Consider the following 55125-nt stretch of genomic DNA (forward strand, 5'->3'; position numbering starts at 1 on the left):
CCCGCGCATAGTCGAGCTGGGTCAGGCGTGCGATGAACTCGTGGGTGAACTCCTTCATCGGCGCGAAGAAGCGCAGGCGAAGGTCGTGCGGCGTGACGTGACGGAGGAATTCGTGGATGGTCGGCTCGTCCTCGGGCCGCATGGGCCGCACGAAGATCCGCCAGTCCTCCTTGAGCTTGAGGCGGCGCTCCCATTGCGACGGATAGGCGCGAACCGCGAAATTGGCTGGGCCGGAGCCGACGAACTTGCGCTGTGGGGGGCCAACCGCGACACGGGCATCGACCGCCGTCACGCCGGTCTCGTCCGCGAGCAGCGGATTGATGTCGAATTCGCGGATCTCGGGAATGTCGGCCGCCATCTGCGCCAGCTTGACCAGCACCATGGCCACGGCGTCCTGCTTGACCGCCGGCACGTCACGATAAGCCTTCAGCAACCGCGACACGCGGGTGCGATCGATCAGATCGCGAGCGAGCTGCAAGTCCAGCGGCGGCAGCGCAAGCGCCTTGTCGTTGATGATCTCCACCGCAGTCCCGCCGCGCCCGAACACCACGACGGTGCCGAATGTGGGATCGTCGGCGAGACCCAGGATCAGCTCGCGCGCCTTCGCCTTGACGACCATGGCCTGGACGATGACGCCACCGATGCGGGCCTCGGGCCGCAGCTTCTTCGCCCGCGCCATGATGCCATTGGCCGCTGCTCGGACGGCTTCCGGCGTGGTCAGGTTGAGGACGACACCGCCGACATCGGATTTGTGAGTGATGTCGCGCGACAGGATCTTCAGCACGACGGTATCGCCCTGTGCGAAGATTTCGCTCGCATAGGCCACCGCCTGCTCGACATCGGCCGCCGCATAGGTCGGCACCATCGCGATGTCGTAGGCTTCGAGCAGGTGTTTGATCTCGACCGGCTCGAGCCATTGGCGGCCATCCGCGATCGCGGCGGTGACGATCTGTCTCGCGCCCCGCGCATCCGGCACGAACGTGTCCGGCATCGCCGGAGGAACCTGGCTCAATTCCTCGACCACTTCGCGGTGCCGGACCAGATGCATGAAGCCGCGCACGGCGTCGTCTTCGGTCGGGTAGTTCGGCATGCCCGCGCCGGAAAGCGCCTGAATGATGTGCTGATCGGCGCCGACCCAGGCGGCCAGCACCGGCTTGGCCCATCGGCGGTGCTTCTCGCGATATTTTGCGACGAGCTCCGTCACGGTCGCGGCGATCTCGCTCGCCGAGGCAATCGCCGTCTGCACGTTGAGAACCAGGACCGCATCATTGTCGGGATCGGCCAGCAGCGCATCCAGCGCCGTCGCATAGCGCACCGCGTCCGCATCGCCCACGATGTCGACGGGATTTGCCCCGGACCAGGTCGGCGGTAACGCCGCATCGAGCTTCTTGCGGGCCTCCTCCGAGATAGTCGCCGGAATTCCGCCGAGCTCGACCAGTCGATCGACCGCGAGCACGCCGATGCCGCCGCCATTGGTCAGGATCGCCAAACGCTTGCCGGTCGGCGACTCGACGCGTCCCAGCGTCTCGGCACAATCGAACAGCTCACGCAGATCGGAAACGCGCAGGACGCCCGCGCGACGGAACGCCGCGTCGTAGACGGCATCGGCGCCGGCGAGCGCGCCGGTATGCGTCGCCGCGGCTTTCGCCCCCTGCGCCATGCGGCCGGACTTCACCACGACGACGGGCTTCACGCGCGCGGCTGCGCGCGCCGCCGACATGAACTTGCGTGCGTCCTTGATGGACTCGATATAGAGCAGGATCGCGCGGGTCTTGTGGTCCATCGCGAAATAGTCGAGCAGATCGGCGATGTCGACGTCGATCTGATCGCCGATCGAGACGATGCCGGAGAACCCGACGCCGCGCTGCGCAGCCCAATCGACCATGCCTGCAGCAATTGCGCCCGATTGCGAGATCAGCGCGAGGCTGCCCGCCCCCGGCATGTGCGCGGCAAAGCTGGCATTCAGGCTGACCCCAGGCATCATGATGCCGAGACAGTTCGGTCCGATCAGCCGCATGCCGTATTTGCGCGCTGCGGTGACGGCAGATTCGTACAGCGATCCAGGTCCGTGGCCGAGTCCGGCCGAGACGATCAAGGCTCCTGCCGAGCCTCGGCGACCGGCCTGATCGATGATGCCAGGAATCTCACGCGCCGGCGCGGTGACGACCACGAGCTCGGGCACGAAGTCGAGGGCATCCAAACTCTTCACGGCGGCGATGCCGCTGATTTCGGCATGGCGCGGATTGACGAGGCCAAACCGTCCCTTGAATTGGGCCTTTTGGATATTCTCCAGAACGGCACGTCCCACCGACACCGGGCGAGCGCTGGCGCCGACAAGCGCAACGGATCGCGGCGCCAGCAGATTGTTCAAACGATAGGTTGACATAAAAGCAAATGCGCCCGGTCGGAGACGGTTCCGATGGTTGACGGTCAGGCTGGACGAATGGCGAGCCTAGTGTGAGATCATAACCCAGCACGGTGGCTGGCCAATGACGGTCTTTGTCACACCGCCCCAGACGATCTCGTTCAGCCGCGAATGATGGTAAGCGCCCATCACGATGGCGTCCACGCCATGGGAATTCACCCAATTTCCCAGGACCTTGCCGATCGAGCTGCCGCGGCCTTTGGCCATTTCGAACGAGGCGTGAACGCCGTGTTCCCTGAGATGATCGACTATGGCGGTTCCGGATTGCGTGATCGCGTCGGTCTTCTCATCCGCCACGGTCATCACGCGGACGGTCGCCGCCGCCTGCAGGAGCGGCAACGCGTCGCCGATCGCTCGCGCGGCACGCGCGGACTGATCCCAGGCGATCACGACATTCTCGAATTTGGGCTGAAGCTCTTCGGCCAGATGTTCCGGACAGAGCAGAAGCGGCCGGCCGGATCCGAACAGGAGTGCTTCTACGATGCTCTCCGTTCGACTGTCGTGCGGCTTCACGGGAAGCAGCGTGAGATCGCTGTAACGGGCGTGCTCGGCCAGGACCGCCGCGATCTGGTCCGCCGGCACCTTGGCCGTCTGGCTGTGGGCGCGAATCTTGGTGCGCGCGGTCGCACTGGCGAAGACGTTGAGAAGCTGCTGCATGTCGCTCACATCGCACAAGCCGACGGCTTCCGCCTCGCGATCATAGGGCAGCAACACCTTCGGCCGCTCGTAGATCTCTTCCTCGAGCGCGAGCGCGGTGATCCTGGCGCCGAGACCGGCGGCCACGGCCACGCATTTCTCGATTGCAGCCAGGTTCGACCCGCGTGGCTGACCAACGAGCGGCAGAAAGACATCCTTGATGGGCATCGGGATTCTCCTTGGCCGCCACAATAGGCCGGCTTTCGTCGAGCCGATTGATCCTCGTCAAGCCAGGGGAACAGGGGCGGATCGGCCGGCACGGGCGTTGACCAGCGTCAAGGACTGGCCGCCCGGCTATTCTATGGATAATCCAGTCGGAGCGGTTCGCCCCGGAGAGACCTTATGCGTGCGATGGTGTTGCCGGCCCCACGATCGCGGCTCCAGATGCAGGAGCGGCCCGATCCGGTACCCGGCGAGGGCCAGCTCCGCGTCAAGATCAGCGCCTGCGGGGTATGCCGGACCGACCTTCATCTCGTCGATGCCGAGCTGCCCGATATCCGCTATCCCATCGTGCCCGGGCACGAGATCGTCGGCCGCGTCGATCTCGTGGGTCCGAATGTCGCAACCCATGCGCGAGGTGATCGCGTCGGCATTCCCTGGCTCGGCTTCACCTGCGGACATTGTCGCTTCTGCCGGCAAGGCATGGAGAACCTGTGCGACACACCGCAATTCACCGGCTACACGCGGGACGGCGGCTACGCTACCCACACCATCGCCGACGCACGCTACGCCTTCCCGCTCGGTGAGGACGGCAGCGACGTGGAGATTGCACCTCTGCTATGCGCAGGGCTGATCGGCTGGCGTTCGCTGGTGCTGGCCGGCCCGGCCGAGCGGCTCGGCCTCTATGGCTTCGGCGCGGCCGGCCACATCATTGCCCAGGTCGCGCGCTGGCAGGGACGCTCCGTCCATGCATTCACGCGCCGCGGCGACGTTGCTGCACAAGACCTTGCCCGTCGCCTCGGCGCGGTCTGGGCAGGGGCATCTGACGAGGTGCCCGACGAGCCTCTCGATGCGGCCATCATCTACGCACCATCCGGCGAACTCGTCCCGGCCGCGTTGCGCGCCGTCCGCAAGGGCGGCCGGGTCGTGTGCGCCGGCATCCACATGACCGATATTCCAAGCTTCCCCTATGATCTGCTCTGGCAGGAACGGCAGCTGGTCTCGGTCGCCAATCTGACCCGGCAGGACGGCCTCGATTTCCTCAAGGTCGCGCCGCAAGCCGGCGTACGTACCGAAACAACGGCATTTCCGCTCGACCAGGCCAACGACGTCCTGGACATGCTGCGGGCAGGCCAGATTCTCGGCGCGGCCGTGCTCACGCCCTGATGGTGCTTTCGGATGCCCGATTCCATGACAGATGAAGTGGCGACCCAGGAGCGCATCTTCCGGACGCTGGCCACCCCTGCGGGCGTGAGGCGGATCGACACGCATGGCGCCGCGGTGTTCCTCGATGGGTCGCGCGCGCTGAAGATCAAGCGCGCCGTGCGGTTTCCATTTCTCGACTACTCGACACTCGAGAAGCGCAAGGCCGCGTGCGAGGAGGAAATCAGGATCAACCGGCCGCTGGCGCCGCAGATCTATCATCGCGTCGTGGCGATTACGGAAGAGGCGGATGGATCGGTGCAGGTAGACGGTCCCGGCCGGCCCATCGAGTACGCGGTCGACATGTCGCGTTTCGACGAAAGCAGGACGCTGGATCATCTGGCAAAGGCTGGCCCGCTCTATGCGAAACTGGCCTCGGCGACCGCCGATGCGATCGTTGCTTCCCACGACGCGGCGACACGCGCCGAGGGCGATGCCTGGCTATCCGCCATTCCCGGCCTGATCGACGCCAACAGTCACGGCCTGAGGGCGGGCAATCATTTTGGCGCGGGCGACATCGAGAAGCTCGGCGAGGCATCCCATGCGGCATTCCGGCGCCTCCGCTCCCTGCTCGCGGAGCGCGGTCGCCACGGCTTCGTACGCCGCTGTCATGGCGATCTGCATCTCGCAAACATCGTGCTGCTCGACGACCGGCCCGTTTTGTTCGATGCCATCGAGTTCGATGCGCAGATCGCAACCATCGACGTCCTCTACGATCTCGCATTCACGCTGATGGACCTGTTGCACCACGATCAGCCCCTCGCCGCCAACATCGTCCTGAACCGCTATCTCGCCGCCTCGTCCGCCGACAATCTCGACGCACTGTCGGCGCTGCCGCTGTTCATGTCCATACGGGCGGCGATCCGCGCCCAGGTGGCCCTGGCGCGGCTGAAGCCGACGCATTCCGACGACCCCGCCATTCTCGATGAGGCCCGGCGTTATTTTGATCTCGCCGGCATGCTGATCCATCCTGCCGCTCCGCGCCTGATTGCCGTCGGCGGATTGTCTGGAACCGGCAAGACGGTGTTGGCGAATGCGCTCGCGCCGATCATCGCGCCGCCCCCCGGCGCCGTCGTGGTGCGAAGCGATATCGTCCGCAAGCAGATGTTCGGGGTCGAGGACACGCACCGGCTGCCTCCGTCCGCCTACACGCCGGAACACGCGGCCCGCGTTTATGACAGGCTGGTTCACCTCGCCGGGCGGGTGCTGGCGCAAGGCCATTCGACTGTTATCGACGGCGTATTTGCGCGCGAGGACGAGCGGGAGGCGATCGCCGCCCTGGCGGGCGAGCGCAGCGTGCCGCTGAACGGCCTGTTCCTGGTCGCCGACCTCAAGACCCGGCAGATGCGGATCGGAAGCCGCCAAGGAGACGCATCCGACGCCACGCAGGAGGTTGCCGCGCTGCAGGAGCGCTATAATATCGGCCATGTCGGCTGGGCGACCATCGATGCATCCGGGACGCAAGAGCAGACGCTCCAGAACTGCCGGAACGCGATCGCTGAAGGCAAACAGGGCAATCTGATTGGCGCAGGCAAAGATGGCGCGACCTAGCACGACCTCGACGGCCGCGCGCGCCGCGCCGGCGGCGCGTCACAACGCCCCGCCCGGCCGCCTGAGCCCCGGCATGGCCTGCGACACCGCGTTCCGGATCATCGCGCGCCGTCATCTCGCTGCAGTCCTCGCCCAGCACGACGGTACCTGCCGCGGCGACCCGGACGCGCTGCATCAGATCCGGATCGCACTGACGCATCTGCGCACCGCCATCCGCTTCTTCTCGCCGATGGTCGACGACGCCCTGCGGCCGAACGTCTGGGCCGAATTGAAATGGCTGAACAGCCAGCTCGGCATGGTCAGGGATCTCGACGTGGCGATCGAGCGGGTGGTCGCCGAGAGCGGCGACGAGCTTGCCGTGATTGCCGAGCTCCAGCACTGGGACGAGAAACGCGCCGAGAGCCACCGTCTGCTCGCGCGCGCGCTGCAATCGGCGCGCTATCGCCGCCTCGTCGAGCAGACCTCGAGCTGGATCGAGAGCGGTCCCTGGTCGACCCGGCGCAGCAAGGAAGCCATCCGATTGCGCCGCTGCACGCTCGCCGCTCATGCGACGGAGCGGCTGACCGAATGGGAGACGACGCTGCTCAGGAAAGCGCGAAAGCTCCGAAAGCTCGACGTCGAGAAGCGCCACAAGCTGCGGCTTCTCAACAAGCGGATGACCTATTCGGTCGAGTCGCTGCAGGACCTGTTCGCCGAGGGCTCCCTGAAGAAGCAGAAATCCATCCTCAAGAGCTTGCGCAAGGCGCAACGCTCGCTCGGGCAATTGAACGACGATGCGCGGGGACGGGCGCTGGCGGCGTCGCTGAACGGCGCCGGTCTCGATGCCAGCAATCGTTTTCGCGACCGCAAGCGGGAAAAGAAGCTGTTGCGGGCGGCCTCGACGGCCTACCGAAAGCTGGACAAGACCAAGCCTTTCCGTTCCTCGGACCTCACGCCGAACGCCGAGCCGGAAAGTTGAGGCGCAATGAACTCGGGACGAGCGTCATCGCGCCCTGAGTTATCGTTGAGCACGATGACCTCGGAAGCAGCGTCACGCTTTTCGGCATGATGCTCTAGGTGTGGATGTAATCCCCGGGCGCATCGGGCAGGTCCTGGACGTCACCAACTCCGATCCGCGGGGGATCGCAGGGCGCACCGGAGTGCTCCGCCAGCCATCTGGTCCATTCCGGCCACCACGACCCTTCAACATGCGGCGCCCGCTTCAGCCACTCGTCCGCACCGACATAGGGCGCGTCGGCCGGCTTGATCAGCACCTGATAGCTGTGGCCGGGTTCCTCCGGAGGCGCGACGACGCCGGCATTGTGGCCGCCGCTGGTCAACAGGAATGTCACGTCGGCGTCGACCTGATAATGGATCTTGTAGACCGATCGCCATGGCGCCACGTGATCGGCGAGCGTTCCGACCACGAACATCGGCGCGTGAATATCGGACAGTGAAACGCTCCGTCCGCCGACGTGATAGCGTCCCTCGGCCAGATCGTTGTCGAGGAACAGCTTTCGCAGATATTCAGAATGCATGCGATAGGGCAGCCGCGTCGCGTCCGCATTCCAGGCCATCAGATCGTTCGACGGAGCGCCCTCGCCCATCAGATAGTCGTGCGACAGGCGGGACCAGATCAATTCATTGGAGCGCAGCAGCTGAAAGGCACCGGCCATCTGCGTCGTGTCGAGCGTGCCTCGCTGCCACATCATGTCTTCGAGGAAGGCGACCTGGCTCTCATTGATGAAGAGCGTCAGCTCTCCGGCCTCGGTGAAATCGGTCTGGGCCGCAAGCAGCGTGACCGTGTCGAGACGAGCATCGCCGTCGCGCGCCATCGCGGCGGCGGCGATCGACAGCAATGTGCCGCCCAGGCAATAGCCGAGCGCGTGGGTCTTGCGACCCGGCACGACCTGGCCGATCGTGTCCAGCGCCGCCATGACGCCGAGCTTGCGATAGTCGTCGAAGGCGATGTCCCGATCCTTCGCATCCGGGTTGCGCCAGGAGATCGCGAACACGGTGAAGCCTTGACCGGTCAGATATCTGACCAGGGAATTGTGCGGCGACAGATCGAGGATGTAGTACTTCATGATCCAGGCCGGCACGATCAGGATCGGCTCCGGCCGGACCTGCGCGGTGGTCGGATGGTACTGGATCAGCTCGATCAACTCGTTCCGGTACACGACCTTGCCGGGCGAGGCCGCCACCGTCTTGCCGACCACGAACTGTCCGTCGTCCGTCAATTTCGAAGCGGAGAGCAGGCGCATCAGATCGCTGCACCAATTCTGCCAGCCGAAGACGAAATTTTCACCGCCGCTCTGGAACGCCTTCTCCAGCACCTTCGGATTGGTCGCCGCGAAATTCGACGGCGCCAGCATGTCCAGCATCTGGCGCATCGAGAACTCGACGATGGCTTCATTGGCGTGCGACACGCCGCGCACGCCGGTCGTGGCATCGTGCCACCACCGCTCGGTGAGCAGGAACGCCTGCGCCAGCAGATTGAACGGCGCGGTCTCCCATTGCGGCCCGGCGAAGCGGCGATCCCGGGGCTGCGGCTGGATCACGGACCACGGCTTCTGCTCCGGAGACGTCGCGTGAGCTGCGGCCTCGGTCAGCCGGCCGATGTCGCGCAGCGTGTTGCGGGAAATCTCCATCTGGCGCTGGGGCGCCGCGGCGAGATGCGAGCTCCAGTCGAGCCAGGCCAGCGACAAGGCCAGCGGCGAAATGCCACCCGTGAACCGCGCCAGCATCGCATGAAACGCGCGGTCGAGGGGGTATGGCTCCGGTGCAGGCAAGGGGTCGGTGGCGGCCGGCTTTTCGGAGCTCACCGTCGGGACCTCTGGATCAGTGGCGGGAGTGACAGGGAGAGCCTGCGCCGCCGGCTCCTCGGCCCGTGGAAATATCTGCACGACGCTCATGGCTCAATGATCCCAAAAGGCTGCTGTTCTGTGTCGGCGGAAGGATATGGCGCGGCGTCGCATCGGCGTTGAGCTGCATCAAATCCGGCCCTGGATCACAATTGCTTCATCGGGCCGGACGGGCTCGGTGCCATTGACCTGAGTCAAGCCGGCCCCGGTCGCCCGGGCTAGTTTTCGCGTATCGAAATTCGACTAGCCAGCGGAGTTATCCATGCGCGCCCACCAGATCATGACCCGGTCGGTCATCTCGGTTACCCCCGACACCAGCATCGTCGAGGCGGCGAATATCATGCTGAAGCGGCATGTCAGCGGCCTCACGGTGGTGGACGATGCCGGCAAGCTGGTCGGTGTCGTCTCTGAAGGAGATTTCATCCGCCGCAGCGAAATCGGCACCGGGCGCAAGCGCGGACGCTGGCTGCGCTTCATCCTCGGTCCCGGCAAATCCGCCAGCGATTTCGTCCACGAGCATGGCCGCAAGGTCGCGGAGGTGATGACCGACTCGCCCGTGACCATCACCGAGGATACGGCGCTCGCCGAGATCGTCGACCTCATGGAGCGCAACAACGTGAAGCGGCTGCCGGTGGTGCGCGGCGACAAGGTCGTCGGGATCGTATCGCGCGCCAACCTGCTGCAGGCTGTCGCGGGGCTTGCGCGCGAGGTGAGCGATCCGACGGCGGACGACGACCACATCCGCAGCCGCATCATCGACACCATGGAGAAGAGCGACTGGTGCCCGTTCGGGCTGAACGTCATCGTCCGTGACGGTATCGTTCACCTCAGCGGCGTCATCACCGAGGAGCGCGCGCGGCAGGCCGCGGTCGTCGCAGCGGAGAACGTCGACGGCGTCAAGAAAGTGCACGACCATCTGTGCTGGGTCGACACCATGTCCGGCGTTTATCTGAACTCGCCCGAGGACGACCAGCTCTCCAAGGCAAGCTAACGCGCGTCAGCGGGGAATGACGGCGGTGGCCTCGATCTCGACGCGCGCCGCCTTCTCCACGAGGCGCACCACCTGCACCAGCGCCATCGCGGGGTAATGCGCGCCGAAGACCGTACGGTAGATCTTGCCGAGCTCCTTCAGGTTGGACAGATATTCATCCATGTCGACGACGTACCAGGTCAGCCGCACCAGGTGCTCGGGCCGCGCGCCGGCCTCGGACAGGATCGCCGCGATATTGCTCAAGGTCTGACGAACCTGCGCGACGAAGCCGTCGGCAAGTCGCTCCTCGGCATCCCAGCCGATCACCCCGCCGGTGACGACAATGAGTCCCTCGGCGGCCATGCCGTTGGCATAGCCCTTCGGCATCGGCCACCCCGACGGCTGAAGCACCTGCACCCGCGAACGGGTGTCATCCTCGGCGGCTGTCGGCAGCACTGCGAGTTGCGGGCCTTTCGGCGTCGTCACGGACAATTCTTCATCCTTCTCTCATTCCGCGGCGACGCCCGAGGACGTCACAGCGGATTGCGCCAGTTGCCGCAGGGCAAAGCGCTTCAATTTTCCGGTCTCGGTCTTCGGCAGTTGCGTCACGAACTCGATGGCGCGCGGATATTTGTACGGCGCGATCTCGCGTTTGACATGCTCCTGCAGCTCGGCCACGAGCTTCGCGTCCGGCGTCACGCCGGCCGCCGCGATGACATAGGCTTTCACGATCATGCCGCGCGCCTCGTCCGGGGCGCCGACCACGCCGCACTCGGCGACCGCCGGATGTGTGAGCAGTGCGGCCTCGACATCGGTGCCCGCGATGTTGTAGCCGGCCGACACGATCATGTCGTCGGAGCGGGACTGGTACCAGAAATAGCCGTCGCTATCCATCAGATAGGTGTCGCCGGTGATGTTCCAGCCGTTCTGGACGTATTTGCGCTGCCGCTCATCGGCGAGATAGCGGCAACCGGTCGGCCCGCGCACCGCGAGCTTGCCCATCGTGCCGGGCGGCAGGTCACGGCCGTCATCGTCGACGATCTTGGCCTCGTAACCCGGCACGGGCTTCCCGGTCGCGCCGGGTCGGATCTCGTCTTCGGTCGCACTGATGAAGATGTGCAGCAGCTCGGTCGAGCCGATCCCGTCCATCAACTTGATGCCGGTGGCCTTGAGCCAGGCATCAAAGGTCGGCTTGGGCAGGGTCTCGCCGGCGGAGACGCATTTCCGCAGCGAGGAAATGTCACGCCCCGGCAGCTTGCCGATCATGGCGCGATACGCGGTCGGCGCCGTGAAGCAGACCGTGGTCCTGTATTGCTCGATCGCCGTCAGCACGTCGTCCGGCGTCGTCTTCTCCAGCACGACGAAGGAGGCGCCGATATGCATCGGAAACAGCACACCGCCGAAACCGAAGGTGAAAGCGAGCGGCGCGGAGCCGACGAAGCGGTCCTTCTGCTCGGCCCGCAGGATATTGCGGGCATAGCCGTCGCAGACCGCGAGCATGTCGCGGTGGAAATGCATGGTGCCCTTGGGATCGCCCGTCGTGCCCGACGTGAAAGCGATCAGGCAGACATCGTCGGAGGCGGTGTCGACCGCCCTGAATTCCGCGCTCGCGTCGGCCATGAGCGCTTCGAGCGAGTCGGCTGCGCTATTGCCCCAGTAGACAACCCGCTTGAGCTTGGGCGCCGCGGCCTTCGCCTTCTCCATTTCGTCGGCGAGCTTGCCGTCGCACAGCGCCAGCGTGATCTCTGCCTTCTGGATCGGATACGACAATTCCTTGGCGCGGAGCAGCGGCATCGTCGCCACCACGATGCCACCGGCCTTGATCACCGCAAGATAGGTCGCAACCATCATCGGATTGTTGGCCGAACGCAGTAGCACGCGACCGCCGGTGACGAGACCGAGCTTGCCGACCAGCACGTTGGCGATGCGGTTCACCAGCGCCTGCAGCTCGCGATAGGTGTAACTGACGGCGGGGCTGATGACGCAGGGCGCGTCCCCCTGGCCCTGCTCGACCCAGCGGTCGAGGAAATAGCTGACGCAATTCAATCGTGGCGGATAGTTCAGCTCGGGCCGCGTAAAGATGAATTCGGGCCACAGCTCGCGCGACGGCAGATGCTGCTGCGCAAAAGTATCGACATGGGCTGTCGCGGCGTTGCCGTCATGCGAGCCCGTCACTTGAACCTTGGCGGCGTTGGCCATCGCACGCTCCTTTCAGCATGGATTGCACCCGGCAGCACGATCTGGAAAACATTTTAGGCTTAAAACAATTTGGCGCAATAGCGGATTTTGGGCATCCCGTGCTTTTTCCTGCGGCAAATGGGATTGGGGCGATTGCGCCTACGGCCGGCGGCGGGCGGCCGATTTCTGCGCCGAGGCCTTGGTCTTGGCGAGCAGCCGCATCAATTCGCGCACGTCCTTCGGCGAGAGGTCGGCGAACAGATCGGCGATCCAAGTCTCGTGTTCCGTAGCCATGCGTCGGAACTCGGCGCGGCCGAGTTTCGTGAGGCGGATCACCTGGACACGGCGATCTGTCTCGGACGTCCGTCGGTCGAGATGACCTGATTCCACGAGGCGCTCGACGAGGCCGGTGACGTTACCGTTCGAGACCATCATGCGCTTGGAGACGTCGGAGAGCGTCATGCCGTCGGGCGCCTTGTCGAGCTGCGCCATCAGATCGAAGCGAGGCAGCGTGACGTCGAAGCGCTGCCGGAGCCGGCCGCGGACCTCACCCTCGATCAACGTCGTGCAGGTCAGAAGGCGCAACCACAGCCGGAGCTCGTCGGCGTGGTCTTCCGGCGTTTCAACGGCCTTGGTCTCGGAATCGAGCATCGCGGTGCAGTCACTCTCGGCGGGCATTGGCGCCGGCACGGATTCCCCAACATTTTGAGCTTCAAATAAATCGGAGCCGGCCGCAAGTCCAAAGCTGCAACAATCGACCGTACGCCAACTTCTTTAGGCTTCAAATAATTGGCGCGCCGCTTGCATGCACCGCTGCCCGCGAATGCCGACCGATTGTGCGCTGCTTGCCGCGGCGGCCATCATCGGCATAAGCTCGGATCGAGTATGCGGCTTGCCGTGCAAGCCCGGTGTCACGGGGGACAGATCATGAAGACGCAATTGACCTTGGCCGCAGCCTTGCTGGTCGGCACCGCACTCAATCCAGCCGTAGCGCAGGAGAAGATCAAGCTGGGCGTGGTCGTCACCCTGTCGGGTCCCGCCGCCGCATTGGGCCAGCAAGTCCGCGACGGTTTTGCGCTCGCGGTGAAGGATCTCGGCGGCAAGATGGGCGGCCGCGATGTCGAGGTGATCGTTGCGGATGACGAACTGAAGCCGGATGCGGCGGTGACCAAGGTCAAGGGCCTGCTCGAGCGCGACAAGGTCGACTTCGTGGTCGGGCCGATCTTCTCCAACATCCTGCAGGCGATCCACAGACCGATCACGGAATCGAAAACCTTCCTGATCAGCCCCAATGCAGGCCCCTCGACCTTCGCAGGCAAGGACTGCAACCCGTTCTTCTATGTGACCTCGTATCAGAACGACCAGGTGCACGAGATCCTCGGCAAGGTCGCGCAGGATCGCGGCTACAAGCGCATGTACCTGATGGTGCCGAACTATCAGGCCGGCAAGGATTCGGTGGCGGGCTTCAAGCTCGACTACAAGGGCGAGATCGTCGAGGAATCCTACATGCCGCTCAACACGCTGGATTTCCAGCCCGAGCTCTCGAAGATCTCCTCGCAGAAGCCCGATGCTCTCTTCACGTTCATGCCGGGCGGCCTTGGCGTCAATCTCGTCAAGCAGTACCGACAGGCGGGTCTTGCCGACAGCATCCCGGTGCTCTCGGCGTTCACGGTGGATGAATCGACCCTGCCTGCGCAGCAGGACGCGGCGATCGGCATGTTCGGCGGCGCCAACTGGGCGCCCAATCTCGACAATCCCCAGAACAAGAAATTCGTCGCATCCTATGAAGCCGCCTATAACGTCGTGCCCGGCACCTACGCTTTCCAGGCCTATGACGCCGCGATGCTGATCGACAGTGCCATCAAGGCCGTGAAGGGCGACCTCTCGAACAAGGATGCCGTTGGGGCCGCGCTGAAGAAGGCGGACTTCACCTCGCTGCGCGGCGCCTTCAAGTTCAACACCAACGGCTACCCGATCCAGGATTTCTACCTGACCAAGGTCGCCAAGCGTCCGGACGGCAAATTCCAGACCGAGATCGTCCAGAAGGTTTTCGAGAACTACGGCGACCGCTATGCCAAGGATTGCAAGGCGGCGAACTAAGCCGAGCGTCGCGTCAAGGGAGGACTTCAATGAGCAGCGAAATCACCGGCATCACGCGGGCTAACGAGGGCATTCAGGGCATTTCCTGGAACATCCTCGGCCAGACCTATGTGCCGAAAAGCAAGACCGAGCACAGCTTCTCCTGGCACGCGACCTTGCCGCCGGGCACATTCGTGCCGCCGCACATCCATCCCGACCAGGACGAATATCTCTACATTCTGGAAGGCAAGCTCGATTTCGTGCTCGGCAATTCGGAGTCGCAGGCAACCGCCGGCGACCTGATCCGGCTGGGCATGGGCGTGCCGCACGGCATCTTCAACAAGTCGGAGCAGACCGCAAAGGTGCTGTTCTGGGTATCGCCGACCAAGAAGCTGTTCGACCTGTTCTGGGGCCTTCACAACATGAAGGAGCAGAAGCCGGAGGACGTCGTGGCGATGGCGGCCGAGTTCAACATCCACTTCCTGCCGCCGCCTCCCGGCGCCGGCTAGCGGCGAGGCTCAGGCCCGCACCGCCGCGAGGCCCGGGACCGCGGCGAAGCCCGCCTTGGTGGCATAGCCGCGCACGATGGCCTCGCGCTGGGAATAGCTCAGCACGTTGTCGACATTGTCGAAACCATCAGGGGCGAGCTGCTCGACGGCGTCGATGACGCCTTCGGGGCCGCCGCGCCGGTTGGAGCGGACGATGTCCGCCGTCATCGGCAGGCGCTTCTTCTCATATTCGAGCAGCGCCTGGCCCGGATGCTCGGCGCGCACCAGTGCATCCGCAAGGCAACGCGCGTCGAGAATGGCCTGCGAGGCGCCATTGGAGCCGACCGGATACATGGGATGCGCGGCATCACCGAGCAGCGTCACCCGGCCCGATGACCAGTACGGCAGGGGATCGCGATCGCAGGTCGGATATTCGTAGAATTCGGGCGTCGCCGCGATCAGGCTCCTCACGTCGATATGGGGGATCGAGAATCGGGCCACATGGGGCATCAGCTCCTCGCGACGCCCCGGCCGCGACCAGTCCTCCTTGCGCGGCGGCGGTGCATTGCCCTCGCCTACCTTCACCAGCACGGCCCAATTGGTCAGGCGGCTCGCCGGGCTCGATCCTTCCGCGATCGGATAGATCACCACCTTGGCATTGAGGCCACCGGCCACGATCATCGACTTGCCGGTGAGGAACAGCGGCCAGTCGCGCGCGCCGCGCCACAGCATCAGGCCATTCCAGCACGGCGGGCCCTCGTTCGGGAACAGCGTCTCGCGAACGCGGGAATGGATGCCGTCGGCGCCGATCAGGATATCGCCGCGCGCGGTGTGAATGTGCGCGCCGGCGCGATCGAAGAAATAGGCGGTGACACCGCCCTCGTCCTGTGTGAACGCCCCGAGCCGGCAGCCGGTGTGGATGGCTTCGGCTCCGAGTCGCTCCTCGACCGCGCGGTGGATGACGCCTTGAAGGCGGCCACGATGGATCGAGAATTGCGGCACGTCGTGGCCGGCGTCGACACCGCGAGCTTCGCGCCAGACTTCCTGGCCGTGGCGGTTGAGATAATAGAGCTGGTCGGTGCGAACAGCGACGTCGTCGAGCTTCTGAAGCAGGCCGAGACCGGCGAGTTCGCGCATGGCATGCGGCAACGTGTTGATGCCGACACCAAGCTCCCGGATGGTGTCCGCCTGCTCGAAAATCTCGCAGTCGAGGCCGCGCGAACGCAGCATCAACGCGGTGGTGAGACCACCGATACCTCCACCGACGATAATCGCCTTCATCGCCCTTACTCCACTCGAAAAACAGGCAATGGGTTAACGTCGCACGGGCGGTCACTCCGCCGCAAGCGGCTTTGTCGCCTCCGCCTTGCGCTCGGCCCGGGTCTTGGGCTTAGCCTTAATTCGCAGCTCTTCCATGTCCTGCCGGTCACGGACGCTGTTACGGAAGATCTGATCCATTCCGGGCAGATATTGCGGCGGGCAAAAAGCGTCCTTTGCCCCGTACCAGGCCGCGGCCTTCATGGTGAAGAAGGGATCCACCAGATGCGGCCGGCCGAGGGCGACAAGGTCTGCCCGGCCGGCGGCCAGGATCGTGTTTGCCTGGTCCGCCGTCGTGATGTTGCCGACGCACATCGTGGCCACGCGCGCCTCGTTGCGGACCTGATCCGAGAACGGCGTCTGGAACATGCGCCCATAGATGGGCTGCGCATCGCGCACGGTCTGCCCGGTCGAGACGTCGACGAGATCGACACCGGCCTCGGCGAAGGCGCGCGCAATGGCAACAGCGTCGTCGCCGGTGACGCCGCCGTCGGCCCAATCGGTCGCGGAGATACGCACCGACATCGGTTTGTGCGACGGCCAGACGGCGCGGAGCGCCTCGAAGATCTCCAGCGGGAAGCGCAACCGGTTTTCGAGCGAGCCGCCATACTCGTCGGTGCGGGTGTTCGTCAGCGGCGAGATGAAGCTCGCGAGCAGGTAGCCATGGGCGCAGTGCAGCTCGAGCATATCGAAGCCGCAGCGTTCGCCGCGCTCGGCCGCTGCGACGAACGAGTCCCTCACCGCGGTCATGCCGGCGCGGTCGAGCTCGCGCGGCACCTGACTGTCGGGGAAATAGGGCAGCGGCGATGCCGAGACCACATCCCAGCCGCCTTGGTCGAGCGGACGATCGATGCCGTCCCACATCAGCTTGGTCGCCCCTTTGCGGCCGGCGTGCCCGAGCTGCAGGCAGATCTTGGCAGCTGAATTGCCATGGACAAAATCCACGATGCGCCGCCAGGCTATTTCTTGCTCGTCGTTCCACAAGCCGGCGCAGCCGGGTGTGATGCGCGCGTCGCGGCTGACGCAGGTCATCTCCGTGAAGATCAGGCCGGCACCTCCGATCGCGCGCGAGCCGTAGTGCACGAGGTGGAAATCCGTCGGCACGCCCTCTTTGGCCGAGTACATGCACATCGGCGACATCACGGCGCGATTGGCGACTTCCATTTCACGCAAGCGAAACGGTTGGAACAACGGCACGACTGGTTTGCCTATATCGACGTCAAATCCGCTGTCGCGAACCTGTTTGGCAAACGAGGTCTCGACCTCGGCCACGAAATCGGGCGCGCGGAGCTTGAGATTGTCGTAGGTGATCGCCTTCGAGCGCGTCATCACGCCGAAGGCGAATTGCACGGGATCGAAATCCCAGAAGCGATCGACATGCTCGAACCAGACCAGCGAAACGTCGGCGGCGTGCTGCGTCTTCTCGACCTCCTCGCGGCGGCCGTGCTCGTAAACGTCGAGCGCGGCCTTGATATCGAGGGCCTTCTCCATCGCCTCGGCCAAGGCGATGGCATCTTCCATCGCGAGCTTGGTGCCGGAGCCGATCGAGAAATGCGCGCTTGCCTTGGCATCGCCAAGCAGCACCATGTTGTCCTTGACCCAGCGCTTGCTGCGGATCATGGGGAAGTTTCGCCACATCGAGCGGTTGGTGAGCAGCTTGTGCCCATCGAGGAACCAGCCGAAAATCTTGGCCATGCGCGCGGCGGACTGAGTCTCGTTCAGGCCCGTCAGCCCGGCGCGTTCGAACGTTTCGGGGTCGGTCTCGAATATCCAGGTCGAGTGCCCCGCTTCGTATTGATAGGCATGGGCGATGAACGGGCCCCACTCCGTCTCCTGGAAGATGAAGGTGAAGGCATCGAGGGGCCTGGTCGAGCCCATCCAGGCGAATTTGTTGGTGCGCAGATCGACTTCCGGCTCGAAATGGTCGACGTATTTCTCGCGGAAGCGGCTGTTGATGCCGTCAGCGAGCAGGATGAGATCCGCATCGGCGAAGCGGAATTCGTCATCGACATCGGCCTCGAAATGCAGGACCACGCCGAGCTCGCGCGCCCGCTCCTGGAGGATCAGCAGCAGCTTCTGCCGCGAGCAGCCGCAAAAGCCATTGCCGCCGACCCGATGGACAGTGCCGCGAAAATGCACCGCGATATCGTCCCAGTACGCAAATTCCTGGGTGATGCGGCGATAGCTCGGCAGATCGTGCTTTTCGAAATTATCCAGCGTGGCGTCGGAGAACACCACGCCGAAGCCGAACGTGTCATCGGCCCGATTGCGCTCGTATATCGTGATGTCGGCGCCCGGGCGCTGCTTCTTGAGCAGGATCGCAGCGTAGAGACCCGCAGGTCCACCACCGATGATCGCGACTTTCATGGGAGCCTCGCCAATTCACCCGGCCATGAAACTATTTTAAGCCTAAAATAATTTCGCGCAAGTCCCCGTTGCTGGCCGGCATCACAAAGGCGGCCGCTCTAGTCGCCCCTGAATACCGGCTTGACCTTGTTGGCGAAGGCTTCGAACGCACGCTCGAAATCGGCCGTGGTCATGCACAGGGCCTGGGCAACGGCTTCCGCCTCGATCGCTTCCTCGATCGACATTGCCCATTCCATCGCCAGCATCCGCTTGGTCATGGTGTTGGCGAAGGTTGGCCCTTCCGCGATCTGTTTCGCCAGCACTTGCGCCTGGGGCAGCACTTGGTCCGGCGTGACGATGCGACTGAAGAAACCCCAGCGCTCGCCTTCCTCCGCAGTCATGAACCGGCCGGTGTAGAGAAGCTCGGAGGCGCGCGATTGCCCGATGATCCGTGGCAGGATCGCGCAGGCGCCCATGTCGCAGCCGGCCAGGCCCACCTTGTTGAACAGGAACGCCACCTTGGCCCCGCTCGCCGCGAGGCGCATGTCCGAGGCCATGGCGACGATCGCCCCGGCGCCGGCGCAGATGCCCTCGACCGCAGCGACGATGGGTTGCGGGCAGGCCCGCATCGCCTTGACGAGGTCGCCGGTCATCCGCGTGAACGCGGTCAGCCCCTTGGTATCCATCTTCACTAACGGCCCGATGATCTCGAACACATCGCCGCCGGACGAGAAATTGCCGCCTGCACCGGTTACGATGATGCACTTGACCTCATCGTCGAACGCGCAGGCACGGAAGAAGTCGGTGAGCTCCCGATAGCTTTCGAACGTCAGCGGATTCTTCCGCTCGGGACGATTAAGCGTCACGGTGGCAACGCCGTCGACCACGGCCAGCAGGAAGTGCTGCGGCGAATAGTCCGCGAGCGGCACGGTGACGGGATTGGCTGGTCTGCTCATGCGATCTCCTTAGGTCCTTGTTCTGCGCCGCTAGATTTCGCCGCCGGCAACCGCGATGGCCTGTCCGGTGATCGCACTGGCGCCCTGCCCGCACAGCCAAAGCACGGCATCCGCCACTTCCTGAGGCGCGATCAGCCGCCCCTGCGGATTGTGCTTGGCAAGCTCGGCGATCGCCTGCTCGCGGCCCCGTCCGGTCTTCTTCATGATGTTGTCGACGCTGCCCGCGACGAGATCGGTGTCGGTAAAACCCGGACAAACCGCGTTCACGGTCACATTGCTGCCGGCGAGCTCGAGGGCAAGCGAACGAACCAGGCCGACCGCAGCGTGCTTGGCGGCAGTATATGCGCTGACATAGGCATAGCCCTTGAGGCCCGCAGTCGACGCAATCACGACGATGCGGCCATGGGGACGATCCTTCATTGCCGGCAGCACGCCGTGGATGGCATGGACCACGCCCATGAAATTGATGTCCATCATGCGCGCGAACAAGGCACTGTCCGATTTCGCAAATGGCGCGGATTCGGCGCTGCCGGCATTGGCGATCAGGATATCGATCGGCTTGCGCGCATGGGCCTCGGCGATCGCAGCTTTCAGAGCGGTCTCATTCGCGACGTCAGCTGTCGCCGCGAAATGCGCAGCCCCTGCAGCGACCGCCTCCTGGAGAACCCCGGCGTTCCGGCCGACGATCGTCACGGTGGCACCGGCGCCGACGAGAGCTGCCGCAATCGCGCGGCCGATGCCGCGACCGCCCCCTGTCACCAGCGCGTGCGGCGAGTGCGGCAATCCGGACATGCGCTGGCTCCCTCAGATTTTGCGGAACGTGCTTCCGATATATTTTAACCTTCAAATTTTTGCAACGACAGCCGCGATCACGGCTGCGAGTCACGGCCAGAAAGGGCGGCCCGAAAATTGCTTTAAGTCTAAAATTATCGCTTCCCATCCCTCACAGGCCTGTTAGCATCGAAGAGCCAAGCTAAAGGATGTCGCGTGTCGCAGCCTGCGCCAATGATAACAAAGGACGGACGCTTCGCCTATGAAGCAGCGGGCGATCCGAGCGCGGTGCCCCTGATCTTCCTGCATGGCATCGGAGGCGCTGCGCGAGCCTGGCGACGGCAAATTGCCTCATTCAGCGGCCGCTTCCGCGCGATCGCATGGGACATGCCCGGCTATGGCGGATCAGCGCCGCTCGCCAACGTCAGCATCGCTGCCCTGGCCGATGCGCTCCAGCAATTCGTCGAACAACTCGGTGCAACCAGCCCCATTATCGTCGGTCACTCGATCGGCGGCATGATCGTGCAGAAATGGCTGGTGCAATCGCCGAAACTGGCGCGCGCTGTCGTCCTGGCGCAGACCAGTCCGGCTTTCGGCAAGGCCGACGGCGAGTGGCAGCAATCTTTCATCACCGCGCGGCTCGGTCCGCTCGATCGCGGCGAGACGATGACGTCGCTGGCGCCTTCGCTGGTGAAGGAGCTCGTCGGCGACGATCCGGATCCCAGGGGAATGCAGCTTGCGCGCGAATGCATGGCGAGCGTGCCCGAGGCGAGCTATCGCGCCATGATGCTGGCCCTGATCGGGTTCGATCAGCGCAGCACGCTCAAGGACATTTCCGTTCCGACGCTGCTGCTGTCGGGATCCAGGGACAATAACGCGCCGGCGCCGATGATGGCGAAAACAGCGAGCTACATTCCCTCAGCCGAATATGTCGAGCTGCCCGGCGTCGGCCATCTCGCCAACCTCGAGCGCCCTGACGCCTTCGACAAGGCTCTCGGCAGCTTCCTTGATTCCGTCACGGCAAAACACGGGTGACTGCGCCATGACCATGCAAGTCAGCAAGACCATCGGCGCGAACGGCAAGGTTGCACTGGATGCACCGATCTTCGATCCCATCGCATTCCGCCTGAATGACGAGCAGGTCACGATCATCGCGCGCGCCCGCGAGATCGGCCAGAGCGTGTTCGCCGGCCGGGCCGCGACCTACGATCGCGAGGCGATCTTCCCGACCGAGAACTATCGCGACCTGCACCGCGTCGGCCTGCTCGGCATCGCCGTCCCCAAGAAGCATGGCGGGCTCGGCGCGAACTATCAGACCTACGCGCTCGCCGCCGCGGAGATCGGCCGCTATTGCGGCGCGACGGCGCTGACCTGGAACATGCATGTCTGCTCGACCCTGTGGTCGGGCCCGCTCGCCGACGATCTCGACATGGACGCCGGGACTCGCGCCGAGCACGAATGGCGGCGCGCGGTCCATTACAAGCGCATCGTCGAGGACGGGGCTATCTACTCGCAACCGTTCTCCGAGGGCGGAGCGGCCGCCGCGGGCGGCGTCGCCTTCGGCACGGAAGCAAGGCCCGTCTCGGGCGGCTGGATCGTCAATGGCAAGAAGATCTTTGCCTCGCTCTCCGGGCACGCCGACTATTACGGCGTGCTCTGCACCGAGACCGAGGAAGGCGAAAAAGCCTCGCGCCGCAACACGCTCTACCTCGCGATATCGGCGAAATCGGAAGGCGTCTCGGTTGTCGGCGACTGGGACCCTCTCGGCATGCGTGGGACGGTCTCGCGCACATTGCTGTTCAAGGACGTGTTCGTGCCAGAGGATTCCGCGCTGATGCCGCGCGGCGTCTATTTCCAGGCGGCGATGCGCTGGCCGCACATGTTCCTGACGCTGTCGCCGACCTATATGGGCCTTGCGCAGGCCGCCTATGATTTCACCGTGCGATATTTGCGCGGCGAAGTGCCTGGCATGCCACCGGTCAAACGGCGGATGTATCCGACCAAGCAGATCGCGGTCGCGCAGATGCAGATCAAGCTCGAGCAGATCAAAGGAATTTGGTTCCAGGCGGTAACCGAGGCTTGCGCCAATCCGAGCAGGGAGCAGGTGTTGCGGGCCTATGCCGCGCAATATTCGGTAATGGAGGGCGCTAATGAGCTCGCCGCGCTCGCGATCCGCACCTGCGGCGGCCAGGCCATGCTCCGCTCGCTGCCGCTGGAGCGGATCTATCGCGACAGCCGCTGCGGATCGCTGATGCTGCCCTGGACGGCCGAGCTCTGCCTCGACCGGATCGGGCGCGAGGCGCTGTACGAGGCGGGCGAGACGGACGACTGACGGTGGACCTCTGCAGTCTGATCGATCGCAACGCGGCGTTTTCGCCAGACAAGACGGCCATTGCCTTCGAAGGGGAACGGCTCAGCTATGCCGCGTTCGCTGCGCGCATCGAACGGACCGCGACAGCGTTGAAGCAGGAGCTCGGCATCGGCCGCGGCGATCGCGTCGCGATCCTGAGCTTGAACCGGCCGGACTATCTGGTGCTGCTCTACGCCTGCGCGCGTTTGGGTGCGATGCTCGTGCCGCTGAACTGGCGGCTGGCGGTCGCCGAGCAGCTCTTCATACTCGCTGACGCCGGCGCCAAGGTGCTGGTGCTCGAGCAGGCGTTCGAAGGAGTTCTTGCCGAGCTTGCACCGGGGACATCAATTGTCGGCCTCGATTTCGCGCCGCCCCGCGGCACGACATTCGAAAGCCTGCTGGCGCGCCGCGATGGCAGCGGCCGCAACCCACACACCGATCTCTCCTGCCCGCTGCTGATCGTCTACACCTCGGGAACGACCGGGCGACCGAAGGGCGCCGTGCTGCGCCAGGAGGCGCTGTTCTGGAACGGCGTCATGAGCCAGCACATGCACAACATGACGTCCGACGATCACGTGCTGACCGTGCTGCCGTTCTTTCATGTCGGCGGCCTCAACATCCAGACGACGCCGGCGCTGCAGCTGGGCGCCACCGTCACGATCCATGCCCGCTTCACGCCGGATACGGCGCTGGCGGCAATCGAGAACGAGCGGCCGACGCTGACCGTGATGGTTCCCGCGATCATTCAGGCCGTGAGCGAGCATCCGGCCTGGGCGACCACGGATCTATCGTCCCTCAAGGCCGTCGCCACGGGCTCGACCATCGTGCCGCCGCACCTGATCGACCGCTTCGTCGGACGCGGCGTGCCGGTCCTTCAGGTCTACGGCTCCACGGAGACCTGCCCCGTCGCCGTGTACACGCGCCTCGGCGGCGATCTCTCGCGTGCGGGATCGACCGGCCTTGCCGGCCTGTGCTGCGAAGCAAAGGTCATCGATCCGGCAGGCCACGAAGTGCCCGCGGGCGCGCCGGGCGAGATCGCGGTACGCGGCCCCAACGTGTTCTTCGAATATTGGGGCAATGCGAACGCCACGCGCGATGCGCTGCACGACGGCTGGTATCGCACCGGCGATATCGGCCTGTGCGACGCCGACGGCTATTTCTGGGTGCGCGATCGCAAGAAGAACATGATCATTTCCGGCGGCGAGAATGTCTATCCGGCCGAGGTCGAGCGCGTCCTGCTCGAACATCCCGATGTCAGCGAATGCGCCGTGATCGGCCGGCCCGACAAACGGTGGGACGAAGTGCCGATCGCCTACGTGATCCCGCGGTCAGGCCGCCGGCTCGAAGCCGAGGAACTGAGGGTGCACATTCAAGCGCAGCTCGCGCGTTACAAGGTTCCGCGTGACATCGTTTTCGTTACCGACCTGCCGCGCACAGCACTGGGCAAGGTCCAGCATTTCCTGCTGAAGCAGCTTGATGCGCAGTCGCGCGCGCAAGGAGAAATATCTTGAAGATTGCGGTTCTGGGTGGGGGAAACGGCTCTTTCGCGGCCGCAGGCGATTTTGCCCTGTCCGGGCATGAGGTCCGGCTGTGGCGCCGTGACGCAGATCAAGTGGCCGCGCATCGCGCCGCCGGCTCGCGTATCCTGGTGAAGGATCACAACGGCCACCACAACGTGAAGCTCGCGCTTGTCACGACAGACATCGCCGAGGCTGTCGTCGGCACCGAGTTGATCCTGTGCCCCGCCCCCGCCTTCGCGCAGCCGGACATCGCGCGTGCGCTGGCCCCGCATTTGCGCGATGGCCAGGTCGTGTTCCTGCCGCCGGCGACATTCGGCTCGATGATCTTCGCACAGGCGATGCGCGACGCGGGCAACCATGCCGAGGCCAGCTTTGCCGAAACCGGCACCCTGCCCTGGCTCACCCGTAAGCACGGACCGTTCGAGGTCGCCATCACCATCCGCGCCAAGCGGCTGCCGGTCGGCGTGTTTCCGCTCGACCAGGTGCCGCATGCGCTCGAAGTGATCGGACGCGCGTTTCCCGGTGTGATCGAGGCGTGCGGAGACGCGCTGTCAGGCGCGCTGATGAACGCAGGGCCGATTATCCATCCTCCGTTGATCGTGATGAACGCAGGGCCGATCGAGCACTTCGAGAAATGGGACATCCACAAGGAAGGCACGCAGGCGGCGATCCGGCGGGTCACGGACGCGCTCGACGCCGAGAGGATTGCCGTGCGCGAAGCGCTCGATTACGGCGCACCCCATTTTCCGCTCGCTCATCACTATGCCAGGGAAGGCGATATCTGGATGTATGGCCGCGGCTCGCATGACCGGCTGACCGATTCCGGTGACTGGCGCGAGTGGATCGTGCTGACGGAGCACCGCTATATGAGAGAAGATCTGCGGCTTGGGCTGTCGCTGCTGGTCTCCGTTGCAGCGGTCGCCAAGGTCGCGACGCCGCTCGCCAAGGCCTTCCTGGCCATCGGCGGCGCAATCTGCGGCGAGGATTTTACGCAAAGCGGCCGGACGCTCGAAACGCTCGGGCTTGGCGGGCTCGGCAAGGCCGAACTCCAGACGGTGCTTCAGAATGGATTTTGACCGATGACCCGTCGTGCAAACATTGCCTGTCTTGGGGCCGGCCGCATGGGGCGCGGCATCGCCGTCGCGTTTGCCTATGCCGGACATCAGGTCACGATGATCGACGTCAAGGCGCGCTCCGCGGACGACTTCCACAAGCTGGAGACGGACGCGCTCGGCGAAGTCAGGAAGACTTTTGCAAGCCTATCGAAGCTGGGCCTGCTGACCGAGGCAGACGTTGATCCGCTGATCGCACGGGTCTCGGTGGTGCCGGCCAGCCAGAGCGGCGCAACGCTGGCAGAAGCCGCGATAGTCTTCGAGGGCGTTCCCGAGGTCGTCGAGCTCAAGCGCGAAGTGCTGGGAGCTGCTTCAAGGCAAGTCGGCCCCAATACGATCATCGCATCAACGACGTCGACCATCCTCGTCGACGATCTCTCAGGCGCGATCGAAAATCCGCGCCGCTTCCTCAACGTGCACTGGCTCAACCCGGCCTATATGATCCCGCTGGTCGAGATTTCGCCCGGGAAAGCCACCGATCCCGCCATCATCGCCGAGGTCAAGGCTCTGCTCGAAGGCATCGGCAAGGTGCCGGTCGTCTGCGCGGCGACGCCCGGGTTCATCGTCCCGCGCATCCAGGCACTGGCGATGAACGAGGCTGCACGCATGGTCGAGGAAGGCGTCGCCAGCGCGGAAGAGATCGACAAGGCGATCCGCTACGGCTTCGGCTTTCGCTATGCCGTGCTCGGCCTCCTCGAGTTCATCGATTGGGGCGGCGGCGATATCCTCTACTACGCCAGCCGTTATCTCGAGGGCGCTCTTGGCAGCGACCGCTATCGTGCCCCCGACGTCATTTCCCGCAACATGCACGAGGGCCGGATCGGCCTTCGCACCGGCGCCGGCTTCCTGGATTACTCAGGGATGGACGTCGATGCGTATCGCGTGAAGCGGCTGCAGGCCATGGTCGACCTGCTCCGACACTTCGACTTGGCTCGGCCGCCGGTACGCGACGGCGGTTAACCGAAGACGTCCTGAAGCACGCCTTCCCGCACCACCGCGACGCCATCGAGCTCGATCGTGGTTCCCATCATCGGCAGATCGAAATGCCCTGCCGTATAGCGGCCGGCGAATTCATTGGCGCCGGTCGAGAACAGGAAATTGCCGGAGACGGCGCGAATTTCGGTGCCGTTGGTGTCGCGCTGATCGTACATGGACAACGCTTCATAGCGCGCGCCCGGGTTCATGCCGAAGCCGACATGAGAGACCGCATAGGCCTCGCGATCTCCCCAGGCTGCGAGATAGGCACGCATCATCGCTGCATCCGTGCCCTCCCCCTTGAGCTCGACGACATAGTCGTCCTTCAGCGTCATCTTCACCGGCGAGGCCAGATAGCGCTTGAAGGTCAGATTGATGTCGCCCGGTGCCATCACCAGCGTACCGTTGATGGTCCCGCTCTTGGGGAAGCTGACGACGATGCCGCCCGGCCAATGCGCCAGCGTGCCGGGCTTGTCGGTCCAACCCCACACACCGACCGTGGACGCGCCGACCATGTCGACGTCCAGCGCCGTGCCGGCCTTTGAGGTCACCCGCATCCGTTTGGTCCCGCGCAGCATCTTAGCCGCCGCGCGCACGCGCTTCTCGAGCGCGGAATCCGGCACCATCCGTTCCAGCGCCTCAGGGTGCTCGTTGGAGATCACCAGGATCCGCGCCCCGGCCTTCAGGATCTCGGGCGTCTCCACTGCATGCATCAGACCCTCGATGGTGCAATCCACCACAAAGCCGGCCTGTTGAAGCGCGGTGATGACCGGACCAAGCTTCTGGATCGCCTCACTCGCCCCCGTCGACCGAACCGGAACAATATTCCGGTTACGCGGCGTCGGCATCACCACGTGAAACGGCCGCGCGCCCATGCGCAGCAGCGCAAGCTCGGCCAGATGCACGTTCAACGCGCGCGACTGGGTCTCCGACAGGATTGCGGCGGTATCTCCAGCCTTGACGGCGCACCGCTCAAAAATCTCGCAAAATGCGTCGATCCATTTTGCCTCGACGCGATCAGCCAACATGGCTCACTCCCGGTCTTGGTTCTTCTTCGTTCAGATCACGCTTCTGGGAAGCCCCGCAAGAGGTAAGACCGCAGCGCGCCCAGCAGAGCGTTCAGGATCAACCCCAACAGCGAGATCGTGATCAGCGGCACGAACATGTCGACGGCCTGAAACGTCCGCGCCGCAGTCACGAGCGCATGCCCCAACCCGTCAGTCGACGTGATCATCTCGGCCAGAAACACCACGATGCAGGAAATGACAAGTCCGATCCGGCAGCCGGTCAGGATCGAAGGCATCGCTGCCGGCAGCACGACCTTGAAAAGGATTTCACGGCGGGGCGTTCCCGCCGCCATGGCCGACCAGATCAGCTTCTGCTCGACGGTCGAGGCACCGTAATAGGTCGAGAGCAGAATGGGAAAGAGCGCGTCCGCGGTCACCAGGGTGATCTTCGATCCGTGGCCAAATCCGAGCAGCAGCAGCAGCGCCGGATAGAGCGCGACCTTCGGCAGTGGTGCCAGTACACGGACGATCGGCCGCACCACGGCATTGATCGCGGGGCTGGCGGCGGCGGCGATGCCGACGCTTACACCGAGCACAACCGCAATCGCAAACCCGGCAAACAGCCGGATGAGAGTTGCCGCGATCTCCTGTTGGAACGTCCAGGTCACGAGCTGCTGGAGCAGTCGGCTGAAGACGGAGCCCGGCGGCGGCAGCAAGACCGCAGGCGCAAAGCCGAAAGACACCAGCCCTTGCCACAGGGCGATGATCAGCGCGATTGGGGCAATCCCGAGAAACACGTTTAAGGACACGAAGCGCGCCATCACGAGAAGCTCAGCGGCAGGTCGAATTGAGGTTCGGACCAGCGAACGAGCCTGGCACGAACTTTCTCAAAAATCGCGTCGAAGCAAATGCCCATCGCACCCACGATGATGATCATTGCAAAGACCGTGTCATACTGGCCCATGTCCAGCGCATTGAACAGGATATTCCCCGCGCCGGACTGACGGGCGATCATCTCGCTGGTGATCATCGTGATCAGCGCCAGCACCAGCCCGGTGCGGCATCCGGTCAGGATTTCCGGCAGGGCCGCAGGCAGCACGATCCGCACCAGGCGTTGGGCGGGTGACAGCCCCATCGCGGCGCCCGACCACAGCATCTTTTCTTCGACGGCCCTGGCGCCCTCGAAGCTGTGATAAATCACGGGAAGACTGACGCCCAGGAAGATCACCAATGTCTTGGTGACGTCGCCGACTCCCAGCCAAAGCATGATGATTGGCATCAAGGCGGCCTTCGGCACCGGATAGATCACCATCAGCAGCGGATTGAAAAACGCCGCGACGCTCCGGCTACGCCCCATCAACAGGCCCAGCGGAATCGAGACAAGCACCGCGACGCCAAAGCCGAGCGCCATGCGACGAAGCGAAGCCAAAATGTTGATGAGGGATTCCTTGTCGCCGAGAATATCCGGGATCGCACGGATCGCTTCGATCGCCGTGGGGAAGCTGTCGTTCTTCAGCACAAGGGAAGAAACCTGCCATACCGCGAGAAGCCCGATGCAGGCCAGCACCGGCGCAGTTCGTCTGACCAGGGCCACCGGCGACATCATAGGGCGGACCCGGCTTCGTCGCTTTCATCGAACATGCGCTCGATATCGACGACGTACTTTTGATAGCGCGGGTCGAGCAACAGCTCGTTGCGGCGGCGCGGTCGCGGCAGATCGATGTCGATCACCTCCCGGATGCGGCCCGGAGATTTCGACATCATCACGACCTTGTCGGAGAGGAACACGGCCTCGTCAACGGAGTGGGTGACGAACAGCACCGTCTTGCGGTCGCGTTCCCAGATATTCAGCAGGTCGTTCTGCAGGCGGGTCCGCGTATGGGCGTCGAGCGCGCCGAACGGCTCGTCCATCAACAGGACTTCGGGATGGTAGGCAAGCGTCCGCGCCAGCGCCACGCGCTGCTTCATGCCGCCCGACAGCTCCTTCGGATAGAAATTCTCGTAGCCCTTGAGCCCGACCATCTCGATCAACACCCGGCTCTGGGCCTCCGCCTCAGCCGCGCGAACGCCTTGCTGGCGCGGGCCGTACATCACGTTACCGAGCACGGTCTTCCAGGGGAACAGCGCAAATTCCTGGAACACCGGGCCACGGTCGGGACCGGGCCCCGTGATGGCCTGCCCTTTCATTGTCGCGGCGCCGCTGGTCGGGCTGACAAAGCCGCCGACGATATAGAGCAGTGTCGACTTGCCGCAGCCGGACGGGCCAAGGATGGAGACGAAGGCTCCCTCCTCGATCGTCAGAGAGATGTCCGAGAGCGCCAAGTGATCCTTGCGCGCCGAGGTCTGAAAGACCTGCGAGACGTGGTCAATCTCGATGATTGCAGAAGCCGGCTGTTGTGATGTCACCGGTCTCACCCATTCGCTCGATCTCGCAGGTACTGCCGTCATTCCGTCGCTCGCCTCACTGTGTCGCACGGGCTTAGCAAGAACCCTGCCAGACAGGCGAACATTTCCGCAGCTGCGCAATGCGTCATTCGAACCACGGCCATTCCGCCGGGCCTTCATGTGTCACGGCTCCACCGGGCGCCTGCCCGACCAGTCGCGCATATTTTGCAAGAGCACCTGCGCGGTGACGCGGCGGACGCTGTTTCCAATCGCGCCGCCGCGCGGCGAGTTCCTGCTCATCGAGCAGCAGATCCATCCGCCGATTTGCCGCATCGATCCTGATCCTGTCACCATCACGAACGAGCGCCAGCGGACCACCGACAAATGCTTCGGGAGCGACATAGCCGATGCACATGCCGCGCGTGGCGCCGGAGAACCGGCCGTCCGTGATCAGCGCCACTTTTTCGCCCATGCCCTGTCCGTAGATCAGCGCGGTGACACCGAGCATCTCGCGCATGCCGGGACCGCCGACCGGCCCCTCATTACGGATCACGAGGACTTCGCCGGCCTTGTAGCTGCGGTCGCGAACCGCCTTGACGCAAGCCTCCTCGTCCTCGAAGACACGGGCCACGCCTTCGAAGAACTGGCTTTTCAGGCCGGCGACCTTGATCACCGCGCCATCAGGACAGAGATTTCCCTTCAGCACCGCCACGCCGCCGTCAGGCATGATCGGCGCGCCAGACGCGTAGACCACCTCACCATCCGGCGCGTTGGCCGCGCCGTATTCTTCAGCAAGCGTGCGGCCCGTGATGGTGATGCAGCTACCATCGATATGCCCGCTCGCGATCAACTCTCGAATGATCACAGCAGCGCCGCCGATATCGTAGACATCCTTCGCCGTGTATTTGCCACCCGGCCGCAGGTTTCCGATCAAGGGAGTCCTTGCAAAGACTTCACCTACGTCATCGATCGTGAACGCAATGCCGGCCTCGTTCGCGATCGCCGGAAGATGCAGCGCGGCGTTGGTCGAGCCTCCGGTCGCGGCCACGATCGCCGCGCCATTCTCGAGGGATTTACGCGTCACGATGTCGCGCGGCAGCGGTCCGCCACGTTCCAGCATCTCCATGATCAGCCGGCCGGCGCGCCGCGAAATCTGCGCGCGTTCGGCATAGACCCCGGGCACCATCGAGACGTTGGGAATGGTCAGCCCCATCGCCTCCGAGACCATGCCCATGGTGTTCGCGGTGAACTGGCCGGCGCAGGCACCGATCGTCGGCAGGCAGGCGCGTTCGATTCTCTCAAGCGTCGCGCCGTCGATCTCGCCGGTCATGAAGCTGCCGACGGCCTCATAGGAATCGAGCACTGTCAGCGTACGCCCGTCCACACGCCCCGGCAGCGCGCTGCCACCATAGATGAAGATGGACGGCACGTTGCAACGAACCATGCCCATCATCACGCCGGGAAGCGTCTTGTCGCATCCGCCGTATCCGATCAGCGCGTCATAGGCCAGACCATGGACGACAGCCTCGATCGAGTCGGCGATCAGTTCACGCGAGAACAGCGAGAACTTCATTCCCTCGTGGTTCATGCTGATGCCGTCGGAAACCGAAATGGTCGAGAATTCGCGCGGTGTGCCGCCGGCTTCCTCGATTCCGGTTTTTGCCGCAGCGACCTGGAAGTCGTGGGTCATGTTGCAGGGCGTCTGCTCGCCCTTCATGCTGACGATGCCCACCATCGGCTTCGCGATCGCGGCGTCGTCGAGCCCCATGGCACGCATGAATGCCCGGTGCGGGGCCCGGTCCAGGCCGTCAGTCGTCACTCGTGATCGCAACTTCTTCATGCGTGCATCTTCTTCGTGCCTCGTCCCGGATGAGCCGGGACGCCGAGATCCTCGGCAGATCGCTCGCCGGACAGCCTATTGCAGTGGAGCAACGATCGTCGGATGTTTGAACTGCGCGACATCCAGTTTCGGCAGCATTCCGGTCTCGGCATAGATGTCCAGCATCTTCTGGATCGCCGCAAAGTTCGGCGCCGCGCCTGGATCCCGGCCAAAATCGTTGTCCTTGAGCAGGTAGGTTTCCAGCACCGGAATGGGCGCCTTCAGCACTTCATTGACGACCTTGAGAGTCTCCTCGCGGTTCGCCAGCGCCTTCTTCATGCCGGACGTAATATCGCGGACATAGGCCTTCACCACTTCGGGGTTCTTGTCGACGAAATCGGCACGGCAGGCTTCCAGGATATGTACGATGTTCGGCATGGCTTCCGACAGTGAGAACAGCTTCCGCGTGCCGCCCTTGGCTTCGGCGCGCGCGGCAAATGGCTGGTTCATGTTGACCGCATCGACCCGGCCCTGGCGCAGCGCGTCCTCGGAGACGGCAAAGCCAACCTCGACCAGCTTGATATCCTTGGCCGGATCGACACCATTCTGCTTCAGAAGCAGGTTGAACGGACCTTGCGTGCCACCGCCGATCACGGAAATACCGATCGTCTTGCCTTTGAGATCGGCGATTGTCTTGATGGGCGAGTCATCTTTGACGGCCCAATAGACCGAGAAACCGCCGGGCTTCTCGAACACGTGCTGCGCCACGATGTAGGCTTTGAGATTGCCGCCAACCACACCGTTGGCGAGCGACAGCGGTGCCTGCGTCGCACAGTCGAGCGCGCCAGCAGCCAGGGCCTGCGTCATCGGCGCGGTGCCCTGGAATTGGGTCCATTCAATATTGTAGGCCTTGCCGATGTTGGGAAATTCAGTCGGGCGGCGCATCATCCAGTACTTGGATTCCTCGGCCGGGATGGTCCAGCCGACGCGGATCGTCTGCTGTGCCCATGACGGGCCCGTCCCCGCGCTCACGGCCACCGCCGCCCCCAAAGCCAGGATCCACTTCGAAACGGTTCGCATCGTGCCCACTCCGCTGCTCCGGCGCCGACCGGCGCCACCCAACCCGACCGCCTCAAATGTTTCATGGTTCAAACAATCAGGCAAGCCATGCCGGCCCGACGGTTTCGTTGGCGGAGCTGCAATGTATGGTAAGCCGGCGTTTGCGCTGCGACAGAAGGAGGCAACCTATGGCTGATGCGAGCAAGGCAAACCCGCAAAGCGCCGAGAAGCTCGGCTATATCGGACTCGGGCTGATGGGAGCGCCGATGACCCGGCGCCTGCTCGCGGGCGGTTATCAGGTCAGCGTCTGGAACCGCTCGGAGGGCAAGCTCGCTCCGCTTGTCGCAGCCGGTGCCAAACGCGCGGTCTCACCTCGCGACGCGATCGCGAACTCCAATATTGTCTTCATGTGCGTGACGGATGCCGCGGCCGTCGAGGAGGTCATCTTCGGGCCGGAGGGCCTCGCAGCAGCGCCCGGCGCGGGCAAGCTCGTCGTCGATTTTTCGTCGATCCATCCCGATGCAGCGCGCGAGCTGGCAAAGCGGCTGAAAGAGGCCAATGGTGCCGGTTGGATCGATGCACCGGTTTCCGGCGGGACGAAGGGAGCCGAAGAAGGCACGCTTGCAATCATGGCCGGCGGAGAAGCCGCCGATATCGAGCGGGTCCGGCCCTACGTGCTGGCCATGGCGCGGAGATTTACGCACATGGGCCCAATCGGCGCCGGTCAGACCACAAAGCTGTGCAATCAGGTCATCGTCGGCTGCGCAATGGCCGTGCTCGCGGAAGCCACGCGCCTTGCCGTCAACGCCGGAATCGATGCCGGTCGCCTGCCCGAAGCGCTCGCCGGCGGCTTCGCTGACTCCATTCCGCTTCAGCTCTTCGTGCCGCGGATGGTGCAAGGCATACACTCGCCGCCGCTCGGACACATTGCCACGATGCTCAAGGATCTCGACACGGTTGCCGACGTCGCGCAGGCAAATTCGACGCCGGTGCCGATGGCCTCGCTTGCAGGACAACTCTTCAGGTTGGCCAAGGCTGCGCGCGGCGCCGAAGCCGACGCGCTGGAGATCTACAAGCTTTCAGCAGAAAGCCGCTAAGCGGCCGAGCGCGCCCGGTTAAGGTGATGTCTTGCGCTCATCGTCCGCGAGAAATCGACCGAACGCGCCCCGTGCGAAGAGCAGCGGCTCCGTCGTGCTGTAGGTATAGGCCTCGACCGCGCCGAGAAAGATCACGTGGTCGCCGCCGTAATAGCGGTTCACGGACCGGCATTGAAAGTTGGCAACGCTCCCTGCAATCACTGGCGCCTTGCCGAGGCCCGGCGTCCAATCCACGCCGGTGAACTTGTCGTCGGATGACTTGGCGAATTTGCTCGCAAGAGCCTGCTGCGATGCGCCAAGCACGTTGACCGTGAAATGGCTGGCGTTCTGAAAGATGGTCAGGCTCGAGGAATAGACGACGAGGCTCCACAGCACCAGCGGAGGATTCAGCGAGACGGAGGCAAACGAATTGCAGGTCAGGCCGTAAGGCTTGCCGTCAGGCGCCGCGGCCGTGATGATCGTTACGCCCGTTGCATAGGTTCCGAGCGCGTTGCGAAAGTCGCGTGGATCGATCGTCGAGCTGTCGCTCGCGAACTCATTGGCTGGATCGGGGCCGGCCGGCTGCTGCGGCAGATCATTCATCAGCCGGCCTCACAAAGTGAGATTTTCGGACGGCAAGCCAAGCGCCACGCGTCCATAGTTGGTCCCCGCCGCATCGAAGTTGAATGCCAGATGCGAGTTGATGGCATGGGCATCGCGGAACTGCCGCTGCAACACGCCGGTCGTGAACAGGCCGCGCGCGCCGCTCGCGGCAAACAGCATCGAGACCGCGTCCGTACACAAATTTACCGAGAAAGATCCGTCGCGCCGATAACGGGTCTTGGTCGCCATATCAGGAATGTGCCCGCGCCGCGCATCTTCCATGGCATCGAGGCACGCCGACCGCATGATCAGGCGTGCTGCATCGATCTTCGCGGAAGCCTCCGCGATCTTGATTTGAGTGCTTTGAAAGTCGCTCAGCTTGGCACGGTTGTAGGTCGAAATCCGGTGACGCGCGACCTCGGTATAATCGTCGAGGCACGCCTGCGCATTTCCCAGGGCGACGCCCGAGAGAACGTATGGAAACAAGGAGAATACAGGCAGCGCATACAGTGGGTTTGGATTGACCTTGCTTCCCGGCGTCGCGCCGCCGGAGAGGTCGCCGACAGCAACCGTCATATGGTCGGCCACGAAGGCTTCCCGCACTTCCACGTCGCAAGACCCCGTCCCCCGCAATCCCGCGACGTTCCAGGTGTCCAGCACCTTGTAATCGCCTTTGGGCAACAGAAAGATCCGATACTCGATGCCGTCCGCCTCGTCATCGGAGTAGACGACGCTTGCCAGCATATTCCATTCACACGAGGCGACGCCGGAGGAGAACGGCCAGCTGCCGCGCAGCTGGTATCCGCCCTCCACCCGCGTAGCGCGCCCGGCCGGAAAGATGAACGAGGAGGCGATCAGCGCATCCGGATCACGGTCCCAGACCAGGTCCTGCGCCTTCTGCTCGAACATGCCGAGCATCCAGTGATGGCTTGCCAGATTAGCGAGATTCCAGGCCACCGATGCGTCCGCTTGTCCAAGCAGCTCGGCGCAATCGACGAGGGCGACGTAATCAAGCTCGGCGCCACCAAGCCGTGCCGGCTGGAGCATTCGGAACAGGCCTCCGTCGTGGAGATCCTTCTCGGTCTCTGGGGGGAGGTGTCGCATCTCCTCCGTTCGCGCCGCCCGCTCGCGAAGTCGCGGCACGAGAGCCCGAGCCTTCGCGATCATCGTCGCATAGGCGCGTTCGCCGGCTTCCGTCCCGGCGGGCTGCCCCATGCTCGGCTTTCGACCAGGCGCCATTCGTGTCCCTCGCTTTCGCATATTTATGCGGCCGCCCCGTCACCAAATCAAGCCAACGCGGCGGGATAGCTTCGAACGCTGACGAAGCCGGGTGCGGTGGGACCGACGGCGCGGGACTAGCCAGTCGCGGGTTTGCCCGCGCCGAAGACTCCCTTCCCGATCAATTCCGTGAGCCGATGCTCGTCGTAGCCAAGCATATCGCGCAAGACGTCCTCGGTATGCTCCCCCAGCAGCGGGGCTGCGACGGGATCGATGGCGCCGGTCAGGCTCATGGTAATCGGCGGCTCGATGTTGGGCACCCATTCCGCCGTACGATGCGGAATTCGGTTCAAGCGATGGCGTTCGCGGGCTTCGGGCGCGTTGAACCCCTCCTCCACCGTCCGGAGATAGCCGACCGGAATTTTGGCCAGCTTCATCTTCGTCATCCAGTTCTCGAGGGTATCGCTGGCAAAGACCTCCGCAATGGCTGTGCGCAGGAGCTCCTTGTTCTCGGAACGGGCCTTGCGCGTGGCGAACTGCGGATCAGTGATGAGATCTGGCCGCTTCAGCACCTCGACCACGAGCCGGCGATAGAGCCGATCATTCGCACAGGCCATATAGAGCGGCCCGTCCGAGGCCTCGTAGACGCCGACGGTAGGAGACCCGCTGGGTGAATTGCCGAACCGGCCGGGGTTCTCGCCGTTGATGAGATAGGCCATGCCATAGAAGCCGGTCATCCCCATCGCGACGTCGAATAGAGCGACCTCGACATGTTGCCCGCGGCCGAGCCGGTCCCGCGCGAGCAGCGCCAGCAGTATGGCGTTACAAGCAGACATCCCCGTCGCCATATCCACAATGGGAGGGCCGGTACGAACCGCCGGGCCATCGGCAAATCCGTTGAGCGACATGAAGCCACTCTCGGCCTGCGTGATGGGGTCGAAGCCGGGGCGCGATGCGAACGGTCCGGAGCGGCCATAGGCCGAGATCGAGCAATAAACCAGCCGTGGATTGAGCGGCGCGACCGCCTCATAGTCCAGCCCGAACTTCTTCATGACCCCGCTCGAGAAATTCTCCACGACAACATCCGCCTTGCGAATCAGGTCAAGCGCGATCTCGCGGGCCTCTGGCACGGAAAGGTCAAGCGCAATGCCGCGCTTGTTGCGGTTCAAGCTGAGATAGGCGGCGCTCTCGCCGCCGATCTCGGCATGCTCATACGCGCGGGTATCGTCACCGCCGTCGGGATTCTCGATCTTGATGACGTGCGCGCCAAAATCGGCCAGGGTCTGTGTGCAGGCCGGGCCGGCGACGACGCGCGTGAAATCGATCACCAACAGACCATCGAGCGCAGTCGGTCCCTCCGTCGCGCGCGACGAACGTTCCGGCAATTGGGGCTTGTTGGGCATCGAGGTGCTCCCTTACATCGGCTTATGGCTGCCGAATTCCTGCAACAACAAACTTAAAGCCCGGCGCCGCCAACTTCGCAAGTGCCTGGCTTGCATTGGCCCAAAACGCAAAAAGGACCCGGCAGCCATCCGGCTGCCGGGTCCTCAGGCATTCCGAAGATGCAAGGTCGCATTGCATTCCGTAACTGCTCGTTCCGTGCGGTGGGAACTTTCCTACTGAAGCCACTCGCGTCGGCGCAAATCGACGAGCTGAACGCGCTTTCGCAAGGCATGCGGGCTGGAATCGATAGCGCCGCCGAGCCCAGCGTCGAACCGCTCGAGCGCCGCCACGCGCTTCTTCAACCCATAGAGCGCGAAATTCTCCGCGATACGGTCCGATGACATCGGTTCGCCATAGAGATTTCTGGTAGCCATGATGCCCCCCTGTTGAAGCAGGCAGAATCGTCCCGCGATCAACGAAAGATCGCAGGATGATCCTGCTGGCGAATAGGGATGAAAAACGGGCTAGCGGTTGCGCCCGGACGCAAAACTATTTCAAGTCCGAGAACTGCAAATACAGGAGGCCCAAAGGAATGTTCTCGACGTATTCGTTTCTCTTGCGTTCTTGCCCTTCGTAAATCCACAGGCGAAGCAATGGCTCGGTAAGCCTCTTTTCGGCCCGGCGATCGCCGCCCGAAAAATAGCAGCAGCCGGCGCTACGGCTACGGCCGCCATCGGCAAAGACGACCACATCGTGGTAGGCCGAACGCTCAACACTGAACGATATCGTCAAATCCGATTTCGTCAGCTCGATCATGCAACGCCTGCCATACTGGCATTCTTTCGTGGTCCCCTTCTCGCTGAGTGCGCTCGTTACGCCGGCGGCGACATCCGCTCTCGTCGTGCCGTCGAAGGCGTAGGAAACGGTGTAATCACCGGCAAACGCGTCGAGCGGCAGAAGAAGGCCTGTCGCGACAATCACAAGGGCTAAAACAAGTCTAAATGGCATGCGTCTCTATCCCGTGCGCATAAGTCTCTATTCTTGGCCCGACAAGGCAGAGCTGTCGTGTCGTGAGCGAAGGCTCCACGATACGTATCTTATGACCGAGCGGCCGACTTCGCACGATAAAGCGCAACCGCGTCCTTGAGATCGCCTGTGCTCGAAAGCCGGGCGTTCAGCGTCCGCAAATCATGCTGGCTACGCTCCCCTCGGCCCGACGCCATACCCGGTCTCTGCACCGGCGGCATTGGTTTTACCGCCACGACCTCCTTCGCTTTCATCATCAGCCGGTATTTTCCGGCATCATACTGAAGCCCGCGGAAGATGATGAGCCCGTCGCCGGGCGTCTCGATCTTGTCGCTGAACAGCTTGAAGCCGTGGCCGAGGCGAAGGCTCGCGATCTTGCCTTCGATCAGACGCTTGGAGGATTGCGCCAGCGTGCGCTGCGCCTCGCGGATGCAGACCGCGAGCGTGCCGCGCTCGGCCTGGCAGGTCTCGACCAGGAGCTCGCCGAAGAAATGCGATTTTCCCGAGCCGCGTCCACCATAGACGCCCTTGTAGCGCGCAGGTTTCAGCAGCGGCTCGAAGATCTTGGCCGTCGGAATTTTCAGGATGGACAATGGCTACGCTCGCTCAAAAGGATTCCGGCAGAGCGCCGTCCGTGATTCAAGGCAAGCCAGCGCGCTCGCCCCCACTTGCGATGGTGTGACTTCGGCCGACTTGCTCAACCATTGATAATTGTCTACCTACATTGCCCGCAGGACACGCACAGCGTGACCTTTCAATCTGCTCGACGCGTAGACTCGAGTGAGAACGTTACCGGTCCTCGGAATTCTCGATCATGCGATGCTGGCGCTGATGCTAACCGCATTTGCCTCTGTTGCGATCGCACAAGAGCGCCCCGCGCCGGCATTCGACAAATGGCGTCCGAAGGACGGTGCCTATGCCGAACCCGGCAAGAATTTCGAGTCGAACTGCGACGAAGGCAACGACATGACGATCGGCGCAAAGTCGGTCAGCGGCTCCGAATGGGTCTGCGATTTCAAGAAAATCACCGATCTAGGCCCGGGCTCGCTGAGGGTTGAAATGGTCTGCGACGATTACAATCTGGCGCAGAACCTCAACCCGCGCGATCCCAACTGGGCGAGCAGGCAATTCAACGAAGTCATGTTCGTCAAGCGGATTGATGACGCGACAATCTCTGTCCAGAAAAGCCTGAACGGGAAGTTCAAGGCCCCTCCCTGGCGTGCAGCCTATTGCCCTCTGGAGACGCAGCGCGCGCTAGCCGAGGCCACGCTGAGAGCCAAGGTGGAAGCAAAACAGAAGGCCGAAGTGGAACTCACTCTCAAGAGCGCTCATCCGCAGGATGGCGTCTACGCCGCGGGAGCTGCTGATTTTGAGGAACGTTGCGCAAAATTCAGTGACACGGTCGTTGCATTCGCCAGGAAGTCGATCACGACGGCCTCGAATATCTGCCAGATCAGGAATACGCAGGTTCAGCTTCCCGACACCGTCAGGATCGACGCCGACTGCACGTTGCAATCGGCTCCAGGCCCCGACGCCGTCAGCGTGCAGGACCCGGACACCATTCAGGACCGCAAGAACCTGATGTTCAAGAAGATCGACGACAAGACCGTCATCCTCTGGATCATCAACAACGGACACTTCACCGGCGACGGCCGAAAGCTGTCCTATTGCAGCGACCACGTGCAGCGCGCCTATGCGGGGCAGCGCCGGACCAGCAAGCAGAGCAAGAATTAGGACCACCGAAAGAAGAGACCGCGGCCTTGTGCGTCGGCCGCAGAGAGAACCATCCGCCCGTAATTCTCCAGGGAGTCCTTCTGGTCAAATTGCTCTTGAGCCAAAGCTCCGGCGATCGCTTCGGCTGGCACGCCATACCTGGCTGCCGCAGCAGCGATCTGAGAGGTCATCTCTCCAACCAAGGCCAGATTGTCTCGGCTATAGGACGGCAGCTTGTCGGTCATGGTGGTTTCTCAATCTCCTTGGTTGGTATGAATTGTTCAGGTCAACTAACGCGTGGATTTAAGAGAGAGCAAAGAAAAGCGCGGAGATCCCGGCCCAATCGAGGATGATGCAAGCCAGAACCACCGTGCTCCATAAGCCAACGCGGGATATAAACGCGATGTTTGCAAGTACCGCGATGAGGATAACGACGAGGGGCGAGAAATAGACGACCGGAGAGAATATAGCCAACCGATCAAATCGATGCGGACCTCATGAAAGATGCCATTGCTGCCTCTGGTGAGGTTCTATCATTCGCCCTCTCGTCCCTCTCCTCCCCCGCCGACGCCATCCTTCGGGCGCACGATGATGCGCTCGACTCGGTGGACCGTCTCCACACCCTCTTCGCCGCTCTCGATCGGTTGCGCCGACTTGCCCCAGCCGCGATCGAGGACGGCGTTGGCCGCCGAGAGGCGCACGGCCGGCGTCGCACTGTCGTTGCGCATGATGCCGATCAGCACCTTCAGGGCCGTCCTGGTGTGGCCGCGGGCCAGCGCGCGAATTTCGATCGGCGTGCGCGTCCTGGACTTTGTCTTCGCCGCCGGCGGCGGCGACGGCTCGCCGGCGAGCCCGTGTTCGACGTCTTCGCTCACGACAACGTCTCCCACAGCACGATGGCGACAAGACCCGCGAGCGCGAGTGATATCAGATAGGCGGTCATCATTCCCTCCACGAGAAAAGAAATGCGCGGCAGATCGCGACAAGCGAAGCGCGATCGTTTCGGGCGCGAACCCTATCTCCGAATCTTCCGGAGACCGCAGCGGCGCGGGCAATCGGCCCCAGCGCCGCGCGCCGGCACGTTCGCGCGTGCACGGCCAGCAATGGTTCGGACGGCGGCGCGCCGATCGGCGCTCCATGAACGTTACGTCGAGTGCGTGGCCGGATGCGCGGCCACCGTCCGATTCTGAAATCGAGACGAAAAAACCCGCAGCGGATGATGTCCGTGCGGGTGAACCAAACTCGTCTCGATGATGTCATTCTGCCGGTGTTTTGCCCGACGTGTCAAACCCGGTATGGCGCAACATTGTCGCCAAACAAGCGGACATGAAAATGCCCGCTGCGGATCCCTGTTCCGCGCGGGCTGAACCAAACTTCTTTCGATGATGCCACTCTGCCAGAGTTTTGCCCGACGTGTCAAACGAACGAACGCGCCCGAGCGAAGTTGGTCGATCTGGAGGACCGCCATGACACCCAAGACGTATCGCGAAACAGATCGAGAGACATCACCCGGCGATAGCAAGCCGCGCACCGACCAAGAGCGTCGCATGCAGGAGGCAATTGTTGAAGATGCCGGCGAAACCGAAGTCAGCGGTCGCGACCTCGTGCACGGCGACGGCGGCACCATCGACCTTCCCACCGGGCCCGGCGATTTGTCGAAGGACGATTAGGCGTGCCGGAACTTAACCGGCGAGGGCTGCGTTGATTCCTTCGTTGGAAGGAACGTTGGTGCGATGAGCCACACAGTCCTGGTTGTTGACGACGATCCCGCCGTCCTCGACGTGATCGTGGGCATGCTGGAGGATCTCGGCTGCCAGGTTATCTCCGCCCATAGCGGCTCGGATGCACTGGAACGGCTGAAGCAGCACCGCGACATCTCGGTCCTCATCACTGACATCAACATGCCCGGCATGGATGGCCATGAACTGGCCGAGCTGGCGCGGCGCACTCGCCCGGAGCTGAAAATGCTGCAATTGTCGGGTCGCGAGCCCCGGCGCGGCGGCCTGCCGATGATCAGGAAGCCGTTCTCGTTCGAGGAACTGGCCGAAGCCTTGCAGCGAACCACGGGCATTCATTGACCGGCAGGCCCAATAAAAAACCCGCGGCGGACGGCATCCGCGCGGGCTGAACTCAACTTTGTCGATGATGCCAATATGCCGGTGTTTTGCCCGACGAGTCAACGAAGGCATCGCGGAAAGAGAAAGCCCCTCCTCCCAGCTCTATATGAGGTGCGCAACGGGCTTGCTTCAAGTCCCCACCCCTGCCGTAGAACCCCCGACCCAGCGAACATCCAAAGCAACCACCGAGGGGTCAACATGCCTGTCCTGCTTCCGACGTCCCGCTCACACCGCCGTGCCCAAGGCGCTGACGCTGCGGTCGAGACGCTGACCGACCACGCCGTCGTGATCGCCGGCGGCGGGCCGACCGGTCTGATGCTGGCCGCCGAGCTCGCGCTCGCCGATGTCGACGTGGCCGTGGTCGAGCGACGCGCCGACCAGACCATCGTCGAGACGCGCGCCGGCGGCCTGCATGCGCGCAGCATCGAGATCCTCGATCAGCGCGGCGTCGCCGACCGCTTCCTGCGCGAGGGCAAGATCGTCCAGCTCGCGGGCTTCGCCTGGACCCGGCTCGACATCAGCGATCTCCCCACGCGGCACCCTTACGGGCTTGCGATGCGACAGAACCACATCGAGCGCATCCTGGCCGACTGGGCCACGGAGCTCGCGGTCCCCTTCTATCGCAATCGCGAGGTCACGGGCCTTGCGCAGGACGAGACCGGCGTCGAGGTGACGCTGTCCGGCGTTGAGCGCTTGCGCGCCAGATATCTGGTCGGCTGCGACGGCGGCCGCAGCGCGGTGCGCAAGATCTCCGGCATCGAATTCCCGGGCTCCGATCCGACGCTGAGCAATCTCATGGCCGAGGTCGAGATGAGCGAGACGCCGCAGTTGGGCCTGCGTCACGATGCGCTCGGCTTTCACGGCCTCAGCAAAACCGAGAACGGCCGCGTGCTGGCGGTCCTGACCGAAGCAACGCTCGCGCGCACCGGCGAGCCGACCTTGAGCGATCTCAGCGAGGCCCTCGTCACGGTCTATGGCACCGACTTCGGTGTCGAGAACCCGGTCTGGATCTCCCGCTTCACGGATGCGGCGCGGCTGGCTGCGTCCTATCGCAAGGGCCGTGTGCTGCTCGCCGGCGATGCCGCGCATATCCATCACCCCGTCGGCGGACAAGGCCTCAATTTGGGCGTGCAGGACGCCGTCAATCTCGGCTGGAAGCTGGCGCAGGTGGTCAAGGGCCGCTCGCCCGACAGCCTGCTCGACAGCTACCACGCCGAGCGCCATCCAGTGGCTGCGCGCGTGCTGAACAACACCATGGCGCAGATCGCCCTGCTCCGCCGCGGCGACGACAGCCTCAAGGCCGCGCGCGACGTCGTCTCGGAGTTGCTCGCCATGGAGGAGCCGCGGCAGCGTTTCGGCGCGATGATGAGCGGGCTCGACATCGCTTACGATCTCGGCGAAGGCCACAAGCTGCTCGGCCGGCGCATGCCCGATCTCGATCTGACGGTCGACGGACGACAGCAAAACCTGTTCACGCTGCTGCATGGCGCGCGCGGCATACTGCTCAACTTCGACAAGCACGACGAAATCGACGCGGCGCCATGGCGGGACCGCATCGACGTCGTTAACGCCAGCTACGGCGGCCCATGGGAGCTTCCGGTCATCGGGCGCGTGGCCGCGCCAGGCGCCGTACTGGTGCGGCCTGACGGGCATGTGGCCTGGGTGGGAGACGAGAGCCCGCACGGTCTTGAGGAAGCGCTGACGCGATGGTTCGGGCCGGCCGCGGCGTAAGCGCACCGCCCGCGAACGTCCCGCATCTCACAGCCGATCCGCAGCGCTCGGCGCGTTGCCGGTCTCAAAACCCGCCAGATGGAGGTTTACCCGGCTACTTGATGCTGACGAACATGCCCCAGGCCGCGGCCAGCGCCGCGCCGGTGAACAGGACCACCGGGCTGTCGCAGAACGTGCCGCCATAGCTGCACACGTCCGCGCCAAACTGACCGAGCTCATGACGGCTCGCCGAATAGAACAGTCCCGACAGCACCAGCAATGCAGCGGCGACGTAGTACATGGGCGATCTCTCCGAAGCTTTCTCGATGGCGTCCGCAAAGGACATTTGTGTGCCAGCATGGCGCGGAGAGATTTCGTTTCGCCGAATCCGCTTATATGCATTTAAGATAAAGTTGGATCGTTCGTCGGATGGATCAGCCCCGCCACGAAAAAAGGCCCCGCGTCGGCGGGGCCTTTGTCGTGTTCGGAAACGCCTATCGCCGAGTGCCCGTGCCGTAGAGCTCACGCTCGCGGCCGACGTCTTCCGGCGAGAGCGGCGGGCTCGCTGCATCGAAGTTGGTCCAGCCGGACTTCTGCCAAGCCGAGCTGCGATCCTGCAGGTTCACGGCGCGCTCGTTGAGGAGCGCATCGAGGCGTGCGCGATCCTGGTCGGCGACGCGCGCGGTGACGAGAGTGCCGCCGCGGCGAACGCCTTCGGCATAACGCGAGGCGTCTTCCTTGGAAACGCCGGCCTCAGTCAGGGCGCCGACGATTCCGCCAGTGGCCGCTCCGGCCGCAGCGCCGACGGCGGTGGAGGCGAGCCAACCCGCCGCGACGACCGGACCAAGCCCGGGAATGGCGAGAAGACCGAGGCCCGCGAGCAGGCCGGCCGCGCCGCCGAGACCCGCGCCGATGCCGGCACCGGTGCCCGCGCCTTCGGCGCGGTCGTCGACGCCGTCGCGATCACGGTCGACCTTGCCGGAGCGGGAGCCGTACCAATTGTCGGAATTGTTGGCGACGAGGCTGATGTCGGAGTGCGGCACGCCAGCGCCTTCGAGCCGGGTCACGGCGCGTTCGGCATCGGCGTAATTGTCGTAAAGACGAGAGATGGTGACGGTCATTGTTCGGTTTCCTCGTGATTGTCCGTTACTTGACGGGATTGACGTTGCCCTGGAAGTCGACGCTGACGTCGGTCTTGGCACCGGCCTTGTCGGCCTTGCCGCGCCAGACGCCCTGGTCGTCCTTCTTGAGGCTGGAGACGTTGGAGAAACCGGCATCCTCGATCCGGGACTTCGCCTGTCCTTCGGTGAAGCTGTTGCGGCCCTCGACCGGCTTGTTCGAGTTGTTGTGGTCGGAGCTGTTGACCGCGTTGTTGCCCGGCCCGCTTTGCGCAGGCTGGGACTGGGCGTTTGCCTGCACCGCGCCGAGCAGCAACAGGGTGGTGGCAAGTAGAGTAAGACGTCGCATTTTTTTGTCCTCCGGCAGTGAATGTGCCGGCGACAACAAGTGAGATTCGAAATGGTTTCTAGCAATTGAAGGCGCCGAGTGCCGCATCTCGTGTTTCGCAAAAGCCGCGCGTGCAGCGAACGAAATTAGGAACGTTCGCAACTTCTTCTCGTTTGGGCAGCCTCCGCGAAATGGCTTCATGTGCCCGCTGTGATTTCCTACGCCCGCCGACGAAGCCTCCGCTATCGCACTCGCCCCTTAGGAACGCCGCGACTGATCGTCCATTGACGGGAGAACAACCGATCAATCCCTGAGGCATGACGATGAGCGTCGAAAGGATGCATCCTCCGCAGTACTGGCAGATGCGGGCCGAGGAATTCCGCACCAAGGCCGGTGACTGCAGGATCCCTGAAGTGCGGGAGACGTTGCGCAAGGTCGCCGCCAACTATGACGAGCTCGCGCGCCGCGCGCAGCGCATCCGCACGCTCGAGGCCATCGACGCGAGGCGGACGGAGCAAGCCCAGGAGGTCGTTGAGGACTATGCGGGCGATCAGCGCGCCATCATGGGAAAGCTCGGCGAACGCATGAATTGAGCCTCGGCAAGCCCCGACCGAATGTCCCGCCGCAATCCGGGGGGACTCTCGGGCCGCGTGGCCCCGTTCAGCTCCAAACTTCCTGGCGGCAGTCGAAGCACTGAAAGATCGGCACCATTCGATCGTTCTTCAAGTCGAGCACGGATGTGGTGTAGCGCGAAGGCATGTTGCACTTCGGGCACGGCGGTCCCGGCTGCGGGGGCCGGGGTGATGGCTCAGCTTCCCTTGTTTCGGACACGACACACCTATCTGTGAGAGGCGAGTTCCTAAGTACCAAAGTGGACAAAGGTTCCTCACAAGTGCTTCAGGCCAGTGCAGATTTTTCTCCGTTAGGCGTATCAAATGATGCGACGTGACGAGGTTAGGCACTGAATATAGCGGAGCGCGCGTGTTGAGTCGGCGCGCTGGCGGCCCCGGCATTTCTCCTCACGTCAGCCCCGGAAGATGCTTGGGGTCGCTCTCGGGCCGTGCCCGATGCCTTCGGAACAGCTCAAGCGATGCAATCACGCTATCCATTGCTGAAGAAGTGGACGGCGCAAGAGCACGAGCGGCTGAAAACCATGGCTGAAGCGGGCCGGCGACCCGACGAGATCGCCCTCGCGCTCGATCGGACCGAAGCGGCGGTGCGGGTGCGCGCCTGGCAGCATGGCATCGCCTTGGGCACCGTCACGGCGAAACGCAGCAAGTAGCAGCTAATTTTGCGGGCCGCAGACGTGCGCGGCGATCCTTCCGTCGGCATCGAAGGTCAGGCTCGCGCTGACGATTCCGCCGCGCGCAAAATACGAGACCAGCACCGTCTCCCCCGACGGCTGAAGATTATCGAGGCTGGAAGCGGGATAATTTGTCAGCCGGTCGCGCCAATAGGCGCGCAGGCCTTCCCAGCCCGAGCTCGTCTTCAGGCCGCCGCAGCCGCACTGAATCACCGCGTCGTCCGCATACATTCCGAGCACTGAATCTAGATCGCCGGCGCGGTAGGCATCAAGCCAATCGACCGCAGCGGCCATCGGGTCAAAGGACATGGTCCTACCTACCTGCCATTTTGCTGGCGGGGTGTTTAGAGGCAGGGCCATGAACGCAAGGTGAAGGTCATGATGAAAACGGCGCGTGCGCCGGTGGCGAAATGGCAATCCTACGCAGTGGAACCCGGATATCGCGCGATCGGGACATGACGGGATAATTGAGCAATTCGGAAGGGTCGGCTCGTGCTGCGTGCGGGCGAATGTGCCGCGCAACTGGAGAGAGCCGGCTCACTTCGTCGGCTGTGCATCGGCCTGCGCCGTGGCGGGCTCCCAGGGCGCGGGCAAGATCACGCGGATCGGGCGCGCTTCGCTGGCGGCTTGCGCGGCAGGCCGCGCCTGATCCTTCGTCGGCTCGGCCAGCGCCACGGACATCAGAGCAATCAGCATCGCCAGCGAAGTCGTCACGAGTCTCACATCCAGCATCCAAGCCTCCTGTTTGGCGCATCAACGCCGGTGGCGGCAGTTGGTTCAGGGAGAACGACCGGGAACAAGTGGCAATTCTGAAAGTTTGAAGGGGACAGATCCGGATCACCGGGCTGCTGGAGGAGGACACGATGAACATCAAGACCATCATTACCGCTGCCGTGCTGACGTCATTTGCTGCGCCCGCATTCGCGCAGGCGTTCTACGTGGTGCAGGACGTGAAGACCAAGAAGTGCACGATCACGGAATCGAAGCCGACGACCACGGAAACGACGGTCGTCAGCGGCGACACCGTCTACAAGACGAAGTCCGAAGCCGAGGCCGGCATGAAGACCGTCAAGGTTTGCACGACCAACTAAGGGAGAGACGCGATGCCCGTACTTATTCTTTGGGCCATCCCGGCCGTGATCGTGCTCGGTGGCGGTGTCTATCTGATCGGCCACATGCACTAAAGACGACAATCGGCATCGTGGAGTCACGGCGCCAAACCTTTGGAGGAGGCTGCGCAAGCGGCAAGCAAAAGCCCGCGTGGAGCGATCCACGCGGGCTTTTGTCCGATGAACTTTGAAGAGGATTTGAGATCGGGCTCCTCAACCGGCAAGTGACACGATGGTGGGTCCCAGTCCGCGCACGGTCGGCAGCGACATGAAGCCCGGCCTGGCGAAATGATAGCCCTGAAACAGGGCAATGCCCGCGGCGCGCAGCGCGGTGAGCTCGGCCTCGTTCTCGACGCCCTCGGCCAGAACCGTGATGTCGAGCTCGCGCGCGATCTGCGCCAGCGCCGCCACGATCACCTGCTTGGGGTGGCTGAGATGAATGTCGCGCAGAAGCTCCATGTCGATCTTGATCAGGTTCGGTTGCAGCCGGGCCAGCAGGCCGAGGCCGGCATAGCCAGCCCCGAAATCGTCCAGCGCCGTCCAGAACCCCAGCGCCTTGTAGGAGCGCACGATGTTCTCGACATGTGCGGGGTCGCTCATCCGCTCGTTCTCGGTGAACTCGAACATCAGATTGGCCGCCGGAAAATTGGCGCGCCGCGCGGCTTGCAGCGATTTCTGGATGCAGGCGCGCGGCTCGTACACGGCATTCGGCATGAAGTTGATCGAGAGCCGTGCGAGCGGATCCGTGAACAGCTTGCCCGCGGTCTCGATCGCCATGACGCGGGCGGCCTGGTCGAAGCGGTAAAGCTGATCGTCAGTGAGCTGGCTGAGCACGCTATGCGCGCTCTCGCCGTTCGGGCCGCGCACCAGCGCTTCATAGCCCCAGATCCGATGCGCGGTGACGTCCACGATCGGCTGAAACGCCATCTTGAACTCGAACGGCAACTCCGTTCCGTCAGCGCATCCCGCGCACTTCGCGACCATGTCAAATACTCCCGCAAGCCCTCTAATTGCAGGGACGTTACGGCGCACGCGTTAAGGAACCGAGAAGCGGGCAACAGCGTCCGGAAACCGGCGCTGGCCGTGTTCAAATGTGAACATAAGCAGGCCCTCTCTCTGCATCATGCCCCGACGAAACACGGTTGAAACAGAGCTGAAACCCGATTGGCCTGAACTCCGGATGCCCGGGCCTCGACCAACGAAGCGAAAAGGAGATCATCATGATCCAGATCGGTTCGAAGGAAGAAGTCGCGTTCCTGCTGGCGCTGTTCGGCACCCACACCCAGCCGGTGAAGCGGCCGAAGCCGAAGTCGCAGCAAAGGTAAAGAGGCTGATCCCATGCCAGGTTTGGCCGAATGCCAGAGCCTGCTCAGGCTCCTGATCGCCAGGGGCGATCCCAAGGCCATCCCGCTCGCCAAAGGCGCCATCGATCAATATCTCAACACCGCGCCGGTCAGCGCCCGCGGTCGAGGCCTGCGCGTGCTCCAGCGCGATGCCCTCGACCAGCATGATGTCGCGGTCGGCGTGCAGCGCTCGTTTGCCGAGACGGTGGACGCCTATATCGAGCACAAGCTCGCGGAGGAATGAGGGAGAACGCGTGCAAGCAGGCGCAGCCTCGCCCCTCCGCTTCGCCCCTGTGTTCCCGGAACCCCTTGTGCGCCATTGAATTTTTCAGCGCGCGCGAAACCTTTGTCCCGTTTCGGGCCTGTTAGGGCAAAGGAATATGAACATGCCGCGATATTACTTCGATTTACACGACGAGCGCGGCGCGGCGCTCGACGAGGAAGGGCTGGAGCTGTCCAGCCTGCGCGCGGTTCAGGCCGAGGCCGCCAAGTCGGTCGCCGACATGGCGCGTGACGCCGTTATTTCTGCGCCGGCGACCGGCGCAAAGCGAAAGATGGCGATCGACGTTCGCGACGCAGGCGGGCCCGTCATGCAGGTGACGTTCTCGTTCGTGATCGAGAGCTTCAACACGCGAGCGCCGTCCCGCGATCAGTGAGACGTTATCTCCGGACGGGATCGCGCGGCGATCGGCGGCCAGGATTGCTCGGAGCTGAGCACCGCGATCTTGCGGCCGAGTTGCCAGACCTCGACCTTGCCGTGCCGCGTGAACTGCTGCGCGAAGGTGAGAGCGGTCTCATCGGACGAGGCCTCGAACGCTTCAGCAGAGCGGAAGACACCGTTCTCACCCACGAGACAAGCGCGATATTGCTGGCTCATGTCGGCGCCCTCAGGCCGGGCGAGCGCAGCCAGGCGTCGATCTGGATCGCGGTCTCGTCCTGCCGCGCCCGGCGCATCAGCATCTCGCGGCGGCGCCCCGGCGCGAGCCTGCGCGCTTCCTCGCGGCAGCGCGTGGCTTCGTCGGCCAGTCTTTCGTTGAGTGTCTTGGTCTGCTTGAAACGGCGACGCGTCAGCATGGCGCATGTCCCTTGCTCGAGGAGGGCGGGAGCGCGAACCGGCGATCTCATCACCGATCTCGTGCCACGGGCCTTGCGGTGATGGACTGACGTTACGCTTGCCGCAACGAAGAGTCTGTATCTTTTGATACGGCTCCAGATTAAATTTTCGCGCGTAAACTCAGCGCTTTGAGCGACTTACTCATTTGAGGACGTGGCCTCATTTTAAGGGCGTGACGATCCTTATGTCCACTATTGGACCAAGCGACCTCAAGTCATCACCGGCCAGGCCTCGGCCTGCGATGGCAACTCGCTCGGGTGGTTTGCGCGATAGTGGCAAATTTCGAATTATCGAAACTGTAGACGCCCGCGCTCAGGAACTTTTGTTCCCCTGATGGCATTTGCTAGGAGAATCCGCCCGACCGAGGTCTCCTTTCCATGAGCGACAGCGCCCTCACCCCGACGAAATCCGCGCCGACGCTGATGCAAAGGCTCGGCCCGGGCCTGATCACGGGGGCTGCCGACGACGATCCCTCGGGCATCGCCACCTATTCCCAAGCCGGCGCGCAATTCGGCTACGGGCTGTTGTGGACGGTGTTTCTCACCACGCCGTTCATGATCGCGATCCAGCTCGTCAGCGCACAGATCGGCCGCGTCACCGGCAAGGGGCTCGCCGCCAATGTCATGAAGGTCGCGCCACGCTGGGCGGTGCTGAGCCTCGTCGCCCTGCTGGTTGCCGCCAACACCTTCAACATCGCCGCCGATATCGCCGCGATGGCGGAAGCGCTCTCGCTCGTCATCGGCGGGCTCAACCACGAGCACGCGCTGATCTTCGCGGCGGGCTCGACCATTCTGCAAGTCTTCCTGCCCTATCGCCGCTATTCGCCGGTGCTGAAATTCCTCACCCTGGCGCTGTTCGCCTATGTCGCCACCGCCTTCACCGTCAAGATCCCCTGGAGCACGGCGCTGCTCGCCGCGGTGTGGCCCAAGGCCAATTTCAGCGCCGAGTATCTGATGATGGTGGTGGCCATGCTCGGCACCACCATCAGCCCGTATTTGTTCTTCTGGCAGGCCTCGCAGGAAGTCGAGGAGATGAACCAGGGCAAGCGCGACAAGCCGCTGCGCGAGCTCAAGCGCGGCGGCACCCACGAGCTCGACCGCATCAAGACCGACACCTTCTCGGGCATGCTGCTCTCCAACGGCATCGCCTTCTTCATCATCCTGACCACGGCTTCCGTGCTGCATGCGAACGGCGTCACCAAGATCAATTCGGCCACCGAGGCGGCCGAGGCGCTGCGGCCACTCGCTGGAGATTTCACCTTCGCCCTGTTCGCGATCGGCATCATCGGCACGGGGCTGCTCGCGATCCCGGTGCTGGCGGGTTCGGCGGCCTATGGCGTTGCGGAGATCTTCGGCTGGCGGGCTACGCTGGAGGCCAAGCCCGACGAGGCGGTCGGTTTCTACACCATCATCGCCGCGGCGACGATCATCGGCTTCGGCCTCGGCTTCACCGGCATCGACTCGATCCACATGCTGGTGTGGAGCGCGGTGCTCAACGGCGTCGTCGCCGTCCCCATCATGGCGATGATGATGTTGATCGTATCCAGTCGCGCGATCATGGGGCGCTTCCGCGCCCGGTCATGGCTGATCGGGCTGGGCTGGGGCGGTACCGCGCTGATGGCGCTGGCCGTCCTCGCAATGTTCGGCTCGTCGCTGATCGGTTGAGCGCTGACGGCGCTTCAAACCGGCGACAGCGCCGCCGAGATCTGCGAGGCGATGATGAAGGCCGCGAATACGGCCGGCACGCTGATGAACCGCAAGAATTGATCTATCGAAAGCATCGCTGTCCCCCCAGAGACAAAAGCACCTTCGCCCGCCGCGCTATTCCACCCCTTGCGCGACGTGCTGCCCGGACGTCAGAAGCTGATCGGAAATGGCGGCCCCACTCATCGTGAGCAACGCCAGAATCGAAATCATGGCCAGAAATTTCATGGCCGGAACGTCGACTCCGATTGTGGCCAAAAACGTCAAACTCTGGTTCGATTCAGCGACCATTCCGGGAAGATCATGGCTGTCCCCACCTGATTTTACGGGGCTTTTCCGCAAAACGGCCGCGATGCTTCCGCTCGCCACTGGACAGCGGACTTCACGGCGCGGCGTCGCTTGCCGAACAATTGCGGCCGGGCCTTGGAGCGAGTTCGACGAAGGTTTCGGCGCGCCCAACCGCCGAAAGCCAGCGGCGGGCTCCTGAGTTACGACCGCAAAAGCTGAACGGTTAAGGCGTCACGGGATTTACGGTCGGGGACGTCTTCGGTCCCAGCCGCGCCGGCTCGATTGGTGATTTCGGGGTGGTCGGCAGCACCTTGGCGCCGGCGGCCCGCGCCGCTTCGCCCGTGTTCGCATACATCGCAACATGCGCAGGCTGGGTCTTGGCTCGATTCCACGGGCCGTGATCGACGATCAGCATTGCCGCGATCGTCACGCCTGCCACGATCAGCGCGATCACACCGGGATGGCGGAGGGCGGTCGAGATCGAATTGGCAAAGGGACCATTGGTCATGGCGGAATCCGCTGTTTTTCCAATCGCAGGTTAACGCGAAAGCGCCCCTCCCGGTTCCCGGCAGGTCGTCCGCCGAGTCGCGTGCCGCGGCCGGAGCGAACGCTTCGTCCTTCGAGATGGCCGTAGACGATCCCCCGGGGTTCGCGGCGCCATTCCGCCGCGCGCTCTTTGTTGGGCTAATCGGCGATCTCTAGATCAACAGATCATGAGACCCATGCGAAACGCCGGGATGCGGACTGTGATCGGCGGGCTGCGCGTGTTCGTCCGACGCATGAGAGATCGCGTCGACGATCATCTTGTGGTCGTCTCCCCGACTGAACACTGTGTGCGGGGCAGGAAGCTCTTTAGGTTCGACCAGCGCGAGGGAGGAAGGGGGTGCCTCGCCATCGAAGCGAAACACTTGCTCGGTGCCGCCGAACTTGGACGCGGCCGATGCCGGCTGCGCGACGTCCCATGCGTTTGCACCGGAATGCGCAGCCCGTTGCCCGTTGTCGACCACGGCGGTGTCGGTTGCAACGTGTTTGCTGACGTCGGCTCCCTTGGCCGAAGCCGAGTGGCTGGAATTGCCGTGTTCGGCACCGCCGGATTCTGCCGTCTTCGTTGCTCTCGGCGAACCGTCCAAAGCCTGGGAGTGATGCTCGTTGTCGTTCCCGACGTCGTTGCCGGATTTGGGCTTGGCTTCAGCGATCTCCGTCGCCACCACCTCTGCAGACTCCGACCCCGCAGCATGCTGCGAGTGGCCATGCTCCGTGCCACCGGGATCTTTGCCGCTGTTGCCTGCTTCCGCTTCCTTGCCGGGAACCGAGTGGCCCGAATGGCCGGGCTCAGCGTCGCTGTGGCCTGTGGTCTTCTCGGCTCCTTTGGGATCGTCGGGCATCCGAGAATGGGGTTCATGATCGTTCCCGACGGCTTTGCCGGGCTTTGACTTGTCTTCGGTCGTCTCTGCGTCCGCCGGCTTCGCAGATCCCGGCCCCGCATTGTGCTGCGAATGGCCGTGCTCGGTGTCACCGGGACCTTTCCCGCTGTTGGCTGCTTCTTCTGCTTTGCCCGAAGCCGCATGGTCCGAATTACCGTGCTCGGCGCCGGGTCCTGTTGTCTTCGCAGCCTCGGAGTTGCCGGGGCCCGTGCTGCCGGCGATGTCGAAGCCCGGTGGGACAAAGTCGCTCTGCTGCGCCGACGGGGCACCGCTGTTCGAATTGCCCGGGTCACTCTTCAAAGCGAGATTATCCGCGGCTGGAGTGGTCGCGCTACGACCAGGCGCGATCGATGATCCGTAAGCCGGGACTCCGGACGGACCGGTGCTCTGCTCGGCTGTGTCCGACGGCTCGCTCGTGACGGTGCTGGTCTCTGACGACCTTCCGGAGCCGGTTCGAACTTGCGTGAATTGGAAACTCAAGCCGTCATCAGCCAAAGCGCTCCAAACGCTGGCTGGCGCACGCGCATCCTCACCCGCGTAGCTGACATTCATACTCAGCGCAGTCTCGTCGGCCGCGGCTGCCGATAGCAACGCCGTTTCGAGTTGCTCCAAGGTGACGGCGTGGACGCCGCCCTCCATGTGCTGAACGGTATCCAACTCTGCAACGGATACGATTCCCTGCAAATGGACTTCCAGCAGGCCGCGGTCGCCGACATCAAGCACACGATCGGTCGGGTTCACATAGACGATCGTTTGATTGGTTGCGGGGTCGTAGATCCAGGCGAGTGTGTGGGGCGGAATGGATTTGGCTGCCGCCGTCAGATGCAGCCACGCCAGCCCTCCGAACGCTGCCAAATTGAGCCGACCCGGCCCTGACGCGCCATCCACGACGGAGCCGGAAGCCGCAGGATGCGCATCGATCGGGAAGCGATGAACAATGTCTTCAACGCTGCCGCCCGTTATCTGGTCGCGGCTCCCTCCGCCCGGCGCGTGCCCAGCGTCCACGAGGCCGCTGGGAGCTTGGAGATCGTGGCCCGTCGCGTCCGAGCCCGCCTGCTTCCCGCTGACGTCTTGCATGACGTTCATTGCAGCGGTCACAAAGCCAGGATGCGGACCAGGATCGTGCGACAGAACATCCGAGGCCGCAGTGCCGGCATGGCTGGCGTCGACCTCGCTGGCCGCGGCCAGTTGCTTGGTGGCACTCTCTCCAAGGCCGGCCAGGAAGCTGTCGATCGATGTTTTGCTCAACTCACTCGCCTGTGCGGTGAGATGATTGTCGCTGAGTGCGTAGATCAAGGCACCGGCGACAGCGGCGAAGGTGCCGTATCCTCCGGGAACGGACGGGGAAGCAAGCAGCGGGATTCGATACGCCAGGACGGCGCCCTCTCCAATTTCCGCGTCGCCGATTGCCTGCAGCAGATGCGCAGGTAGGTTGCTCGTGCCCGATCCAACAGCACCGACGTCCTTCCAGACCTTCGAGCCCAGGTATTGCTCCGCCGCGCGCAGCGCTTCCATGGCGACGGCCGGGCTCGGGGCCTGGTTTGCCTTGGCGAGCAAGTCCTTTTCCGTGAACGGAAGCGTCCCGCTGGGTTTCGAGGTGACGAAATGCGCAAGAATGGCCTTCTTCCAGACCTCATGCCCGGCGTACTCTTCCGTATGTCCGGGACCGTCGTCATGCGCAAGGTGGTCGTCGATATCCGCCGCCTTGAGCTCGTCCGCAACTGCGAACACCAGAAAGGCCAGCGCGAGCGCACTGAAGCCGGAAGTCCGCTGCAACCATGAGATGGTCGCAAGCACCGTCCTGTTGGTGATCTCGAGCTTCTGGAAGATATTGTGCAGGTGGACTTTCACTGTTCCCTGGGACACGTCGAGCCGGCGCGCGATCTCCTTGTTCGACATCCCTTCCGACACCAGTCGGACGATCTGACGCTCCCGGGGTGTGAGCAGCTCCAGCATCTTCTCGATTTTGCCGCCGCCATTAGCCTGCTTGCCGGCCGGAGCGAGATCGGACGGCTCCAGCGACACGCCACTCTTCGTCATCAGCCGCAGCGACCGCAGCATCGTGCCGGGAGCGGCATATTTCGAGATTGCGCTGCAGGCGCCGGCAGCAATCGCCGCGGTCAGATCGGGACTGCCCTCGGATTCGGTAAAGAACACCAACCGCGTGGAGAGCTTCTCGGCTTTCGCGATCGCGAGGAAGTCGGATGCCGTCAGGTCCGGCAAGGTGTCGGCAATGAGCGCGACGTCGGGCGACAAAATCCTGATGGCTTGGAGGCAGCTCGTCCCGTCGTTGGTCGAGGCGACCACCTCGAAATCCTGCTGTGTCCCGAGGACCGACTT

At 63.7% G+C, this 55125-nt stretch carries 55 protein-coding genes and 1 pseudogene (2 of these 56 only partly in view); 22 read left to right on the forward strand and 34 right to left on the reverse strand.

Going from position 1 to position 55125, the window contains the following annotated elements:
* A protein-coding gene (locus tag QRQ56_RS23035) for a bifunctional acetate--CoA ligase family protein/GNAT family N-acetyltransferase (RefSeq protein ID WP_438743175.1) crosses the window boundary here: on the reverse strand, window positions 1-2386 show its 5' portion. Its footprint begins 308 nt before the window's first position; 2386 of the gene's 2694 nt are visible here — the first part of the coding sequence; the start codon lies at window positions 2384-2386; the stop codon falls past the left edge of the window.
* Between the two features lie 66 nt (window positions 2387-2452).
* Window positions 2453-3289, reverse strand: a complete 837-nt coding sequence (locus QRQ56_RS23040) for a universal stress protein (RefSeq protein ID WP_438743177.1) — start codon at window positions 3287-3289, stop codon at window positions 2453-2455.
* 174 nt (window positions 3290-3463) lie between these two features.
* Here QRQ56_RS23040 and QRQ56_RS23045 point away from each other — a divergent pair, with 174 nt between their 5' ends.
* From QRQ56_RS23045 to QRQ56_RS23055, 3 genes are read left to right on the forward strand one after another with little or no spacing between them, the layout of a single operon-like run.
* A complete protein-coding gene (locus QRQ56_RS23045; RefSeq protein ID WP_438743179.1) occupies window positions 3464-4447 on the forward strand; it encodes a zinc-dependent alcohol dehydrogenase family protein in 984 nt (327 codons plus the stop codon).
* 24 nt (window positions 4448-4471) lie between these two features.
* Window positions 4472-6034 (forward strand): AAA family ATPase, encoded by a 1563-nt coding sequence (locus QRQ56_RS23050; protein ID WP_438743181.1) that lies wholly within the window; start codon window positions 4472-4474, stop codon window positions 6032-6034.
* Window positions 6021-6992 (forward strand): CHAD domain-containing protein, encoded by a 972-nt coding sequence (locus tag QRQ56_RS23055; protein ID WP_438743183.1) that lies wholly within the window; start codon window positions 6021-6023, stop codon window positions 6990-6992. Before QRQ56_RS23050 ends, QRQ56_RS23055 begins: the two co-directional genes overlap by 14 nt.
* A 94-nt stretch (window positions 6993-7086) precedes the next feature.
* Here the strand turns inward: QRQ56_RS23055 and QRQ56_RS23060 are convergent, their stop codons facing one another.
* On the reverse strand, window positions 7087-8928 hold the full coding sequence (locus QRQ56_RS23060) for a PHA/PHB synthase family protein (protein WP_438743185.1): 1842 nt from the start codon (window positions 8926-8928) through the stop codon (window positions 7087-7089).
* A gap of 211 nt (window positions 8929-9139) precedes the next feature.
* Here QRQ56_RS23060 and QRQ56_RS23065 point away from each other — a divergent pair, with 211 nt between their 5' ends.
* Window positions 9140-9868: a CBS domain-containing protein gene (locus tag QRQ56_RS23065; RefSeq protein WP_438743187.1), complete on the forward strand. Its 729-nt coding sequence runs from the start codon at window positions 9140-9142 to the stop codon at window positions 9866-9868.
* 6 nt (window positions 9869-9874) lie between these two features.
* On the opposite strand, the gene QRQ56_RS23070 is transcribed toward QRQ56_RS23065, so the two are convergent.
* The 3 genes from QRQ56_RS23070 to QRQ56_RS23080 all read right to left on the reverse strand — a co-directional run bounded on the left by QRQ56_RS23070 (window position 9875) and on the right by QRQ56_RS23080 (window position 12703).
* Window positions 9875-10333 (reverse strand): RidA family protein, encoded by a 459-nt coding sequence (locus QRQ56_RS23070; protein WP_438743189.1) that lies wholly within the window; start codon window positions 10331-10333, stop codon window positions 9875-9877.
* Between the two features lie 21 nt (window positions 10334-10354).
* The gene (locus QRQ56_RS23075) at window positions 10355-12046 is read right to left on the reverse strand and encodes a benzoate-CoA ligase family protein (protein WP_438743191.1); all 1692 of its coding nucleotides are present in this window, start codon (window positions 12044-12046) and stop codon (window positions 10355-10357) included.
* Window positions 12047-12184: 138 nt separating this feature from the next.
* Complete coding sequence (locus QRQ56_RS23080) at window positions 12185-12703, reverse strand: MarR family winged helix-turn-helix transcriptional regulator (RefSeq protein WP_438743193.1); 519 nt, start codon at window positions 12701-12703, stop codon at window positions 12185-12187.
* Window positions 12704-12952: 249 nt separating this feature from the next.
* On the opposite strand from QRQ56_RS23080, the gene QRQ56_RS23085 reads away from it, so the two are divergent.
* Together QRQ56_RS23085 and QRQ56_RS23090 are read left to right on the forward strand one after the other, a co-directional pair.
* Window positions 12953-14125 (forward strand): ABC transporter substrate-binding protein, encoded by a 1173-nt coding sequence (locus tag QRQ56_RS23085; protein ID WP_438743195.1) that lies wholly within the window; start codon window positions 12953-12955, stop codon window positions 14123-14125.
* Window positions 14126-14154: 29 nt separating this feature from the next.
* Window positions 14155-14613, forward strand: a complete 459-nt coding sequence (locus QRQ56_RS23090) for a cupin domain-containing protein (RefSeq protein ID WP_438743197.1) — start codon at window positions 14155-14157, stop codon at window positions 14611-14613.
* A 9-nt stretch (window positions 14614-14622) separates the two neighbouring features.
* On the opposite strand, the gene QRQ56_RS23095 is transcribed toward QRQ56_RS23090, so the two are convergent.
* The 4 genes from QRQ56_RS23095 to QRQ56_RS23110 form a co-directional block, all read right to left on the reverse strand.
* Window positions 14623-15873, reverse strand: a complete 1251-nt coding sequence (locus QRQ56_RS23095; protein WP_438743199.1) for a flavin-dependent oxidoreductase — start codon at window positions 15871-15873, stop codon at window positions 14623-14625.
* A gap of 51 nt (window positions 15874-15924) precedes the next feature.
* Window positions 15925-18276, reverse strand: a complete 2352-nt coding sequence (locus tag QRQ56_RS23100; RefSeq protein WP_438743201.1) for a bifunctional salicylyl-CoA 5-hydroxylase/oxidoreductase — start codon at window positions 18274-18276, stop codon at window positions 15925-15927.
* A 98-nt stretch (window positions 18277-18374) separates the two neighbouring features.
* Window positions 18375-19211, reverse strand: a complete 837-nt coding sequence (locus tag QRQ56_RS23105) for an enoyl-CoA hydratase family protein (protein ID WP_438743203.1) — start codon at window positions 19209-19211, stop codon at window positions 18375-18377.
* A gap of 30 nt (window positions 19212-19241) precedes the next feature.
* Window positions 19242-20003, reverse strand: coding sequence for an SDR family NAD(P)-dependent oxidoreductase (locus QRQ56_RS23110; protein WP_438743205.1), 762 nt, complete (start codon window positions 20001-20003; stop codon window positions 19242-19244).
* Between the two features lie 195 nt (window positions 20004-20198).
* Here QRQ56_RS23110 and QRQ56_RS23115 point away from each other — a divergent pair, with 195 nt between their 5' ends.
* From QRQ56_RS23115 to QRQ56_RS23135, 5 genes are read left to right on the forward strand one after another with little or no spacing between them, the layout of a single operon-like run.
* Entirely contained in the window at window positions 20199-21017 is an 819-nt protein-coding gene (locus tag QRQ56_RS23115; RefSeq protein WP_438743207.1) for an alpha/beta fold hydrolase, read from the forward strand.
* 7 nt (window positions 21018-21024) lie between these two features.
* The gene (locus QRQ56_RS23120) at window positions 21025-22314 is read left to right on the forward strand and encodes an acyl-CoA dehydrogenase family protein (RefSeq protein ID WP_438743209.1); all 1290 of its coding nucleotides are present in this window, start codon (window positions 21025-21027) and stop codon (window positions 22312-22314) included.
* Between the two features lie 2 nt (window positions 22315-22316).
* Window positions 22317-23843, forward strand: a complete 1527-nt coding sequence (locus QRQ56_RS23125; protein WP_438743211.1) for a class I adenylate-forming enzyme family protein — start codon at window positions 22317-22319, stop codon at window positions 23841-23843.
* Window positions 23840-24928 carry an NAD/NADP octopine/nopaline dehydrogenase family protein gene (locus tag QRQ56_RS23130; protein WP_438743213.1) on the forward strand — a complete coding sequence of 363 codons (1089 nt, stop codon included), beginning with the start codon at window positions 23840-23842 and terminating at the stop codon, window positions 24926-24928. The genes QRQ56_RS23125 and QRQ56_RS23130 overlap by 4 nt, the downstream gene beginning before the upstream one ends.
* Before the next feature lie 3 nt (window positions 24929-24931).
* Complete coding sequence (locus QRQ56_RS23135) at window positions 24932-25924, forward strand: 3-hydroxybutyryl-CoA dehydrogenase (protein WP_438743215.1); 993 nt, start codon at window positions 24932-24934, stop codon at window positions 25922-25924.
* Here the strand turns inward: QRQ56_RS23135 and QRQ56_RS23140 are convergent.
* The 6 genes from QRQ56_RS23140 to QRQ56_RS23165 form a co-directional block, all read right to left on the reverse strand.
* The gene (locus QRQ56_RS23140) at window positions 25921-26967 is read right to left on the reverse strand and encodes a peptidase M29 (protein WP_438743217.1); all 1047 of its coding nucleotides are present in this window, start codon (window positions 26965-26967) and stop codon (window positions 25921-25923) included. The genes QRQ56_RS23135 and QRQ56_RS23140 overlap by 4 nt on opposite strands.
* 35 nt (window positions 26968-27002) lie before the next feature.
* On the reverse strand, window positions 27003-27767 hold the full coding sequence (locus tag QRQ56_RS23145) for an ABC transporter permease (RefSeq protein WP_438743219.1): 765 nt from the start codon (window positions 27765-27767) through the stop codon (window positions 27003-27005).
* Window positions 27767-28552 carry an ABC transporter permease gene (locus QRQ56_RS23150; protein WP_438743221.1) on the reverse strand — a complete coding sequence of 262 codons (786 nt, stop codon included), beginning with the start codon at window positions 28550-28552 and terminating at the stop codon, window positions 27767-27769. The genes QRQ56_RS23145 and QRQ56_RS23150 overlap by 1 nt, the downstream gene beginning before the upstream one ends.
* Window positions 28549-29394, reverse strand: coding sequence for an ABC transporter ATP-binding protein (locus QRQ56_RS23155; RefSeq protein WP_438743726.1), 846 nt, complete (start codon window positions 29392-29394; stop codon window positions 28549-28551). The genes QRQ56_RS23150 and QRQ56_RS23155 overlap by 4 nt, the downstream gene beginning before the upstream one ends.
* 82 nt (window positions 29395-29476) lie before the next feature.
* Complete coding sequence (gene ilvD, locus QRQ56_RS23160) at window positions 29477-31171, reverse strand: dihydroxy-acid dehydratase (protein WP_438743223.1); 1695 nt, start codon at window positions 31169-31171, stop codon at window positions 29477-29479.
* Between the two features lie 75 nt (window positions 31172-31246).
* Window positions 31247-32230: an ABC transporter substrate-binding protein gene (locus tag QRQ56_RS23165; RefSeq protein WP_438743225.1), complete on the reverse strand. Its 984-nt coding sequence runs from the start codon at window positions 32228-32230 to the stop codon at window positions 31247-31249.
* Between the two features lie 167 nt (window positions 32231-32397).
* Between QRQ56_RS23165 and QRQ56_RS23170 the strand changes: the two genes are divergently transcribed.
* Window positions 32398-33306, forward strand: coding sequence for an NAD(P)-dependent oxidoreductase (locus QRQ56_RS23170; protein ID WP_438743727.1), 909 nt, complete (start codon window positions 32398-32400; stop codon window positions 33304-33306).
* An 18-nt stretch (window positions 33307-33324) separates the two neighbouring features.
* Here QRQ56_RS23170 and QRQ56_RS23175 read toward each other — a convergent pair whose 3' ends face one another.
* The 6 genes and pseudogenes from QRQ56_RS23175 to QRQ56_RS23200 form a co-directional block, all read right to left on the reverse strand.
* The gene (locus tag QRQ56_RS23175) at window positions 33325-33888 is read right to left on the reverse strand and encodes a flavin reductase family protein (protein ID WP_438743227.1); all 564 of its coding nucleotides are present in this window, start codon (window positions 33886-33888) and stop codon (window positions 33325-33327) included.
* Window positions 33889-33897: 9 nt separating this feature from the next.
* Window positions 33898-35103, reverse strand: coding sequence for an acyl-CoA dehydrogenase family protein (locus QRQ56_RS23180; protein ID WP_438743229.1), 1206 nt, complete (start codon window positions 35101-35103; stop codon window positions 33898-33900).
* Between the two features lie 140 nt (window positions 35104-35243).
* The gene (locus QRQ56_RS23185; protein WP_438743231.1) at window positions 35244-36509 is read right to left on the reverse strand and encodes a CaiB/BaiF CoA transferase family protein; all 1266 of its coding nucleotides are present in this window, start codon (window positions 36507-36509) and stop codon (window positions 35244-35246) included.
* A 213-nt stretch (window positions 36510-36722) separates the two neighbouring features.
* Window positions 36723-36923, reverse strand: a complete 201-nt coding sequence (locus QRQ56_RS23190; RefSeq protein WP_438743233.1) for a hypothetical protein — start codon at window positions 36921-36923, stop codon at window positions 36723-36725.
* A gap of 115 nt (window positions 36924-37038) precedes the next feature.
* Window positions 37039-37497 carry a hypothetical protein gene (locus QRQ56_RS23195; protein ID WP_438743235.1) on the reverse strand — a complete coding sequence of 153 codons (459 nt, stop codon included), beginning with the start codon at window positions 37495-37497 and terminating at the stop codon, window positions 37039-37041.
* A 299-nt stretch (window positions 37498-37796) separates the two neighbouring features.
* Window positions 37797-38108 (reverse strand): annotated as a pseudogene (locus QRQ56_RS23200) (phage terminase large subunit); the annotation flags it as partial.
* A 187-nt stretch (window positions 38109-38295) separates the two neighbouring features.
* Here QRQ56_RS23200 and QRQ56_RS23205 point away from each other — a divergent pair.
* Window positions 38296-39249, forward strand: a complete 954-nt coding sequence (locus QRQ56_RS23205) for a hypothetical protein (protein ID WP_438743237.1) — start codon at window positions 38296-38298, stop codon at window positions 39247-39249.
* Here QRQ56_RS23205 and QRQ56_RS23210 read toward each other — a convergent pair.
* The gene (locus QRQ56_RS23210; RefSeq protein WP_438743239.1) at window positions 39246-39473 is read right to left on the reverse strand and encodes a hypothetical protein; all 228 of its coding nucleotides are present in this window, start codon (window positions 39471-39473) and stop codon (window positions 39246-39248) included. The two genes, QRQ56_RS23205 and QRQ56_RS23210, sit on opposite strands and share 4 nt — an antisense overlap.
* Window positions 39474-39761: 288 nt before the next feature.
* Window positions 39762-40103, reverse strand: coding sequence for a hypothetical protein (locus QRQ56_RS23215; protein ID WP_438743241.1), 342 nt, complete (start codon window positions 40101-40103; stop codon window positions 39762-39764).
* 591 nt (window positions 40104-40694) lie between these two features.
* On the opposite strand from QRQ56_RS23215, the gene QRQ56_RS23220 reads away from it, so the two are divergent.
* From QRQ56_RS23220 to QRQ56_RS23230, 3 genes are all read left to right on the forward strand, one after another.
* Window positions 40695-40898, forward strand: coding sequence for a hypothetical protein (locus QRQ56_RS23220; protein ID WP_438743243.1), 204 nt, complete (start codon window positions 40695-40697; stop codon window positions 40896-40898).
* A gap of 63 nt (window positions 40899-40961) precedes the next feature.
* Window positions 40962-41306: a response regulator gene (locus tag QRQ56_RS23225; protein ID WP_438743245.1), complete on the forward strand. Its 345-nt coding sequence runs from the start codon at window positions 40962-40964 to the stop codon at window positions 41304-41306.
* A gap of 237 nt (window positions 41307-41543) precedes the next feature.
* Window positions 41544-43076: an FAD-dependent monooxygenase gene (locus tag QRQ56_RS23230; RefSeq protein ID WP_438743247.1), complete on the forward strand. Its 1533-nt coding sequence runs from the start codon at window positions 41544-41546 to the stop codon at window positions 43074-43076.
* Between the two features lie 94 nt (window positions 43077-43170).
* On the opposite strand, the gene QRQ56_RS23235 is transcribed toward QRQ56_RS23230, so the two are convergent.
* From QRQ56_RS23235 to QRQ56_RS23245, 3 genes are all read right to left on the reverse strand, one after another.
* Window positions 43171-43356 carry a hypothetical protein gene (locus QRQ56_RS23235; RefSeq protein ID WP_438743249.1) on the reverse strand — a complete coding sequence of 62 codons (186 nt, stop codon included), beginning with the start codon at window positions 43354-43356 and terminating at the stop codon, window positions 43171-43173.
* Window positions 43357-43549: 193 nt separating this feature from the next.
* Entirely contained in the window at window positions 43550-44176 is a 627-nt protein-coding gene (locus QRQ56_RS23240) for a hypothetical protein (protein ID WP_438743251.1), read from the reverse strand.
* 25 nt (window positions 44177-44201) lie between these two features.
* Complete coding sequence (locus QRQ56_RS23245) at window positions 44202-44522, reverse strand: hypothetical protein (protein ID WP_438743253.1); 321 nt, start codon at window positions 44520-44522, stop codon at window positions 44202-44204.
* Between the two features lie 302 nt (window positions 44523-44824).
* Between QRQ56_RS23245 and QRQ56_RS23250 the strand changes: the two genes are divergently transcribed.
* Together QRQ56_RS23250 and QRQ56_RS23255 are read left to right on the forward strand one after the other, a co-directional pair.
* Entirely contained in the window at window positions 44825-45094 is a 270-nt protein-coding gene (locus QRQ56_RS23250; protein ID WP_438743255.1) for a hypothetical protein, read from the forward strand.
* A gap of 467 nt (window positions 45095-45561) precedes the next feature.
* On the forward strand, window positions 45562-45783 hold the full coding sequence (locus QRQ56_RS23255) for a hypothetical protein (RefSeq protein WP_438743257.1): 222 nt from the start codon (window positions 45562-45564) through the stop codon (window positions 45781-45783).
* A 3-nt stretch (window positions 45784-45786) separates the two neighbouring features.
* On the opposite strand, the gene QRQ56_RS23260 is transcribed toward QRQ56_RS23255, so the two are convergent.
* The gene (locus QRQ56_RS23260; protein ID WP_438743259.1) at window positions 45787-46098 is read right to left on the reverse strand and encodes a nuclear transport factor 2 family protein; all 312 of its coding nucleotides are present in this window, start codon (window positions 46096-46098) and stop codon (window positions 45787-45789) included.
* A gap of 243 nt (window positions 46099-46341) precedes the next feature.
* The gene (locus QRQ56_RS23265; RefSeq protein WP_438743261.1) at window positions 46342-46536 is read right to left on the reverse strand and encodes a hypothetical protein; all 195 of its coding nucleotides are present in this window, start codon (window positions 46534-46536) and stop codon (window positions 46342-46344) included.
* Between the two features lie 131 nt (window positions 46537-46667).
* On the opposite strand from QRQ56_RS23265, the gene QRQ56_RS23270 reads away from it, so the two are divergent.
* Window positions 46668-46895, forward strand: coding sequence for a hypothetical protein (locus QRQ56_RS23270; protein WP_438743263.1), 228 nt, complete (start codon window positions 46668-46670; stop codon window positions 46893-46895).
* 231 nt (window positions 46896-47126) lie between these two features.
* On the opposite strand, the gene QRQ56_RS23275 is transcribed toward QRQ56_RS23270, so the two are convergent.
* Complete coding sequence (locus tag QRQ56_RS23275) at window positions 47127-47897, reverse strand: EAL domain-containing protein (RefSeq protein ID WP_438743265.1); 771 nt, start codon at window positions 47895-47897, stop codon at window positions 47127-47129.
* A 354-nt stretch (window positions 47898-48251) separates the two neighbouring features.
* Between QRQ56_RS23275 and QRQ56_RS23280 the strand changes: the two genes are divergently transcribed.
* Together QRQ56_RS23280 and QRQ56_RS23285 are read left to right on the forward strand one after the other, a co-directional pair.
* Window positions 48252-48500, forward strand: a complete 249-nt coding sequence (locus QRQ56_RS23280) for a hypothetical protein (protein ID WP_298243782.1) — start codon at window positions 48252-48254, stop codon at window positions 48498-48500.
* Window positions 48501-48642: 142 nt separating this feature from the next.
* Entirely contained in the window at window positions 48643-48912 is a 270-nt protein-coding gene (locus tag QRQ56_RS23285; protein WP_438743267.1) for a DUF6894 family protein, read from the forward strand.
* Here QRQ56_RS23285 and QRQ56_RS23290 read toward each other — a convergent pair.
* Complete coding sequence (locus QRQ56_RS23290) at window positions 48906-49133, reverse strand: hypothetical protein (RefSeq protein ID WP_438743269.1); 228 nt, start codon at window positions 49131-49133, stop codon at window positions 48906-48908. The two genes, QRQ56_RS23285 and QRQ56_RS23290, sit on opposite strands and share 7 nt — an antisense overlap.
* A complete protein-coding gene (locus tag QRQ56_RS23295; RefSeq protein ID WP_438743271.1) occupies window positions 49130-49330 on the reverse strand; it encodes a hypothetical protein in 201 nt (66 codons plus the stop codon). The genes QRQ56_RS23290 and QRQ56_RS23295 overlap by 4 nt, the downstream gene beginning before the upstream one ends.
* A 417-nt stretch (window positions 49331-49747) precedes the next feature.
* Between QRQ56_RS23295 and QRQ56_RS23300 the strand changes: the two genes are divergently transcribed.
* Window positions 49748-51034 (forward strand): NRAMP family divalent metal transporter, encoded by a 1287-nt coding sequence (locus tag QRQ56_RS23300; protein ID WP_438743272.1) that lies wholly within the window; start codon window positions 49748-49750, stop codon window positions 51032-51034.
* Window positions 51035-51584: 550 nt separating this feature from the next.
* Here the strand turns inward: QRQ56_RS23300 and QRQ56_RS23305 are convergent.
* Together QRQ56_RS23305 and QRQ56_RS23310 are read right to left on the reverse strand one after the other, a co-directional pair.
* Window positions 51585-51869, reverse strand: coding sequence for a hypothetical protein (locus tag QRQ56_RS23305; protein ID WP_438743273.1), 285 nt, complete (start codon window positions 51867-51869; stop codon window positions 51585-51587).
* Window positions 51870-52059: 190 nt separating this feature from the next.
* A protein-coding gene (locus QRQ56_RS23310) for a LuxR C-terminal-related transcriptional regulator (RefSeq protein ID WP_438743274.1) crosses the window boundary here: on the reverse strand, window positions 52060-55125 show its 3' portion. The gene runs 213 nt beyond the window's last position; 3066 of the gene's 3279 nt are visible here — the last part of the coding sequence; the start codon falls outside the window, past its right edge; it ends in the stop codon at window positions 52060-52062.

This window comes from Bradyrhizobium sp. U531 (assembly GCF_051710265.1).
Classification (GTDB): Bacteria; Pseudomonadota; Alphaproteobacteria; order Rhizobiales; family Xanthobacteraceae; genus Bradyrhizobium.

Excerpts from the sequence above, each read along its gene's own strand:
- QRQ56_RS23045 (WP_438743179.1), top strand. The coding sequence starts at position 3,464 with ATGCGTGCGATGGTGTTGCCGGCCCCACGATCGCGGCTCCAGATGCAG.
- QRQ56_RS23040 (WP_438743177.1), bottom strand. The coding sequence starts at position 3,289 with ATGCCCATCAAGGATGTCTTTCTGCCGCTCGTTGGTCAGCCACGCGGG.
- QRQ56_RS23075 (WP_438743191.1), bottom strand. The coding sequence starts at position 12,046 with ATGGCCAACGCCGCCAAGGTTCAAGTGACGGGCTCGCATGACGGCAAC.
- QRQ56_RS23100 (WP_438743201.1), bottom strand. The coding sequence starts at position 18,276 with ATGAAAGTCGCGATCATCGGTGGTGGACCTGCGGGTCTCTACGCTGCG.
- QRQ56_RS23120 (WP_438743209.1), top strand. The coding sequence starts at position 21,025 with ATGACCATGCAAGTCAGCAAGACCATCGGCGCGAACGGCAAGGTTGCA.
- QRQ56_RS23265 (WP_438743261.1), bottom strand. The coding sequence starts at position 46,536 with ATGCTGGATGTGAGACTCGTGACGACTTCGCTGGCGATGCTGATTGCT.
- QRQ56_RS23245 (WP_438743253.1), bottom strand. The coding sequence starts at position 44,522 with ATGCGACGTCTTACTCTACTTGCCACCACCCTGTTGCTGCTCGGCGCG.
- QRQ56_RS23235 (WP_438743249.1), bottom strand. The coding sequence starts at position 43,356 with ATGTACTACGTCGCCGCTGCATTGCTGGTGCTGTCGGGACTGTTCTAT.
- QRQ56_RS23290 (WP_438743269.1), bottom strand. The coding sequence starts at position 49,133 with ATGAGCCAGCAATATCGCGCTTGTCTCGTGGGTGAGAACGGTGTCTTC.
- QRQ56_RS23285 (WP_438743267.1), top strand. The coding sequence starts at position 48,643 with ATGCCGCGATATTACTTCGATTTACACGACGAGCGCGGCGCGGCGCTC.
- QRQ56_RS23270 (WP_438743263.1), top strand. The coding sequence starts at position 46,668 with ATGAACATCAAGACCATCATTACCGCTGCCGTGCTGACGTCATTTGCT.
- QRQ56_RS23105 (WP_438743203.1), bottom strand. The coding sequence starts at position 19,211 with ATGAGCAGACCAGCCAATCCCGTCACCGTGCCGCTCGCGGACTATTCG.
- QRQ56_RS23295 (WP_438743271.1), bottom strand. The coding sequence starts at position 49,330 with ATGCTGACGCGTCGCCGTTTCAAGCAGACCAAGACACTCAACGAAAGA.
- QRQ56_RS23230 (WP_438743247.1), top strand. The coding sequence starts at position 41,544 with ATGCCTGTCCTGCTTCCGACGTCCCGCTCACACCGCCGTGCCCAAGGC.
- ilvD (WP_438743223.1), bottom strand. The coding sequence starts at position 31,171 with ATGAAGAAGTTGCGATCACGAGTGACGACTGACGGCCTGGACCGGGCC.
- QRQ56_RS23280 (WP_298243782.1), top strand. The coding sequence starts at position 48,252 with ATGCCAGGTTTGGCCGAATGCCAGAGCCTGCTCAGGCTCCTGATCGCC.
- QRQ56_RS23180 (WP_438743229.1), bottom strand. The coding sequence starts at position 35,103 with ATGGGGCAGCCCGCCGGGACGGAAGCCGGCGAACGCGCCTATGCGACG.
- QRQ56_RS23085 (WP_438743195.1), top strand. The coding sequence starts at position 12,953 with ATGAAGACGCAATTGACCTTGGCCGCAGCCTTGCTGGTCGGCACCGCA.
- QRQ56_RS23305 (WP_438743273.1), bottom strand. The coding sequence starts at position 51,869 with ATGACCAATGGTCCCTTTGCCAATTCGATCTCGACCGCCCTCCGCCAT.
- QRQ56_RS23275 (WP_438743265.1), bottom strand. The coding sequence starts at position 47,897 with ATGGTCGCGAAGTGCGCGGGATGCGCTGACGGAACGGAGTTGCCGTTC.
- QRQ56_RS23060 (WP_438743185.1), bottom strand. The coding sequence starts at position 8,928 with ATGAGCGTCGTGCAGATATTTCCACGGGCCGAGGAGCCGGCGGCGCAG.
- QRQ56_RS23090 (WP_438743197.1), top strand. The coding sequence starts at position 14,155 with ATGAGCAGCGAAATCACCGGCATCACGCGGGCTAACGAGGGCATTCAG.
- QRQ56_RS23065 (WP_438743187.1), top strand. The coding sequence starts at position 9,140 with ATGCGCGCCCACCAGATCATGACCCGGTCGGTCATCTCGGTTACCCCC.
- QRQ56_RS23110 (WP_438743205.1), bottom strand. The coding sequence starts at position 20,003 with ATGTCCGGATTGCCGCACTCGCCGCACGCGCTGGTGACAGGGGGCGGT.
- QRQ56_RS23220 (WP_438743243.1), top strand. The coding sequence starts at position 40,695 with ATGACACCCAAGACGTATCGCGAAACAGATCGAGAGACATCACCCGGC.
- QRQ56_RS23165 (WP_438743225.1), bottom strand. The coding sequence starts at position 32,230 with ATGCGAACCGTTTCGAAGTGGATCCTGGCTTTGGGGGCGGCGGTGGCC.
- QRQ56_RS23140 (WP_438743217.1), bottom strand. The coding sequence starts at position 26,967 with ATGTTGGCTGATCGCGTCGAGGCAAAATGGATCGACGCATTTTGCGAG.
- QRQ56_RS23155 (WP_438743726.1), bottom strand. The coding sequence starts at position 29,394 with ATGACGGCAGTACCTGCGAGATCGAGCGAATGGGTGAGACCGGTGACA.
- QRQ56_RS23170 (WP_438743727.1), top strand. The coding sequence starts at position 32,398 with ATGGCTGATGCGAGCAAGGCAAACCCGCAAAGCGCCGAGAAGCTCGGC.
- QRQ56_RS23095 (WP_438743199.1), bottom strand. The coding sequence starts at position 15,873 with ATGAAGGCGATTATCGTCGGTGGAGGTATCGGTGGTCTCACCACCGCG.
- QRQ56_RS23145 (WP_438743219.1), bottom strand. The coding sequence starts at position 27,767 with ATGGCGCGCTTCGTGTCCTTAAACGTGTTTCTCGGGATTGCCCCAATC.
- QRQ56_RS23225 (WP_438743245.1), top strand. The coding sequence starts at position 40,962 with ATGAGCCACACAGTCCTGGTTGTTGACGACGATCCCGCCGTCCTCGAC.
- QRQ56_RS23195 (WP_438743235.1), bottom strand. The coding sequence starts at position 37,497 with ATGCCATTTAGACTTGTTTTAGCCCTTGTGATTGTCGCGACAGGCCTT.
- QRQ56_RS23250 (WP_438743255.1), top strand. The coding sequence starts at position 44,825 with ATGAGCGTCGAAAGGATGCATCCTCCGCAGTACTGGCAGATGCGGGCC.
- QRQ56_RS23260 (WP_438743259.1), bottom strand. The coding sequence starts at position 46,098 with ATGGCCGCTGCGGTCGATTGGCTTGATGCCTACCGCGCCGGCGATCTA.
- QRQ56_RS23135 (WP_438743215.1), top strand. The coding sequence starts at position 24,932 with ATGACCCGTCGTGCAAACATTGCCTGTCTTGGGGCCGGCCGCATGGGG.
- QRQ56_RS23190 (WP_438743233.1), bottom strand. The coding sequence starts at position 36,923 with ATGGCTACCAGAAATCTCTATGGCGAACCGATGTCATCGGACCGTATC.
- QRQ56_RS23300 (WP_438743272.1), top strand. The coding sequence starts at position 49,748 with ATGAGCGACAGCGCCCTCACCCCGACGAAATCCGCGCCGACGCTGATG.
- QRQ56_RS23080 (WP_438743193.1), bottom strand. The coding sequence starts at position 12,703 with ATGCCCGCCGAGAGTGACTGCACCGCGATGCTCGATTCCGAGACCAAG.
- QRQ56_RS23175 (WP_438743227.1), bottom strand. The coding sequence starts at position 33,888 with ATGAATGATCTGCCGCAGCAGCCGGCCGGCCCCGATCCAGCCAATGAG.
- QRQ56_RS23055 (WP_438743183.1), top strand. The coding sequence starts at position 6,021 with ATGGCGCGACCTAGCACGACCTCGACGGCCGCGCGCGCCGCGCCGGCG.
- QRQ56_RS23185 (WP_438743231.1), bottom strand. The coding sequence starts at position 36,509 with ATGCCCAACAAGCCCCAATTGCCGGAACGTTCGTCGCGCGCGACGGAG.
- QRQ56_RS23050 (WP_438743181.1), top strand. The coding sequence starts at position 4,472 with ATGACAGATGAAGTGGCGACCCAGGAGCGCATCTTCCGGACGCTGGCC.
- QRQ56_RS23150 (WP_438743221.1), bottom strand. The coding sequence starts at position 28,552 with ATGATGTCGCCGGTGGCCCTGGTCAGACGAACTGCGCCGGTGCTGGCC.
- QRQ56_RS23240 (WP_438743251.1), bottom strand. The coding sequence starts at position 44,176 with ATGACCGTCACCATCTCTCGTCTTTACGACAATTACGCCGATGCCGAA.
- QRQ56_RS23210 (WP_438743239.1), bottom strand. The coding sequence starts at position 39,473 with ATGACCGACAAGCTGCCGTCCTATAGCCGAGACAATCTGGCCTTGGTT.